Below are 57,671 nucleotides of genomic sequence, written 5' to 3' on the forward strand. Positions count from 1 at the left end.
GGGTCGGTGATCAGATCGGGGAATTCGTCGGCGATCCAACCTTCGTAGTTGGCTCCTTCGAGTCCCGTTCCCTGTTCGAACGTGCCGTAGTGTCGGAAACCAACGCGTTCGGGACCGTCGAGAACGGTCACGCGGTAATCGTTGGTGCCCGGCGTTCCCTCGGTGAACAACAGGTCGCCCGCGTCGCTGGCGATCACTGGATCGTAGTAGTTGATGAAACGCAAGTCGCCCAGCGGAGTCGGGCTGGAGAGCGTCAGTTTGGTGATCAGCGTGGGCGATCCATCTTCGAACGATTGTTCGACACGCCAATTGATCAAGCCGTTTTCGCCGGTGAACGTTCCTTCGCTGTAGACGACATCGTCCGATAGGAACGTGGTCGGCGTGGTGATCGTTGTGGTACCCAGTTCGACCGCAGCACCGTCGGCACCGACATCGATGAAGTTCAGGTAATCGAACAACGCGTCTTGCTGTTGGAAGAACGTGTTGGCGCCCTGGGTGGTGACTTCGTTGAATCCTCCACCCACGGTAGCGCCGACACCACCGCCCGCTTCGGGTTGGAACGAGAAGTGGCCCGCGACGTCGTTGGCGACGTCGTTGTCGATGATCGTGCCGCGAGGGATCTCGGGGCCGGTTGGCAACAGCAGAGTTGTGCTTCCGATTTCGTCGTTGCGGCTGTTGTTGGTATCGGTTTGCGGCTTGCCTTGCGTATCGAAGCCCGAACCGACCGTGTCGTCGGACAGCGATGTCAGGATTACCGATTTGCCTGGCTGACCAATCACTTGCAATGCACCGCCAATTCGATCGGCCAAGCCGTTGAATTGCTCTGCGGATCCACTGGCGTCGCCGCCAGCGATGATCGTCGCCGGGGACTGCTCGGATTGGAACTTCACGACCAGGCTGCGGTCGGGAGCACTTTCCAGTCGCAGGCTGCCATAGACTTCGTGGTTGGGGATCGAGATCGTTCCTCGCACGACGTGAACGATGTCGGTGTCGTCCCAGACGCCAGCTGTGGCAAGTTCGCCGCCGCGGACCTCCATGCCGTTGATGGCGTTGTTTTCCAGGACGTTATCGAAGACCAAAGGTCCCTGGTTGCCAAGGCTGGTGCCCTGCACTTTCTCCAAGCGTCCGATGCTTGTTCCAGGATCGCTGACGTAGGTGTTGTCGAGCGAATTGAGGTCGAAGTTCATCGCGACGGCGTCGTTGTTGATGAACGTGTTCGAAGCGATCGTTGGTTGTGCACCACGCACAAAGATAACCGCTGCCTCGTGCGTCTGCATGCCGGTGCGATCGCTGTCGCCAGCTGCAAAACCGGTTCCGCTCTCTTCCACGCGACTGTTCGTCAAACGCAGATCGCCCTGGTGGACTTCGATCGGATTGAAGAACGACAGCTTGCCGTCGATCCGCGCTCCGCCGCCGGCTCCCGTGACCCGGACGTGATCCAAGCTGGCCTGAGCTCCCGGGCCGACGTAGATGCCGCCCCAGTCTCCTGCTTGGAAGACGGTGTTGGCGTTCGCTTGGTTGGTCGAGAAAGTTCCGCCGCGACCGAAGCGTTGGTCGTCGAGGCTGGTGAAGACGATCTGTTGGCCAGCGGTTCCTTCGGCCAGCAACTGGGCTCCCTGTTCGACTTCGATGACCGCACCGGACAGCTTGACGATCACGCCGGGGTCGATCGCCAAACGAGCATCCATTCGCGGACGCAGGTTTTCGATCAACGTCATCCCGCTGACCAATCCGGCGTCGGTGAATTGAGTGGATGTGTTGTCGGAGATCAACGCGATCATGCGGAATGCATCGCCGTTGAACGATCGGTAGACGCGGCGTGCGACCACGCTAGGGTTGGCCGACGTCGGTAGATTGCTCAACTGGATCGTGTTGTCGTCGATATCGATCCCGGGAACGCTGATCGCTTCGGTGGCAAACGAAACCGCAAGTTCGTTTCCGTTGGCGTCGACGTAACTGACCTTGTATTCGTATTCGCCCGCAGGCAGTTCGCCGCCAGCGGTTGCTGTCAGTTCGACATCGTCGACGTTGGGGCGATTGACATCGATCGCGGCTCCGGCGGCTAGTCCGGTGTCGCGGAATTCGGTGCTGCTGCCGTTGAGCGTTGCCACCAGTTGATAGCTGCCGCCATCGACCGATCGGTACAGTCGGCGAGCGACAAAATCGCTGCCGGCAGGAACCGCTGGCAATTGTTCCAACTGGATCGTTCCGTTGGCGGCGGTTGTCGTCACGGTGCCGGTCGCGTTGGAAACGGGGCTCTCGTTGCCGTTCTGCGTCACGTACGACAAGCGGTAGCTGTATTCACCAACGGGCAGAGTGCCGCCCGCGGTTGCGGTCAAGCGAACGATGCGTGTTGGTGGTGCTGTCGATTCGACGATCGCACCGCCGGGAGTTCCTTGGATCTCCAGGTTCTCGGCGATCACGTGAACGACGTCCAAGTCGTCGAAGCGGGCTTGCACGGAGAGCTTTTCAACGCCGTTGCCGTCGCGAGTCTGCGAGCGGATGAACATTCCGTTGATCGAATTGTCTTCGAACAGAACGTTGTAGACCGACGGGCCGACTCGCGTGTAATCGGGAGTGGCTTGACCTTCGAAGAGCGTGAACTTGTCGTCTTCGAACGTGTTCGCGGAAGCTTCGATCGCAGCGTCGGCATTGCTGGTGAAGGTGCTGTTGGCGATCGTGGCGCGAGTTCCGGAGAGTTCGATCGGGCTGATCACTTCCGGCTTCGCTTCGACAAGAATCGTACCACCGCCGTAACGGAAATCACCGTATTGGACGTGGTTCAAGAAGATTCCTTCGGCTTCGTAATCGATCCGGCTCTCGTCGACCTTATCGACGTCGGAGCGGAAGTCGATACCGCCCCAATCTCCCGGCGACGCAACGTTTCCGCTCTGCGTGCCGCCGATCGAAGTGTCGGCCAGCGATGTGAAGACGACGTCGCCGCTGACGGGAGTTACCGTCGCTTGGCTGCCGTTGGCTCCAACAAACAATGGAGTTCCCAAGACCTGCAGCGAACCGCCGCTGAAATCGACCACGGGGCTGCTGCTGCCGACGCCGATGCGGGCGCGGCGAAGCTTCAGGATCGAACCCGAATCGATCATCACGGTGACGTCTTGCGGGACTTGGAAGCTCGATCCGTCAGCCAATTCGCGGCCGAAGTCATCGAATCCGATCAGGTACGGTTGGTTGTCGGCGGTGGTCGCCAGGTTGCCGTCGCCGCTGGGCAGGATCCGGATGATCTCGGTTCCCTGCGAGGTCGCGCCGGACAAGGCTGTCGAGATCGTGGTCACAGCGCCCTTGGCTGTTCCGCTGATCGCGTTGTTGACCATCGGAGTGATCGTGCCGCCATCCTTTTTGACGAACACGGTGTCGGTGAACGATGCCGATTCGAACCAGAAGTCGAACGCACCGCCAGCGATTCCATCGTTGTCGCCGTCGAGAGCGATGCCGGTGGTGTCGGTGATCGTCGTTGCGCTGGATGGCTTGAACGACATCCGCAGTTCGTAAGCCCCTTCGCTGAGTCCGCCGAGTCCCGAATCTTCGATCATCGGGTCGTAGCTGTCGTTGCCGCTGGCGCTGACGCCGATGTAATAGGTGCCGGCGGGCAGGTCGACGGTGATCTCGGAATCTTCGCTCCAATAATCGTCGTTCCCCGCCCATTCTTCGATCGTGCCGTTGGATAGCTCGCGATACAGTCGCAGGTTGGTATCGAGCAAGCTGGCGCTGCCGGCCAGTCGTTCGGCAAACGTTTCGATCGTCACCTCGCCCGAGGTTGGCACCGAAAATTTGTAGATGTCGATGTCGGTGCTATCGGGCCGGTAGGAGTACTGGCCTTCGATGATGTCGCGAGGCGACGGATACAGCGGATCGGCGCTGGCGTCCAATGGCGACAGGAAGTCCGAGACGCCGATCAGATCTTTGACCATCCCGGTGGCCAGTTCAAAGAACTGTTGGCCGAACAAGTCGTCGTCGGATTCGTCGACAAGTCGCGAATTGATCACGCCCAGGTCGTCGGAGACCTCCCAGCTGACGCTGGTGTTGAGGGTTTCGCCAACTGCGATCTGCAAGCCCATGTCGGCGCTTTCGACAAACTGCACGCCCAGGTATTGGCTGTACAGATCCAACACTTCGCGAACACGTTGCTTCTGCTGTTCGGTGATGTTGTTGAACAGAACGCGATCGTCGTCGACGGTGGCCGTCGTCGGATCGTCGCCGCGGTATTGGCCGAAGAAGTTGTAGAAGTAGGTCGAGATGCCATCCAACGCGTCGGCTTGTGGCGCTCCGTAGCTGGAAGGATCCTCGGGACGGAATTCCTGCACGCCCGGTGCACCGGCACCGCCGGGGAAGTCGATCAGGTATTCGTTGTTCGAAACCGGGACGCCATTGATGAATTCCGTCTTGGCGATCGCGCCTTCGATCACAACCGAAGAGATGTTGTTGGGGGAGACGATCCAGTCGTTGCGGATGTCGCGAGCCAGAGCGAAGCTGTCGCCAGGTTCGACGACTGCCGGAAGCACGGTCGGATCGGTTCCGCGAACATCGGTTTCGCCAACGCGCAAGCGGAACTGTTTGACATCGGTTCCCGGAAACAGACTGTACAGGTCGCCGGAGAACTGCAGCACGGCAACGCCGGTGCCTGGGTTGTAGTTGACCGACACAGGAGTTCGGGTGACGTCGTCGGCGCCCGTTTCAGTGCCGCCGGTCGAGATCAATTGATACAGCGCCGTGTTCCGTACGGTGCTGGCGTCCAGCGGGTCGTTGAGGTCGAAATAGACCCAGACCTGATCGCGCAGCTGTTGCCCGTTGACGATCGGTTGTGGCACGATGGCTTGAATCGTCGGGGCCGAGTTGATCGTGAATTCGATCGTTTGGTCGACGCCATTGTTGAACTTGTCGCCCTGAGTGTTCTGCAAGGCGTTGGCGCTGGTGCCGTCGATTTGGATGCGGTAGCGATCCTGTGGCAGGTCGTCGGCAAATCGGAAGACGACCTCGCGTTGGCTGGCATCGACAAAGCCGACGTAGCCGGGGACGACTTCGATATCCAAGTCGCCGTTTTGCAGCGAGAATTCGATCGGCGAAAACGCGCTGAGGTCCAGACCGATGGTCGACGACGCACTGCCGGTTTCCAGTTCGGCGGAGACCAGCAGGCTGGCTTGCGGGTGGGCGTTGATCGCCGTCACCAATTGGCCGACGGTGGTTCGCGACGCGGGGTTGCTGTTGATCAAGACTTCGATCCGGTCCCCAATGACCGACACGATCGGGGGCGCACCGGCGACCCGGAACGATTGCCGGACATCGATCGCCAAATCTTGACCGGCGACGCCACTTGCGACTGCGGTGAAGCGAACTTGAGTATTGGCAGCGCCCAGCTGCGATGTCGCTTGAGCGCGATCGGAGCCCTTCAGCGTCAGCGTCTGACCCTGTTGCGCAGTCCGGCCGACGTCGAAGAACGTCTGCCCGCTGACCGATGCGACGCGCAGCAAGGCCGCGGCATCGGGGTTTTGCGCGATTCCGTATTGAATGTCCGAAGCGCGAGTGACCAGAGCGGGGTTCGAATTCAGTTCGATCTGAATCCGTTGTCCTGCCACGGTGACGATCGGCAGCGTTTTGTCGGTTCGGCTGACCTTGGTGAAGACGATCTCCAGATTGTCCCCCGCCGATCCCGATTGAACCGCTTCGAACGTCAGTTCCACAGCCCCCGACGAACCGAGATCGGTCACCGCCGAAGCGGAGGCGAATTCGCCGTCGCTGCCAGCGCGGATGATCTTGATTCCGTCGAGCGAATTGGGGTCGAGCGAAGCCAATTCGTCGAACCGCAGCGTGATCTCGCGCGGCGACGTGTTCAGCTCTGCCATATCCTGCAGCAACGGTTCCGTGTCAGGCTGAACGCCAACCAACATCGGACCGGCATCCAGCATCTGGCGGCCTTCGAGCGTCTCCAGCAGCGACCGACGGCTGTTCAGCCGCTGGCGTTTCGCAGCGCGATCGCTTCTGCGGGACTTGTTGGAACTGTCATTCACCGACGATCCAGTTTTCCGGATAGCCATTCACCGACCTCTTCGTAAACCCTTGCGGGCGAACAACTTATGGGCCAAACGATTCGGCCCTCTGATTTAGGCTCAACACCTATAATGACAAAGCTTTTCGGAGCACTTCGCAACGCGAATGACGGCAATCCCGAATGCCAAAATAGACAAGCTGGGCAGGATGCGTAAGTATTCTGCCGCATTGGCTGGATTGTAGTTGAGACGACCGTCAGTGCAACGAAAAACAAAGTGAAACCCCATTCCGCGTCGGCGTAAAAGCGCTTGTGCCTAATGTGCAGCCTCGGCGGAACGGTTCGATTTTGATACTTGTCACTCTGGGAAAGTTCCGTGGCTTTGCAGATCCTTCCCTGCGATCCCCACAACTGGCGGGCGAGGTCGCGTTTTTCTTGGGGTTTAAAACGATCTTGCCGCCACTGGCCCGACGCTGGTAATGTCCCCCGTAATTAGCGACAAACTTCCTCATAAACCCGAAGTAGACAAAGGTGCACGTTATGCACTCCTTCCGGAAATCCCAACTAAAATGCCCCCTGACGGCTGCGGCATTGTTCGTTTTGTCGCTTTCGGGCTGCCAATTTGCCGCCAGCGGACAAAACGCGCAGGGGGTCCGGTTGTACGAGCAGGGACAATATTCCGCCGCGCTGCAGCAATTTCAGCAGGCGATTGCTTCGGACCCAAAAAATCCTGACAGTTATTACAATCTGGCCGCCACAACTCACAGGTTGGGAAAAGAGCGGAACGATCGCAGTTTGCTCGACCAATCCGAATCGCTCTACAACCAGTGCCTCGACCTCGATCCGTCGCATGTCGATTGCCATCGCGGTTTGGCTGTTCTGTTAGTCGAGACCGATCGCCCCGATCGAGCCTTTGCGTTGATGAGGAACTGGGCGACCAGCCAGCCTCAGTTGGCTGATGCCCGAATCGAACTGGCGCGGTTGTACCAAGAGTTTGGCGAGGGAGAGACGGCGCAGAAGTTTCTCGAGGACGCCATCCATCAAGACGGAAACAATGCCCGCGCGTGGCTCGCGTTGGGCCAAATCCGCGAAGCGGCTGGAGATTACCAGCAGGCTCTGCAGGATTATCAACGCAGCTACGACCTGAACAGCATGCAGCCTCAGGTTGCCGAGCGGATCGCATCGATGAACCGCCAGATCGTCAGCGGCGCTGGCGGAGTGACCGCCAGCGGCACCCGATTGGCTCAGCAATCCGCCGCCGACGTCTCCAAGGGGCGTTATTAATCAGCGTTTCCCGCCAGCCGAGTAGCGGAACTCGCCAAGAGTTTCGTTGGGCACTCGCTTTGGATCGAAAGTCTTGACGACTTCCGCTACGCCCGGAATACTAGCACGAAGCGCAAGCGAGTGAATTTGTACGCCACTCGCTTGCGCTTCGTGCTGGTATGCGGGATCGCGGTGTGGATCGAAAGTCTCGACGACTTCCGCTACGCCCAAAAGATGCGACCACTACGCGCAAGCGAGTGATTTTGTTCGCCACTCGCTTGCGCTTCGTGCTCGTATCTTGGGCTCATTGAGTGACTTCTTGCGTCACTCGCTTGCGCTTCGTGCTGGGATGTTACGCGGCGCGGCGGATTGGGGGCTCGCGGTGATCGCCCATCAGTTCGATCAACTCCGCGGCGGCTCGCTCCGAAGCGCCTGGGGCTGCGTATTTACTGCGCAATGTTTGCAACTGCTGTTGCAGGTCGGCTAGATACTCGGGCTCGCTGAGCATGCGGTCGGCTGCCGCGACGACTTCGCGGATCACCGGTTCGGGATCCCCGGCGGAGACGAATTCGGGGAACAGCGTCTTTTCTGCGATCAGGTTTGGCAGCGTCATACTCTTGGTGGAAACGAGCACCGAGGCGAGGGCCTTTAAGATCCGGCCGACGCGATATAGCACGACAGCGGGGGTCGATCGGGCCATCAGTTCTAGGCTGACCGAACCGGAGACCATGATCGCCGATTCGGCAGCTTCTACGATTTCGCTGGTCTTGCCGACGAAGAAGTCCAGCGGCAGCGATTGGTCTTCGGCGGTCAGTTGTTCGCGACACCAGAGGCATTGCCGGTCGCGGAAACATGCGACTTGGAAACGGACGTCGGGATGGCGCTTGGTCAGTCGGCGGATCGCTTCGAGCTGCAGCGGCCAATTCTTGGTGACTTCGCCGCGCCGCGACCCTGGCAATACGGCAACCAACCGCTTCCCGTCGGCTTTGAGTTGATCGAACCGTTCGATCGTGGGGCGGTCGAGTCGCTGTTTCGCAACCGCATCAAAAAACGGATGCCCAACGTATTCGGCATCGATTCCGCGATCGCGGTACCAATTGTATTCGAATGGCAGCACGCACAGCACTTTGTCGACGTACTTGCGAACCTTGCGAAGCCGCCAGGGGGCCCAAGCCCACAATTGGGGTGGCAGGTAATAGTAGACGGGAATTCCGCACGCCTTGGCGCGTTTGGCGATGTGCCAGTTGAATCCGGGGAAATCGACAAGCACCACCGCCTGCGGTGGCTCTTGGGCAAAGATCTGTTTGGCTTGTTGGGCGACGCGGTAGAACTCCGCGATCTTTGGAGCGACCTCGACGACTCCCATCACCGCCAATTGGGTTAGTTCGAAATCGATCTGGCACCCGGCCTGCTCCATTTCGCTGCCGCCAAATCCGCGAAATCGCAGCTGGGGATCGCGCGCCCGCAGCGCGTCGATCAGGCGAGCGGAGTGTTGATCGCCGCTTGGTTCACCGGCAGAGAAGAAGATTGATCGATTCATGGGGGCGTGATAGGGTTGCAGGAGGGATCGTCCCAAATAGACACATGTATTCGCAGCCGAAAAATTGGTCAATACGAACCGTGTCGCTAGCATCATCTTTGGTGCCACCTGCTAGCTCACTTCAAACCTGGAACTTGCGATGAACCTGCCCGAATCGCCCGACTATTTAAATTCCCTGCAAGGCGGCTGGGAGGCGCTCGGCAACGGGGCGCCGACGCTGGTCGCGTTGGCTCAATTGTGTGCTCGTTCGATGGTCGAAGGAACGCGCGACAAAACTCCGCTGAGCGTCGAAGCGAAAGCGATCTTGTATGCAGCTCGCAATCGAGGCGTGATCGAGGTCCGCGGAGTGAACACGGCGTTTGAAGCGACCGCGCGATTGTTGGCCGTCTATATCGAAGAGGGCGAACATCGAACGATCGCGTTTCGCAATCGGGAGCGGCCGCAGGTGACGGTCCGGTTTTTCGAAGCCTTCTGCCAACTGTGTCGCCACGGTTTGGTGTTGCATCACCTGTACCGCGACTTTTCGTTGACCGATCGGGGATTTGCGATCGCTGCGAAGATCGAACGCGAAGAGGTTGCCGAGGCGCTGGGCGAAGCGACCGAATTTGGGCTGCACGATTAATCGCAGCAGCGGTCGTTGGCGGGCGTGGCGGAGATCGCCGATGTCGGCGCAAAAAAAAAACGGCCCGGAGAGCCGAAGCTGACCGGGCCGTTTATCGAATCACGTCTGAAGGATCTAGCATCCTACTCGCATTAGCGAGCGTAGCGGGTGCTAGCCTGAATGACGCGACGCTTGCTGTTCAAGTAAGCACTTGGGTCTACAACCGGTGCTGGTGGCATTGGAGCAGCGTCTTCAACTACTGGAGCTTCAACTTGAACCGAAGTTCCGCCGTTGCAGCTCGAGCAAGCTGGTGCTGCTGGAGCAGCGTAGCTACCTGCACATCCGCAGCTGTCGCAAGCCGAGTCGCAGTCGCTCTTCTTGCAGCACTTCAGGCCGCCGAACAACTTCGACAACAGGCCACCGCTCTTCTTCTTTCCGCATGGGTCGCAACCGCAAGCTGGTTCGCAGCAAGAAGCCGATCCGCAGAGCGAAGTTTCGCATCCGCAAGCTGGTTCGCAGCAAGCAGCAGCTTCACATCCGCAAGCTGGTTCGCAGCAAGCCGAAGTTTCGCAGCACGAATCGCAGCCGTTCTTCTTTCCGCCGAACAATTTCGACAGCAGGCCACAGCACTTCTTCTTCGAGCCGAAGCACGATTTGCTGTCGCAGCAAGCTGGTTCGCAGCAAGAGGTTTCGCAACCGCAAGCTGGTTCGCAGCAAGATGCACCGCACAGCGAAGATTCAACTCCGCAGGTTGGTTCGCAGCAAGAGGTTCCGCAAGCCGAAGCTTCGCAACCGCAGGCTGGTTCGCAAACCGATTCACAACAAGAAGTTTCACAACCACATGCTGGTTCACAAACGTCCGCACAGCCAGTTTCGCAGCAGCTGCTGCTTCCACCACCACACTTCAGTCCCAACATACGGTCCAATAGGTCAAATCCGAAACCTTGCGAGCAGATGCTCATTCCGATAATCAAGGTCGTCGACAGGATTGCACGCTTCATTGCACCACGTCTCCTAACGTTAGTTCGACGTTTTTTGAAACCTAGTTTTCACTCACACGGAAAGTGGCGGCCAAGGACACGGTCGGCGGACGAAGTCGCCGCCGATCAAGCCCTGATGGGCCGGCTAGCACTTTAGAGGTCAACATTCCAGGTGGAACGCCAACCCTCCGACTTCGTTCTGCTTGCACTGCCACTGACAGTCCCACCTAGGGATGGTGAGACCAGTGAGTTCAATTTTGTTCAGGTTCTAGACCAGCTCAGACCATCCACTAGTCTGATATTCGCACTGGCCTTAGTTGTCGTCTCAGGCGGCCTCAACGCGAGGTAAGGCACTGGACTCGTAACACGTCACTTACCGTATCGACCCGGAGATCGGGTTCTCTTGACATCGGAATGGTAATTTCGGCAGGATGCTGAAGTTGGGCGGATGCGTAAAGAATGCCGGTTTGACGACTTTTTCTGACCGTATCGGTTATCGCATGGAAATGCGTCGGCGGTACGTATAAAATGCGTTCGGTACGTTAAATAGCGTTCACGTTTGCCCCACCTCCAACCGCGCATAGACTCTCCCATGCCAAAAGCCCCTGCCTTTGTGGTGGCTCATCTGCCCGATTTGCCTGGCACCCCCTGTCCGTGTGGTACGGCGCGTCGTGCATTTGCGGAGGTCGAGTCGTTTCCGGCAACTGTCCACCTCACCGAAATCGCTGCAACCGCCAAAGTCCACTACCATAAGACCTTGACTGAAACGTATGTCGTCCAAGAATGCGACGACGACGCCTTCATCGAACTCGACGGCCAAGCCCACCCGGTCCGTCCCGGCACAGCGATCTTGATTTCCCCTGGCACCCGCCATCGCGCGGTCGGCAAGATGAAGGTCATCATCTTCTGTACTCCCAAGTTTGATCCCAACGACGAATGGTTTGACTGATGCCCCGCTGATCAGGAGCGGAACTCTCGATTCGGCTGATTGGATGGATTCTTGTTTCGCAGTTTCAAAACACCCACCTAGGCTTCCAACAACACCAAGCTCTTAACAATGATGATGCGAACATACCTATTGATCCTCCCGACCCTTTTGCTCCTGGCAGGTGCTGCCTTCGGGCAAGCCCCCAAAGCCGCGGATTGGAGCTATTGGCGGGGCCCCAATTACAACGGAACCAGTTCGGCGACCGGATTGCCGGCGACCTGGGATCCCGATGGAGGCGAGGGCAGCAATCTGAAATGGCACCGCGATGACCTCGCCGGCCGCAGCACCCCCGTCGCGATGGACGGCAAGCTGTACCTGATCACCCGCGCCGATCCCGGCACCGAGATCGAAGGCGAACGCGTCGTTTGCATCGATGCCGCAACGGGCGAGACGGTTTGGGAACACAAGTTTAACGTCTGGATGTCAGATGTCCCCGACACCCGCGTCGGTTGGGCCAGCGTTGTCGCCGATCCGGAAACCGGCAACGTCTATGCGTTGGGCGTCTGCGACATCTTTATGTGTCTCGATGGAAAGACGGGCGAGGAGAAGTGGAGCGTTCCGCTGCACGAGTTCCTCGGAATGTTGAGCACCTACGGCGGACGAACCAACTTTCCGATCATCCACGAAGACCTGGTGATCATCAGCGGCATCATCATTAACTGGGGCGATGCGGCTAAGCCAAACCATCGCTTCCTGGCGATGGACAAGCGAACCGGCGAAATCGTTTGGTTCAGCCCAACCCGCGATCTCCCCGACGACACCTCGTACAGCGCTCCGAGCCTGGCGGTTATCAACGGTCAATTGCAGATGGTCGTCGGCGGTGGCGATGGTGCGGTCTGGGGTTTCCAGCCTCGCACCGGCAAGACGTTGTGGAACTACCAGTTCTCGCGTCGCGGTCTGTTTGCGACTCCATTGGTTGTTGGCAACCGTGTCTATGCCGGCCATGGTGAAGAAAATATGGAAGGGACCTCGATGGGCGCTCTAGCGGCGATCGAGATCGAAGGTACCGGTTCGGATACCAAGGCCAAAGAGCTTTGGAAGATGGAGGGGCTGATCCTCAATCGCAGTTCACCACTGGTGATCGGCGACCGACTGTACATTGTCGATGATCGCTGCAAGTTGTGGGTCGTCGACGCCAAGACGGGCGAAATGATTCAAGAGCGTGTTGCTCTGGGCGACCGCAAGCAATGGGCCAGCCTGGTCTACGCCGACGGTCGGATCTACGCAGTCACCGAAAACGGCCGCTGGGCCTTTATGGAACTCTCCGACGCGGGAGTCGACATCACCGACAAGGGCCGGATCAGCAATGAAGCCTTCTACGCTTCGCCGATCGTTTACGATGGCGCGATCTATTTTGTTGGCACCTCGGGGATCTATTGTATCGCTGACGAGAAAGCGAAGCCGGGCGTAGCGCCAGCTCCCGAAGCTGCCAAAGAGATGGCTAACGACGACAAGACGCCGGCTTGGGTTCAAGTTGTCCCCGCCGAAGCGATCGTTCGTCCGGGCGAGAAGATCGATTACAAAGTGCGTCTGTTCAACCAGAACGGCCAGTTCATCGAAGAGGCATCCGATCCGAAGCTGACCGTTGTCGGTGGTGGTTCGGTCGATGGAACGACATTTGACGCCGCCGACCAAAACGGTTCGCACTACGCGGCGACCGTGACCGCAACGGTTGGCGATCTGCAGGGCAGCTCGCGAGTTCGCGTGGTCCCTGCCCTACCCTGGAAGTTCACCTTCGACGAACTCGACGACGCCCCGGTCACTTGGGTCGGCGCTCGCTACCGCCACGTGATCCGCGAAGTCGACGGATCGCCAGCTTTGGTCAAGGTCTCGACGATTCCTAAGGGAGCTCGCAGTCGCGGTTGGATGGGACATTGGGATCTCGCCAACTACACGATCTCCGCCGATGTCAAAGGCCAGCAGGTCGGAACCCAGTTGCCCGATATCGGGTTGACGGCGATGGGCTACGCCTTGGATTTGCAAGGCAACAGCCAGAAGCTGCAGATTCGCACCTGGTACGCTCAACTGCGGATGGCCAAAACGGTTCCATTCGAATGGAAGGCCGACGTTTGGTACCGGATGAAATTGCAAGCTGGCATCGAAGAGCAGGATGGCAAGAAGGTCGCCGTCTTGAAGGGGAAAGTTTGGCCTCGCGATGACAAGGAACCAAGCGAATGGACGGTCACCGCGGTCGATCATTCGCCAAATCTCTCGGGCAGTCCTGGTCTGTACGGGAACGCCAAAGTCTGCGAGTTGTACTTGGATAACATCGAAGTCACCGCAAACGAACAGTAATCCGCGGCGGCCATGATCCCGCCCATTGATCCCCTGTTTGCCGAGCACTGCAGGCAGGGGGCGTTCACGACGGGCAAAGTGTCCGTCTCACCGAACCTTTCTGGAAAACAAAATACCTCCGCCCCACGGCTCAAAAAAATGAACAGTGAAATTAAAACTTGGTGCATGCTGACACTGGCTGTCATCAGTGGCAGTTTTGCCGCAACGTCGATGAGTGGTTGTCGCAAGCCGACCGATCCAGCTGGGGTCTCTAGCAACACGACAGCGGACGACAGCAACGTGACCGCCGCCGACAGCAACGTGACGGCTGCGGAGACACCGATCGCGGCGGCCGACGACAACGAGGCCACTGCTGAAATGCAGTTGAAGGCTGTCGACACTCCTGTCGCCGCAAAACCTGCTGCGGCCGAAGTCAAAGAAACGCCGGTTGCTGAAGTTAAGGAAGCACCAGCGGCTGAACCAAAAGAAGCACCCGTGGCTGAAGCCAAGGAAGAGCCAGCGGTCAAGCTTGCTGCTGCACCGAAGGCGACCAAGACCGCTGCCGCACCGGCTGGCAAGAGCGACGATCCTGCCGCCGTTCTCGAAGCGGGTGGCGATTGGCCGCAGTGGGCCGGAACGCGTCTGCGTAACAACACTCCCAACGTCAAGGGAATCGCGAAGTCATGGAACATTGGCAAGTTCGATCGCCGGACCGGTGAATGGGACGGCACCAATGCCGAGAACATCAAGTGGTTCGCGAAATTGGGCAGCCAAACCTACGGCAACCCCGTCGTCGCCGGTGGCCGCGTCTTTTGCGGTACCAACAACAGCGGTGGCTACCTGAAGCGTTATCCCGGTGACATCGACCTCGGATGTTTGATCTGTTTCGACGAAGAGACGGGTGAATTTCTGTGGCAGCACAGCAGCGAAAAACTGATCACCGGCCGCGTCCACGACTGGCCGCTGCAAGGTATCTGTTGTGCTCCGTTGGTCGAAGGCGATCGCTTGTGGTTCGTCACCAGCCGCGGCGAAGTCCGCTGCTTGGACACCAAGGGGTTTCATGACGGCAGCGACGATGGCGAAGTCAAGGGCGAGCGGGGACGCGTCGCCGATCTGCCTGTTGCCAAGCCCGAATTTAAAGAGGCCGTTGCCGGACTCGACAAGGGTGAGCTGACGCAAGCTCTGTTGGATCTGTTGACCGAACATGGCGAACCGATCGAAGGAACCGCCGAAGTCACAACCGTTGCCGCTGGCAAGAAGTGGTCGATCAAAGCGACGATCGACGGCGCTGCTCGCGATCTCGAAGCTGTGGTTGCCGGCCCGCGTTTGAGCGTCTTCAAGACGATCACCGCCGACGACAAGGAAGAGGCTGACGTGTTGTGGGTTTACAACATGATGGAAGAACTGGGGATCAGCCAGCACAATATGTGCAGCTGCTCGGTCACCAGCTACGGCGACCTGTTGTTCGTCAACACCAGCAACGGTGTCGATGAATCGCACATCGTCCTCCCCTCCCCCGACGCGCCAAGCTTCATCTGCATGAACAAGAACACCGGCGAGGTTTTGTGGACCGACAAGTCGCCTGGAACGAACATCGTTCACGGCCAATGGTCCAGCCCAACCGTGGCGGAACTCGGTGGCGTCGTCCAAGCGATCTTTGCTGGCGGCGACGGCTGGGTCTACAGCTTCAAAGCTGATCAGGGTGGCGATGGCAATCCTGAACTGCTGTGGAAGTTTGACGCCAACCCTAAGACTTCGAAGTGGATCTTGGGCGGAGCCGGAACGCGTAACAACATCATCGCCACGCCCGTCGTTCACGACGGTCTGGTCTACGTCGCTGTCGGTCAGGATCCCGAGCACGGCGAAGGCCAAGGTCACCTGTGGTGTATCGATCCGACCAAGCGCGGCGACATCAGTTCGGAATTGGCGATGAAGATCGAAGGCGACAAGCGTGTGCCGATTCCGCATCGTCGTTTGCAAGCTGTTATCGAAGAGGATGGCGAAGTTGCGATCGATAACCCGAACTCGGGCGTCGTTTGGCACTACGCATCGTTCGATCAGAACGGCGACGGCGAGATCGACTTTGAAGAAGAGATGCACCGCAGCTGTGGTACCGTGGCGATCCAAGGCGATCTGCTGTACGTGGCCGATTTCTCGGGCATGTTGCACTGCTTGGATCCTAAGGGCTCCGAAAATGGCGAGCCGATCGTCCACTTCACCTACGACATGCTGGCTCAAGCTTGGGGCAGCCCGTTGATCGCCGATGGCCATGTTTACATCGGTGACGAAGACGGCGACGTGGCGATCTTCGAGCTCGGCAAGGACAACAAGGAACCGATCGATGAGATCAACATGGGAACCAGCGTCTACAGCACGCCGATCGCTGCCAATGGCGTGATCTATATCAGCACGAAGGACAAGCTGTTTGCGATCGCTCCGCCAAAGGAATAAAGCGGCAGCTTTCGACAGTTAATCCCGCACAACCCGGCTGCTCGCAGCCGGGTTTTTTCGTGGCGAATGCTTCTCTGGGGCTGGCTTTGCCGTGGACAACATGCCCATCGATGCAAAGAATACATTGCACCGGTGCCTGTTTAAAATCGTCAGACGATCGACAGCCGGCATTTTCAGCTTGGGATGCAAGCAATACATTGCATGCTCGTCGGTTGGATAACCTCCCCCCTGCCCTGGAATCTCGCACATCATGCAGACCGTTCTCGATATTGGAAACTGTAGCCCGGATCATTCCGCGATCCGAACGCTGATCGAAGGCAACTTCGACGCTCGTGTGGTGCAGGCCCATGGAGCGGCTGATGCGATGGAGATCCTGGGCCGCCAGGAGGTCGCGTTGATCACCGTCAATCGTAAGCTGGATCGCGATTACAGCGACGGGATGGAGATCATTCGGCAACTGAAAAACGACCCGAAGACCCAAGCGATCCCCGTGATGTTGATTACCAATTTTCCCGAACATCAAGACGCGGCGATGGCGATCGGCGCCGAGCGTGGTTTTGGAAAGTTGCAGTTGCGAGCCGCCGAGACGAAACAATCGCTGGCCGCATTTCTATCGTAGGACTATTGACTCGCCATGCCATTTCGCAAACTTCTCAGTGCCAAGATTCATCGCGCGACCGTCACGGGAGCCGATCTGGAATACGAAGGCAGCATCACGATTCCGCCGGAGTTGATGGAAGCCGCCGGGATCGTTCCCTATGAATCGATCCAGATCTGGAACGTGACGCGCGGTTCGCGATTGGAAACCTACGCGATCGAAGGCGTTCGCGGTTCGAGCGATATCTGTGCCAACGGTGCCGCGGCGCACCACGTCTATCCCGGCGACAAAGTCATCCTGGCCACCTTCGCCTTCTACGATCGCGACGATGCCGCAACGCATTGCCCGCGGCTGATCTTTGTCGACGATCACAACCAGATCAAACACGAAGGCCCCGAGATCGCCGGCCCCCAACGCCGCGCCGAACCCGCCGGATCGTAAGCACGAGCCGCCGCAGCGATCTCAGCTCCAGGCACGAAGATCTTCAGGCCGGAGGCCGGCACACAACCTGCCGGCCGCGTAAGCCGCCGGTATCTGGGGGCTGCGAGGATCATGTTCCGAGGCCGGAGGCCGACACAGGACCTGCCGGTGGTGTAAGCCACCGGTATGTACATCCAGCAAGGAAAGGCCAGCCCGGAGGGCGACGCATGGGATTCTACGTGTGTCGCCCTCCGGGCTTTGTTATGGCCGGCGAGTCTGGAACCGGTGGCTTGCACCACCGGCAGTTAATGTGTCGCCCTCCGGGCTCAGCCAAACGAACCGCCACAACCAGCTCCCCCCGTCGCCTCTCCAAGGCCGGAGGCCGGCACACGACCTACCGGTGGTGTAAGCCACCGGGATCTAGAGCCGCGCAAACATCTTCAGGCCGGAGGCCGACACAAGAACTGCCGGTGGTGTAAGCCACCGGTAGGCATCGCCCAGCAAGAAGAGACCAGCCCGGAGGGCGACACATGGGATTCTAATTGTGTCGCCCTCCGGGCTTTGTTGTGGCCGGCGAGCCTGGAACCGGTGGCTTACACCACCGGCAATGGATGTGCCGCCCTCCGGGCTCAGCCAAACGAACCGCCACAACCAGCTCCCCCCGTCGCCTCTTCAGGCCGGAGGCCGACACACGAACTGCTGGTGGTGTAAACCACCGGGGTCCAGAACCACGCAGATGTCTTCAAGGCCGGAGGCCGGCACACGACCTGCCGGTGGTGTAAGCCACCGGGGTCCAGAACCGCGCAGATTTCTCAAGGCCGGAGGCCGGCACACGACCTACCGGTGGTGTAAACCACCGGTAGGAATGGTCGAGCAAGAAAACAGCAGCCCGGAGGGCGACACATGCCCTGCCCTCCGGAACTGACTATCTGAAAGATTCGGCTCTGCTTAGCGTGCTGTCAGCACCGACTTGGTTCCCAGGTTCGCTTTGCTGCCGCGCGGGCTGTGGTCCAACACGTAGGGACCGAGCGTCCGATCGAAGTGCAGCAACAGATGCGTCTTTTCAGAAGGCATCAGCCGCTCTGCCGGTTCGAAGGCTTCGCTGTAAAGAGCTTCGGCGGTCAAGCGAACCTCGTCGATCTTGCCGATGAAGGGACGCGTCGGTTGGCCGCTGTTGTCCGGGTCGGCACCGACGTACAGCGGATGTTTGTTCTTCTTCCGTTTCCCCTTGGCGTCGACGGCGGAGATCGGTTTGCCATCGATGAATAGACGGACCTGTTTGCCGTCGAAGACGCCGGCGACGTGAGTCCACTGGCCAACGGGCAGCTTCTCTTGGGCTTTGGCGGAGTAATATTTGCCGTCCAGATTGAGGTCGAACTGCGGCACTCCTTCGTTGCAGAAGATCGCGTAATCGCTCTGTTGCGTCTTCGCGACAGCCGCTCGCATCCCCTCGCTCTGACTTGGGTTCAGCCAGGCTTCCAGTGTGAAAGGACCATCGGGCAGTCCGATCGCGTCGCTGGCGATGCGGGCAGCCGACTGTTCCCCTTTGACTTCCAGGCAGTGGTCGGTTTGGTTGGTGAAATAATCGGCGGGGACAGCGGCCAAGTCGAGCTCGACCGGCGTCGAGACGCTGGGCAGTTGGATGCGAGCGGTTTCGCCGACGAAGACGCGGTCCAGCGTGATCCGTGGGATCGTCCACGACGCTTGGGGATCCGCGACGCGGCGCAGTTTGACAACAAAGGTCTCGGTCGCTCCGGCCGCCAACGTCAGGTGGTCGTGATCCAGCGAGCTGAGCCAGTCGCGCGATGCGGTATCGATCGACGCGGTGACTTGCATTTTGCGAGGCGACGAATTGTGCAGCTTCACCGTTACCTGCCCCGTCGCCGATCCATCGGTCTGCAACAACAGATCGCTTGCGGTGATCTGCGGTCGCACTTTGCGAGCCGCTTGGATTTCAGCTAAGAACTCGGGCGTGAACTCTTTGGGATCCATCACGGCACCGACCGGCAACGCGGCGACGGAGATATCGTCCGGCCGAACGGTGACGATGTTCAAGTGATGCAGGTATCCGGCGCCGGGGATCTCGGCGGAAAGATGACCGCCGGTGGTCGCCAGCGTGTAATAGGCGATGCCATCTTTGTGGCCGTCGAAACGCATGTGGTGGATGTGCCCGGCGAAGACAGCCGATACGTTCCCCGCCTTTTTCATCATGCCGTGTACGGTGTCCCAGTTGGTTCCGGTGTAACCGCCACCGGTCCAGCGTGGATGGTGCAGGAAGACGAAGACATGGTCGAGGCTCTTGTGCCGGTCGAGCGCTTCGCCGAGGAACTTCAACTGCTGCTCGCTCATCTGTTGCAGCTTGCCGTCGTTGAAGGCCTTTTTGTTGCTGACCGGATCTCCCTCGTCGCTGTAGAGGACGATGAAGCCGGCGTTCTTGTGGCGGAACGTGTACCACAGCGGGCCGAAGTGCTGTTCGTAATTCGAATCGTGTTGGCCGGCTGGTGCGGGACCCTTGCCTCGCCAATAGACGTCGTGATTTCCGGCGACCGGGAACCAACGCATCTTCAGCTGGTTCATGATCTCCTTGTATTCGGCCATCTGACGCATCCATTCGGGCTTCTCGTTGTAGCCCTGAATCAGATCGCCGACCGTCATCACCAGATCGGGCGACAGTAGGTTGGTGTCGGCGACCGCTTGTTCCAGGACCTTCAGCCCCTCGGGGACGCCACCGGTTCGGTCACCGTAGACGACGAAGTGGAAGACGTCTTCTTCTTTGGCCAGCGGCAGCACTTGGGCCTTGCCGCGAGTGGTGAAGAAGCTGTCGTTGGCCCGATGTTTGTGATCGTGCGAATGGCCGGCGACACCTTCGTGTGACAAGGCGATGCTGGTTATCGCGAGGGATGTACAAAGGCCTAGCAGTCCGCTGGCCACAAAACGAGCGGTCGATGGTTTTACAGTCATTTGTATAAAGAAGGTCGTGGAGAGAGGGATGCCCCGAGTTTTTAGAGGTGCTATTCTAGACGATCCGCGATAATTCAGGCGTGCAATCTATGTGAAGATTGTACGAAGAGTGATCGCGAATGTGTTGGTTTGTTTTTTACGTTGTCGTTAATCGAGTGGTCGTGCGGATGAGTTTTGTTCGGATCGGGATGGCTGGCGTTGTCATCTGCAGCGTGTTGTGTGGCGGTTTGGTTGCGGCGGACGATGTGGCCAGCGGGCAAACCGAATCGGTGAAGCGTCCATTAAACGTGTTGTTTATTATCTCGGATGATCTGACGTTGAACGCCTTGTCGTGTTACGGCAACGAGGTTTGTCAGACGCCGAATATCGACGCCTTGGCTCGCTCCGGCACTCGGTTCACCCACGCCTATTGCCAGGGGACCTATTGCGGTCCGTCGCGAGCATCGTTCATGTCGGGCTATTACCCGCACGCGACGGGGATCCTGGGATACATCAGTCCTCGCAAAGCGATCGGCGACCGCGCCACATGGGCTCAGCATTTCAAGAACTCCGGCTACTACACCTCGCGGGTCAGCAAGATCTTTCACATGGGAGTTCCCGGCGGGATCGAAAAGGGTGACGACGGGGCCGACGATCCGATCTCGTGGACCGAGCGTTTTAATAGCCAGGGACCGGAATGGCGGGCTCCCGGCAAAGGGGAGACGCTGGAGAACAATCCCGATGGCAAGAAGCCGGCGGTCGGCGGCAACACGTTTGTCGTCGTCGAGGCCGATGGCGACGACTTGGTCCACAGCGACGGACGGACCGCGGAAAAGGTGTGCCAGTTGATTCATGAGCACAAGGACGAGCCGTTTTTCCTGGGTGTTGGGTTTGTCCGGCCGCACGTTCCCTTTGTTGCTCCCGCGTCGTATCACGAACCGTTTCCCGAAGCGGAGATGCAGTTGCCTGAAAAAGTGGCTGGCGACTGGGACGACATCCCGAAGCTGGGGATCAATTACAAAACCAGCAAGAACATGAAGATGGACGTTCAGCGGCAACGCAAAGCGGTCGCCGGGTATTACGCTTCGGTCGCTTACATGGACGCTCAAGTGGGCAAGGTGATGGCGGCGCTGCAGGAGGCGGGGATTGCCGATCGCACGATCGTGATCTTCACCAGCGACCACGGCTACCATCTGGGCGAACACGATTTCTGGGCCAAGGTCAGCCTGCACGAAGAATCGGTGCTGGTGCCGTTGATCATCCGCGTTCCAGGGAAACAGCCCGCGGTTTGCGAATCGTTGACCGAGTTGATCGATCTCTATCCGACCGTCTCCAGTTTGTGTGGCTTGGAGGTTCCCAAGCGACTGCAGGGAACCGACATCTCGGGAATGCTGGACGATCCCGAACTGGAGCTTCGCGAGACGGCGTTCAGCGTCAACGGCAAAGGCTTCCTGATCCGCAGCCAACGTTACGCCTACATCCGCTACCGCGAGAACGCTTCGGGGGGCGAAGAGTTATTCGACATGCAAACCGATCCTCAGCAGTACACCAACCTCGTCGACGATCCAGCTTACGCGGCGACGCTGGAAAAGATGCGTGCCGAATTCGCCAAGACGATGCGCCGCGTCCGCGACAACGACCTCGCCGTGTCTCCGCGCTCCAAGAACTAGCCGCCAGCGCACTGGCGTCAGAGCAAATCACTGGCTGAGCCTGCGCCAAGCATTTTTTAGTTTGGGGTATCAGCCGCCACTCGCTAGCGTCCGGTTCTCTCGGTCTACACCGCACAAGCACCGACAAATTCCCCTGAGCGCAAGCACGCAACCGTCCAGCGGGACCACCGAGGATGCTTGAAATGCCTAGTCGGATTCGTCACAATGTGTTCCTCAATAGGGTGGTCTGTTGTCTTGAGTGATCCGGGGACAGGCGCGTCGCCTACGAGATCGCAGGATAGTTCGTTTCGGTCGGGGATCTGGTGAGAATAAGTTGACCAGAGGTAACCCGCGGACCAGTGAGAGCAGGTCCCTCATTCAACGCTTGAGTTCCCCGGTTCCCGCCCTGAGAGCAAAGCGGATGTCACTTTATTCATGCTCGAATGTTCGGGTGAGAAACATCGTTATGCTACTTACCCTTACCTGAAACATCCGCTGCGTACCCTGCCCAGTCAATCGTGATGGAGTACATCATGGCAAACTGCACAAAGTCTATCGTGTCACGTGAACGTGAAGTTAACATGTTCGCAGAACTCTCTCACGGTCATTTCGTATTGTGCGAAAATCTACGTGAACAACGCTCCGGACATCAATACGAATCGATGTCATGCCTGATCGTGGCGGCATTCAAATTTGAAGCATTTCTCAATGATATTGGTTCGCGGTTATTACCTTATTGGGATGAAATCGACCGCATCTCGCATCGCAACAAACTTGCCGTTATAGCAAAACAAATTGACTTTCCTGTAGACTATAGCAAGCGGCCATTCCAAACCTTGATTGCATTATTCGACGCGAGAAACGAACTTGCGCACGCAAGACCCCAATCTTTAGTGCAAACAGCAAAGGAAGAATCCGGCACTCCGGAAGAGCTGCGTAGGAGGAAGCCGTTGACAAAGTGGGAATCGCTCTGCACGCTGTCTTTTGCTGAACAGGCATATACCGACACTGAACAGATCGCGGATAAACTTTGGGTTGCTGCGGGGTACAACATCAACGAACTCCGATCCAGGGGCATGTCGTATTCAATGTCTAGCATCCCCTCCTCAAGAGGAAAGCAAGCATAACCAACCAATGCACCGGAGCGGCGGTGGATAATTTCCTGTTTACTTGCACGCCAACCGCCGCCACCCGGTGATTGGTAACGTTCGCCCATAAACTTTCATGCCGATACCTGATTCCGAACGAGCCGTAGTGGAGGACGCGAAGGTACGTGACTACCTTCTCAATCCGGCGCATCCTGACGGTGGTTCCAAGGCGATCTGGTTTCACTCGCTTGGCTACGACCGCGATGAATCGCACCACCTTGCCGCCGCTCTACTTGCCATCGCTCGAAATTGCCGAACGTTCGATACCGAAACCACTGGCTTTGGTGTAAAATACAAGGCGTTGGGGACTGTTGGGCGGCCCGAACACCGCCCCGGTGTCGTTTTGACTGTCTGGATCGTCGAGGACGATGATCCTCCACGACTGGTAACTGCGTATCCTGAATGATTGCCATGATTGCCGAACACTCGCTCGTTGTCCTTGATGCTGATCCGCCTCACGAGAAACTCACTCGCGGCGACGTGGGGACCGTTGTGCACGTCTACAAGGGCGGTAGGGGATACGAAGTCGAATTTGTTGATGGTGGTGGTCAGACAGTTGCGCTTGTAACCGTCGGTTCCGACGATGTGCGGCCCATCAAGGCTGGTGAACTGCTCCACACCCGCAAAACCGCATAGGGGCGGAGAAAATAAAGTGTCAGGACGCTTTCAGACACGCCGGTTTATTAGAGAGTCCGGACCGCTTTGATTTTGCATGAACAAAGAATGAACAGCTGGGGCATCTCTCTCGAAATGGAGACAGCGATCCGCGAACGTGATCAGGCGTGCGTTTACTGCGGGATTGCATTCCTCGAAGCGGGCGCGAATGGCGGTTCACGAAAACGCGTTGCGACCTGGGAGCACATCGAAAACGACGCTCGCATCGTTACGCTGGAGAACATCGCCTTGTGTTGCAATTCATGCAACGCAAGCAAGGGAGCAAAAGAGTTGGTGGGCTGGCTGGCATCTGACTACTGCCAACGTAAGAGCATTTCCCGGGATTCTGTCGCGAGCGTCGTCCAGGCACACTTGGTCTAGCCCCAGATCGAACTCACACGCCATGGCACCTTGGGGTTGGCTAAGAAGAGACGAACCCGGAGGGAGACACGTTGGAGTTTCATGTAGATGTGTCGCCCTCCGGGCTTTGTTGTGTTTGGCGATCTTGGGACCGGTGACTGACGCCACCGGCAGTTGATGTGACGCCCTTCGGGCTCTGCGGGTCCAGTCGGCCACAACCAACCTGCGACTACTCAGGCCGGAGGCTGACACACGACCTGCCGGCGGTGTAAGCCGCCGGGGTCCAGAACCGCACTCAAAACCTTCTCAGGCCGGAGTCCGACACAGGAACTGCCGGTGGTGTAAACCACCGGTAGGCACCGCCTAGCAAGAATCGACCAGACCGGAGGGCGGCACATGGGCTTCTGGTATGTGTCGCCCTCCGGGCTTTGTTGTGTTTGGCGATCTTGGAACCGGTGGTTTACACCACCGGCAGTTGCTGTTCCGCCCTCCGGGCTCTGCCAGTCCGGTCGGCGACAACCAACCGTCGCCTACTCAGGCCGGAGGCCGACACGCGACCTGCCGGCGGTGTAAGCCGCCGGGGTCCAGAACCGCACTCAAAACCTTTTCAGGCCGGAGGCCGACACAGGAATTGCCGGTGGTGTAAACCACCGGTAGGCACCGCCCAGCAAGAATCGACCAGGCCGGAGGACGACACATGGGCTTCTGGTATGTGTCGCCCTCCGGGCTTTGTTGTGTTTGGCGATCTTGGAACCGGTGGTTTACACCACCGGCAGTTGCTGTTCCGCCCTCCGGGCTCTGCCAGTCCGGTCGGCGACAACCAACCGTCGCCTACTCAGGCCGGAGGCCGACACGCGACCTGCCGGCGGTGTAAGCCGCCGGGGTCCAGAACCGCACTCAAAACCTTCTCAGGCCGGAGTCCGACACACGACTTGCCGGTGGTGTAAACCACCGGTAGGCACCGCCTAGCAAGAATCGACCAGACCGGAGGACGACAAATGAGCTTCTGAATGTGTCGCCCTCCGGGCTTTGTTGTGGCCAGCGATCCTGGGACCGGTGTTTTACACCACGGGCAGTTCCTGTTCCGCCCTCCGGACTCGGCCAGTTCCACACCACCTACACTAGCGGTCCGGTTTGTTAAAGTGTTATTGCGTCTTTGAATTCGCCAGAAGGTTTTACTTTCCTGCCACAACCGCATAAGTCGCCAGCCCGAGCATGATGCTGGTCACCGGTCCCCACAACCGCCGCTCGGGGCGTGACGGTGTGATCCAGTTCAGCAGCGTGCTGAGCGACTGCACTCCCAGTGCCGCCCACCCGGTCCAGTTCTGCCAGTGGGGCGCCAGGCCAGCGGCCGACGTGATTCCCGCTGCCATGAAGGCGAGCAATGCGGCAGATAAGAGAGCCACCACACGTCCCTTGGCTGGCAACGCCCCGGGATGCTGGCCTCCTTGTGTCAGCGGTCCCCATGGCGCGCCGGCGATCAGGCAACACTGAAACAGGATCACGCCGATGATGATCATCGCGTACGAAATTGCGGCTAGGTGGGGCATGAGGTCGATTGTGGTTACAGAGGGTTTAGGGCACCTTCATAGCCACCTCGGTGGTGATGATCCAGGTGGGCTTTGAATTTGCTCGCTCTCTTGTCTACTTGCAAGTCGTTCGACCGTCCCCACTGCTTCCCGCCGCGATCCAATGTTGGAAACGGATGACGAGAGCTATGTTTGCCGCGCAGGTTGTCACGAGCTAAGATGCTGACTGGTGAACCAATCATGACTGACTTGCTTGAAAAAGCGTTTGAGCACGCATCAAAACTGCCTCCTCAACAGCAAGACGCACTTGCGAAATGGCTGCTTAACGAGATCGCGGCAGACAACGCATGGGACGCTACTTTTGCAAAATCACACGCTTTGCTGGCGTCACTCGCTTCGGAAGCGCTGCAGGAGAAGGACGGTGGCGACGCTCAACCACTCGTTCCAGATGAACTTTGAAATCGTTAACGACCCGTCGTTTTCGCGATTGTTTCGCTTCCCTACCTCAGCACATCCAAAAGCAAACTCGCGATGCCTACCGGAAATTCCTGGCCGATCCATCCCACCCCGGCTTACGATTCAAGCGAATTGCTGACACCTTTGATTTCCCTAGTGAGATAACCATCCTGCACATTCAACGCTGCAGAACGATGGCATGGTGCGGAGTCGCCGATCGAGCCTTTTTAAGTCGAGCATAAACCGCGGCCGTCGCGGTTATGCCAAAACGTTAGAACACAACAACATGATGTATGTACGCTTATTGCTTGTCGCTTCCGTTCTGGTCCTTGGGTTTGCGCGTGTGGGATACACTCAGTCGCCGTTTATTGTGCTGATGGATCCTGCGGGATCCGACGCCAACGACGGTTTGACGGCTGGCACGCCCGTCGTGACACTCCAGCGGGTGCAGCAGATCTTGAAGTCGACGCTTGCCGACAATCCCAGAGACGCGGAGGTTCGGATTGGTCCCGGCACCTACCGCGGGCAGAGCATTCGCTGGACATTCACGATGCCCGAACACACGATCACCTTCATGCCCCGCGCTGGCGACAAGGTGCGGCCGGTTTTTGATGGCGTGAAGAATCGCGGAACTTGGTTCCACCTCGACCACTCCTCGGGGCAAGCGACAGGGCTGAACTTCCAGTACATCCACGTTACGCGTTACGCGACAGCGATCTCGCTGAACGGGAACCGGAATGCGGTGGAAACGTGTAATCGCGGCAACTCGATATACGGCTGCATGTTCTCCGACGTTGGCGAGGGATCGACGGCCGCAGTGCGACTCGTCAATTCCAAAGACAATTCGATCGTCAACAATCATTTCGTGAACATCACCAGGTCGAGCCGGTACGGGCTGTTGCACGCAATCTATATCGCGCACCATTCGTCGGGGAATCAGATTCTTCGCAACCGATTCCAGGACTGCTGCGGCGATCCGGTTCGCGTTCGCGATGCATCCAACAACAACATTGTCAATGAAAACACGTTCATCCGCGCGGGGATCGCTGCAGCGTATTCCCAGTGGTACTGTGACCACCGTCGCAACGATGACGACAACCCACGCAATGATTGTTCGAAGCCCACACCGGAATGTCCTTCGTGGAACAACCAGTTCCGCAATAATCGCCTGCTGAAAACATACAACGGCGAACGGCTGCCCGCATGGGCTTTTGCGCAAGACGATGTTGTTGCCCTGTGTCCGCCGCCGTCGCCGGGTGCAAAGAGATTGGAAACCAGTGGCAACAGGCACGAATAGCCTATGGTCTAGCAAACGAGTGAACCGGCATGCTGAATCCGGACGGAGCTGGCTGGGCAGCGCAACACAGCAATCCGTTGCGTTCCGCCACAGTCGCTTGCGGCGGAAACCGCGTTCTATAGCGCAGCGTTGCCCCGTCTCTTTTGGTTTGCCTGCCCTCGGCTGTCGCTTCACAGTTGGAGAGCTCAAGGTCTACTCTCGCTGCGTATCTGTGTGTTGATGACGCTACGCATGGCCGCGATTGTTTGTGTCACCCTGAGGAAAATCCTTGCACCGTGCAGTCTGGGCTGTAAGAATTGATTCGCCGGGAGGGGGGGGAGGTCGTCGGTCGCTAAGCCACGCGTCAGGGATCCGCCGGGAATTAGTCGACCGATCCTGCGGGCAAGACCTCCATCTGACGCTTGTGATCGCCGGTTCCCCGGTGACAACTAATCAAATCTCCTGTTCTGCCTGGTCGTTCAGGTGAGAGTCGTTGTTGTGCCCATGCAAGGAGAGCTCACTTGAGGTCGATCCACATTATCCTTGCCAGTGCTGCTGTGGTGCTGACGATACTGGCTCCACTGGCCCGTGCTCAGCAAGCTGAAGAAGAAACTCCCAGCTACACGCTGATTACTGATGTCAATGTCTTCGATGGCGTGGCCGATCGGCTTACTCCGGGAAGAGTCTTGATCGAGGGCAACTTGATTCGGGCCGTCGGTCCCAACGTAGAGGCGCCGGATGGCGCGGTGGTGATCGACGGTGGCGGCCGCACGTTGATGCCGGGATTGATCAATTGCCATGTTCACCTTGCCCTGCCCGACGCGATTGCGAACGTGGAGAGCAAGCTGTTGTTCGCCGACGTGGTCCTGGGTTCACAGTTAATGGCCCGCGGATATTTGATGGACGGATTTACCACAGTGCGTGATGCCGGTGGAAACGTTTTTGGAATCAAGAAGTTCATCGACCGCGGCTTGCTGCCGGGGCCACGGATCTACCCGTCCGGTGCGCTGATCAGTCAATTGGGCGGCCATTTCGATTTGCGAAACCTGACTCAGCAGAAGACCGAATCGCACATGGAACGAATCGGCAATATCGCCATCTGCGACGGAGTGCCCGAAGTCCTTGTCGCGGCTCGTCGCAATTTTCGCCTGCAGGCGTCGCAGCTCAAGATCTGCGTCGGTGGCGGTGCTGCTTCCGATTTCGACCCGGTCGACACGATGCAGTTTACCGCCGATGAGATTCGGGCTGCGGTCACGACAGCAAACAACTGGCACACTTATGTCGGGGCTCACATTTTTACACCGCAAGCGATGCATATCGCCGCAGACAATGGTGTCATGGTCTTTGATCATGCATTCCTGATCGACGAAGACGCGATGAAAAAAGTGGTTGAGAAGGGAATCTTCCTTGTTCCGCAAATGAACGGTTTGTCTCCTGAACTCCTGCGGAATCCAATCCTTGGCCCGGTGAACCTCGCCAAGATTAGAACCGTTCACGGCCAGGCAGGTGACTTTGTTGCGTTGATTAAGAAGTTCAAACCGAAGATTGTTTTCGCGGACGATGCCTTTGGTACCGAGGACGTGGTCTTCAAGCAGCGTCGTTATGAGTTGGGATATCGGGCATCCCTCTTCGGTAACTTTGAGACGTTGCGGCAAGCGACATCGGCAGCCGGCGAACTGATGGCATTGACCGGCCCACGCAACCCTTATTCGGGCAAGCTGGGCGTCATCGAAGAGGGTGCGCTGGCCGACATGCTGATCGTGGACGGTAATCCCCTCGATGATATTTCGGTCATCGGCGGAACGATGGAGTGGTTCGATGCGCCTCCGCCCGAACCAATCGAGACGATCCGCGTGATCATGAAAGACGGGAAGATATTTAAGAACACGCTTTAGAGGCGTAGGTAAGGCATGACAATCCGTTGACCGTGGATCCACGGGCGACGCGGTTTGGTGAAATCGATGTCGGTTGCCACGGGCCGATTGCCGGTGGCGTTCTGCTGTAGAAGGATGTGCTCGCTTTGAAATTTACAATCGTTGTTGCTGTTTCGTTTTTTGTATTGCTTTGGCGGCCTGAACTGTCGCTTGCGTCCGACTACGACGCAGTTGTAGCAGCTGTGCGATTCTTTGAGAAATCGCAGCTTAGCGGCCAAGTCGACGAGGTTGAGCCTCTGTTGAAAAAGGGAGCGACTCGTAAACGCGGTAAGCCGGGATCACTCATCGAGATATTGCGGCGGGAGCAAGAGCATATTCGCAAGACGGCGCCCATGCGGGACGTGCGGCTTCGTGAAATCTATGTGGTGCGTGAAGACGAACAGGAACAGCTCAAGGATCGAACGCTGCGTTATATGCGTGCAAAAGGCAAGAATGTCACGGATGAGGAAGCCGATGTTCCCGCAGATGTGATCGCGAAAGCGTATGGGCTTACAGAAAATCGGACCGTTTGCATGCTGTTCTACGAGCTGAGCCGAGGAGAAGATGCCATTTCGGTCAATCTCGTGCTGGTTGCGTTGGAGGAGATCGAGGGCAAGTTTTTGGTTGCACATGTCTGGGATGACTAATTCTGCGAGGGCAAATCGCAGAACCATCACATGCAGCGAAGATCGCGATCAGGCATTTGTTAATGGAATATTAACCACGCGATTTCGGTGATGTGTACCGTTATTGGGCAGTTCGATTTCCCTGACCATGTATGAACCGGATAGGCGAGTGCATCGGAATTTGAAATGAGAGCGTAAGCTTGCCGCCCGGTTACGCGGGATGTGCGTCGAGAGAATCGACTTAATTTTGACAAAGATGAGCTGACGTGAAGTCGTCTCCCCTATGATATGCCAGCGAGCGCAATCGCACGTCCTACCCGCCAGCGTATGCGTTCAAATTTATGGCGGGGCAACTCAACGAACGAAAGATACTATGAAAACGCAGCTACGCATCCACCGCTGGATGTCAGCCCTCCCGGTCACGGCACTGTTGGCAGCCTGCCTGATGTCTGTTGGCGCCACCGCTCAAGCGGAGGAGAAAAAGCCGAACATCATGTTCATCATGGCGGATGACATCGGATGGATGCAGCCGGGTTGTTATCATCGAGGCTTGATGGTCGGGGAAACTCCCAATATCGACCGGCTTGCCAGCGAGGGCGGCCTCTTCATGCACTACTACGCCCAGCAAAGCTGCACGGCCGGGCGGACAGCGTTTTTCACCGGCATGAATCCGATGCGGGCCGGAATGCTGATGCCCCAGTTGCCAGGTGCGATTTCGTACCTGCGCCCCGGCACGCCAAGCCTGGCGAAGTTCCTTTTAGATCAGGGCTACAGCACCGGTGAGTTCGGCAAGAACCACCTCGGCGATCATCCCGATTCCCTGCCGACCGCGCATGGATTCCAGGAATTCTGGGGTTACCTCTACCACCTGGATGCGATGCAAGGAGTCAGCTTCCCCGACATCAACAAGAGTCCGACCGAACAAGCCGTCGTGCCGCCGATGAAGATGGTGCCGATCCCCGGCATTCCTGAAACGCCCGGCGCGATCACTCCCGAAGAAGGCGTTTGCATGGCTGCGCCGCGGCCGATTCTGTGGATGAAATCCTCCGATGGCACCGCAAAGAATCAGAGTGGCAAGGACGAAGGACCGCTGACTCTAGAACGCTCGAAGACTATCGATGAGGAAATTTCCGCCAAGGTCGTGGACTGGCTCGATCGCCAAGATCCCGAGAAGACGGACAAGCCCTTTTTCTGCTGGTATAACCCGGCCCGCATGCACATCACCACGATGTTGTCGCCCAAGTATGAAGCCATGCTTGGCGTGAAGGGGGGGAAGGATTGGGGAATCAACGAAGTCGGCATGAAGCAGCTCGACGACAACATCGGTGTCGTCCTCAAAAAGCTCGAGGACATGGGTGAACTCGACAATACGATCATCGTCTTCACGACCGACAACGGCGCGGAAGTCATCACCTTCCCTGATGGAGGCACCACTCCATTCAAAGGCGGCAAGCTGACTACCTGGGAGGGCGGCATGCGTGCTCCCTGCGTCGTCCGCTGGCCCGGAAAGATTAAGCCGGGCACTATCTTCAAAGAAATCTTCGCCTCCCAAGACTGGCTGCCCACGCTCGTCGAAATCGCGGGCGGTGCCAAGGATAACGACCTCAATGATCAAATCATGGCGGGCAAATATCCCGGTATCGTGAAGACCAAGCTCGATGGGTTCAATCAGACCGAATACCTGACGGGTGAGTCGAAAGAATCGGCTCGCGACACGTTCTTCTACTACACCGGCGCACAACCCTCGGCCGTGCGATACAAGAACTGGAAGTTCTACTACACAATGGTCGGTGCCGGTGCGATGGATGGACTGATGGGGGCTCAAACCTACCACTGGACTCAGCTTGCCAATATCAAACGCGATCCATTCGAGATCAGCGTCGGTGCCGATACGAAGTCGCTGATGAGTTACGCCGGAGCACTCGCAGCACCTAGCACTGCGTACGTCTACGACTGGAACCTGTTGCCGATCGGCCAACTTCTGTGGGAGAAGGAGCTGATGTCATATAAAAAGTTCCCGCCTCTGCAGATGGCAGCCAGCTACAACCTCGACCAGATCTTGGAGTCGTTGAAAAGCCAAAGTGGCTCCCGCTCGGACTGATCATTACCGATTGATCATTTGTTGCGCGGGTCGCTCTTCGTGAGCGACCCGCGATTTTTGGTCTCGGGAATCAAACATCGGACGGCGTTGGAACCTAACGAGTCCGTGGCCCCGGGCGGTGATGCGGGGGGCTTGTAAACAACGTTACTTGGCCGCCGCCAGGTGCTTTGGCAGGAAGTAACGAAGGTTTCAGCACTCTTTTAGGCGGGCCGGTTTGTCAGAGAGTCTTGACGCCTTTGATTTTGCCAGCGGGGACGGATCGCTGTGACACGTAACAACAATCTTACTTGGCTGGATTTTGTGGATCGGCTAACCGATCCACCTTCCGACGGTCCCATTCAGCGTTTGGGAATCGGGCTAGCGGTTTCTGCCCTCACTTTTGTCTATGGCCTCTGTTGGCTGTTGTTTCCGCCTGAGTCTGTGAGCCTGCCGCTGAGTCCTCGTTATGGCACCGGCCAGCAGTTTGCCACGAGCACCAGTGGGCACATTCCGGTCGCCGTCGGATTGGCGTTTGTGCTGCTGGGGCTGTACCTGCACTTTCACTGGTACTGGGGCAACCACCCACGATTAAACGCGTATTACGTACTGCTGCAAGGAATCGCCTTGCTGGGATTGGCTGCATCGATCATCTACGGATTTGCTGCTTTTGCCCCCACGTCTTGATGCGGACCCGAGAGCGAAATTCTTGCACGGGGTAGATCGTCTTGTTAAAATTTCTGTCTCCGGTGGTGGGGCGGTTTGAGGCCTGACGCAGGAACGAAGCGCAGCCAAAGCAAATCGTTTCTCGAGAGGCCGGGTGGGGCTGCGTCGACCCGAAGTAACCTGTAGGCCAATGAGGACAGGACCTCCACTCAACACTTGTGTTCGTCGGTTCCTCGTAGAGAAACAGGCAGATTCCTCTGTTCTCACCTGTTTGCTGAAGTGAGATGCATGGTTCTGCTACAACAGGATCGCAATTCATGCTGAACTACAAACTTCATTTGCCGCTCCTGATTTCTCTTCTTGCGAATACCGTCCACGCCGACAAACCTGACCTTCCTTCGCCACCAGCGGGATTCGAATGGCAATGGTGCGAGGATGTGAGCGTTGGGATATTGCATCCGAATCAATGGCACTTCAAAACGCAAAACCAAAATGCAACTCGTGGATACTTCATCACAAAGGAACCAATCGACGATTCCGGTGAGTTCAGTACCGGGCTTTCGCTGAATGTGATTCCGAATGTCGGAAAGAAACAGGGCGGACTTGCATCAGATTTCGCCAGGTCATTCGTGCGTGCGGCAATTCAGGATAAGGACTCGATACTTCAGATCATCCCACCGCGAAGTGCTGGGCCCGCAAAGACATTTGGCTGTCGAATCAAAACGGACGGGACTGTAATGCACTATTTCCTGATTGCGGACGACAATCGAGATGTTTTGTACTTGTTCATGTACGAGAGTCCGGAACAAGAATGGACGTCAGCGTGGAATATAGGGCAAACAATCCTGCAGAAGCTTTATGTTGACTTCCCGGAGTGATGAGGGCAGAAACATCGAGTGCACCGGAGAACGCGAGCTAAGCGACGTGGTCGTTATGAAATTTTCAGCGCGTTTTCGGTGACGCGTGACGTTCTGCCGAATGAAGTGCTGCTTGTGTCAGTGGATGCTGCCCCCCACTAGAATGTTGGCATGGACACCGTATACATCGAAACCTCAATCGTCAGCCACGCTTCGGCACGCCCAAGCCCCAACATTCCAATCGCGGCACTGCAACATCAAGCCCGCGAGTGGTGGGCTGTCGAACTGCCGAAATTCAATCTTGTCACTTCGCAGCTTACGATTGTTGAGGCATCTCACGGCGATCCAGCTGCGGCCGCCGATCGACTTAAAATGCTCGATGGCCTGCCATTGGTTCCGCTCGGCCCTGATGTCGATGCATTGGCCAAACTGATACTGTCCAAGCATCTGATGCCCCAGAAGGCCGCAGCCGATGCGGTGCACGTTGCCGCAGCCGCGATAGCTGGTGTAAACTATCTTCTGACGCAAAACTGCAAGCACATAGCGAATGCTCACGAACTTCCGAGGGTCTATCGCTTATTGGAAGAACAGGGCTATGACCAACTGCTGGTTTGCACGCCGACTGAATTCTTAGGCGGAGAATACGATGACGAAGAATCTAATACTTGAAGAATTGCATGCGACGCGGGAAAGACTGCTCGAGGAATCCGGCGGCACAATATCTGGCCTACTAGACCGCCTACGCGCGGAACAAGCAGAGTCGAACCGCCCAACCTACGAACCGGCGAACCAAGCGACTCAACGGAGCGGCGGTGGTGACGTTTCCGCCAATGGTGAATCCGCTCCCACCGCCCGCTGATCACCAACGTTCCTTGCTGGGACCATGGCGCTGTTCTTGATGGAAACGCAGTTGGAAAAAGGGGCTAAGGGACGGCTCAAAAATTAAATCCCTGAATCCCTGCTAGAATGAACAAGCGGGGCTTCGGGGATCTAACGGCAAGGAGTCGGTCATGATTGGGTATAGCGAATCTATCGAATCGAAAATGCGACACCTATATGAGTCGCTCAACGAAAAGGACCGTCGGCGGTACGCGGCAATCGAGGCGGAAAAACTTCCGCATGGCGGAACGGAATACATCGCGAAACTGTTTGACTGCGATCCTAAAACCATCCGACATGGCAGTCGCGACATCGAAGCGTTGCCTTTTGATGAGGCAAAACGACGGGTCCGAAAAAAGGGGCGGGCAGGCCGAATGCTAGCTGCTCGCAGCCGGGCCTCCTCGACGCGATCCGAAAAGAGATCGAAACTGAAACAGCTGGCTCGCCAGTGACTCCGGGCGAGCTTTGGACGAATCGCTCATGCCGTGATCTGTCCAAGATCATTGAAGAGCTCGGCTTCGTAGTATCGCCCAACACGATCGATCGTCTGCTCCGCGAAGAGCTTGGGTTGGGTAGGCGACAAGCACTCAAGGACGTTGCAATTGGCAGTGCACCCGACCGTGATGCCCAGTTCCAGCGGATCGCCGAACTCCGTAGGCACTACCATATGCGCGATTGGCCCATCATTAGTATCGATACAAAAAAGAAGGAAATGCTCGGCAATTTCCATCGTCAGGGCGTCTGCCGAACCAGTGGACGCGTCCACACCTTCGACCATGACTTCCCATCTGCCGGCGAAGGGAAAGTGATCCCCTACGGAGTATACGACGTGAGGACGAACGCAGCCTTGATGACGCTCGCGCGTGGATCGGACACGGGCGAACTGGTGGGAGATTCGATTCGCATGTGGTGGAACCGGATGGGGAGGTATCGTTACGATGGAGCCAAGCAAATGTTGATACTGGCCGACAGCGGCGGCAGCAATGGTTGCCGCGTGCGGCTATTCCATGAACAACTCTGGAAGATATCAGAGCACTTGGGGATCACGCTTCGCGTCGCACACCTCCCGTCCTATTGCTCGAAATACAACCCCATCGACCACCGCTTGTTCTGCCATGTTACCAGGTCACTCAAAGGCGTGGTGTTTCACAGCATAGGAGCGATTCGCAACGCGGCATCTCGAACAGCCACGAGCACGGGGCTGCAGGTTAAAGTAGCAATTTTGAAACGGATTTATCGGCGTGGAGTACAGGCGACCGAGCGATTCTTAAACGGAGATTATATCCGGCACGACGCCGAGCTCCCAAAGTACAATTACACCACAACGGGCTAACCCCGTCCCGGGAATTAATTTCTGAGCCGTCCCTAACAGACAAAACCGGAGGTTTCAGCACTCTTTTTGAGCGGGCCGGTTTCTCAATGAATCTTGGCACCTTTGATTTCGTCGGTCTGTAAATTGTAAATTTTACATCTATTTGAAACGATCGGAGCGTGACAGCAAACGGTCGGAACAACCTAGCCCCCTTAGTTGGTTGCCTAAATCTCCAGCCCTTCCAGTTAGCATCGTCATCAATGATTGGCATCCGGTTTGCTAATCTTCGCTTTTGAGACGCGGCACCTGTTGTGTCGCGGCAAGACACCAATCCCTTCATGGAGGAAGAGAGATGATTTTAATGCTTGCAGTTTTGATGACGGTCGCAAACGATGCTCCGCAAATCTCAAATGGTCGATTTGAACAGTCTGTCAAGACTTCGGGACTTCCGTCGTCCTGGTTGTTTACTTCACTCCCATCGAAACATCACCTTGTAACATACCGAACCAAGGTGGTCGGCGAAGGTGATCAGGCGTCTAATGCTCTCGCGATTCACGTCGCAGGCGGTCACCCCGACGAGAGTGTCGCTTACAATGCACATCAAGAGCTGAAGGGGCTGGCTGTCGGTAAAACGTATCGCGTGTCTGCTAAGATGACTGCGAGCGGCCTCTCCACTGCGCCGATGATTGTTCTGGAATGCCTTAACGCAAACGGTGGCAAGCATCTCGGATTCGCGCGGTCTGAAGAACGGCGACTATCCGGCGATGTCACTGCATGGGAGCGGTTCGAGACTGACATCACGGTCCCGGAAGGGACAGCAGTCGTACGACTACGAATTGGAATTCCTGCAAAGGGAAACGCAGGAGGGACGGCTGTGATTGACGACGTCGAAATCGCGGAAGTCAAATAGCAGACGCTCTTCAATTAGAGACCGAACAATGTGATTCCTGTGGAGCGACGGTGGTGGTGCGATTTCATTTGAATCGTCAACTCTCGCCGCGCTCTGATCGTGGAAAGTATTTTGCAATGAAATTTACCGGACCTCACGGAGTACGCCATGCATCAAATAGCGTTCGCAACGATACTGGTTTTGTGCAGCAGCATCTTTTCGCCAACGGCACTCGCCGGGCGTTCAATCACGTTGTTCAACGAGATCGACGAAAAGACCGGCCATGACAATCACATGGTCGCGGTAGAGTTGTTTGGCGATCGCGCCGAAATCACCTACTGTCACGGCACTGATATTGTCGACATCTTGCCGCTGATTCGTTTCTTGCAGGATGGAAGCGACCACGCAATCACGTTAAGGCGTGTTCATATCCGTGAGATTGACGTTGAGAGACGCGGTTGGGTTATTGTTTGGATTTTCAACCGAATCAAGGATTCCGCACCCAGCATTTTGGTCTATTCCTCGAACGACGTTTCCCAACGCACCGCGATGTCGATCGGTCGTTCGTTCAGGGCGATGCGAAAGGTTCCAGTTGTCTACCGTTCTCGGGATGAACTCATGGAGTTCTACACGGATGAAACCACGGAATGAAAGGACTGCCCCCAAGATATGCAGATCTCAGGACTCTGTCAGGCGGGCTGGTTTATCAGGGAGTCTTGTCACCTTTGATTTCGCCGGCAGTGAAGAGACTCAGCACGTTAGGGGGGCGTCATGCAACGATTCGGCATTCTTCTTTTTGTCTTCGTCGCCGGATGTCGTGAGCAGCCAGATCCGCCGGCAGCGGCAACTCCACAGGTGCAGCGGGTTGACAAGGTTGTGGGAACCGAAGGGCATTCTGCCAACGGACCTCAGCTTTCGGAAGCAATCGTTGGTGGTATTGTGCTCACGCCAAAAGTGGTCATCGATGGGAAGCTCTCGCTGCTTCTTCCTGAGGATTTCTCGGAGATGGATGAGGAGAGGCTGAAGCTCAAATATCCGAACGAGCTGCGACCAACGCTTGTGTACACCAACGAATCAGCAGCAATCAACGTCGCCATTAATCACACGACGAAGCGGATGCGACGGAGTGAGATCGACGCGTTCCATAAAAAGATGGAAGGCACGTACCGCAAATTCCATCCGACGGCAACATGGTTCCATAGCGGTGTTGTCGACATCGACGGGCGCGACTGGATAAAACTAGATTTGCGGACCCCCGCAAGCGATACTGAAATACGTAACATCATGGTCGGAACATCGGTGAAGGGACGGCTGTTACTTGTATCTTTCAACGTCACCAAGCAACTGGAGGACCAGTGGCTTGAGGCAGCGGAGGCAATTATTCAGTCGCTTCGCGTCCGAGATTAGCCGAAGTGGATTGAATGCTGCATCTCGCCGCCCCGTCGCAACGCAACGTTGGAGTAGCTAAGGTGTGGGGACTCTTGTAGGCGGGGCCGGTCGAATCTGACGTCAGCGCGTGACGTGTCCACCCGGATGCATGAAAACGTTATCACAACTTTACCGTTCTGATGCCAAGCAAGGTTACGCGGCGTCTTTGCCTTGTTGGCGGAGCAGGCGTTTCATTCGCTTCCGCTCCGCTTTGCTCATCGAGGACCAGTCGATGTTGTCGACGTCCACCGATTCGTCTTCCGCGGCATGATGTGATTCGGTGTGGTCGTCTTGTTCGTAGTCGTCGTTTTGCCAGTTGTCGTTTTGAGTCTCGTCCTCGTAAGTCTCGTCCTCGTAAGTCTCATCGTCGTTTGAATCTACTTCGGCCGCCGGCTTGGCCTTGCGGCTGAACCAGCCCTTGCTCTTGGCTGGTGCTACGTCCTCTTGAGTTTCATCGGTTGCGTCGTCGCTCGATTCTTCATCGGTCGCCGCGGGCTTGGCCTTGCGACCGAACCAACCCTTGCGTTTGGCGGGTGCTTCGTCGTCGTCGGCCGGTTCATCATCGGACTCCCCTGCCCCATCCTCTGCGGCAGGCTTGGCCTTGCGACCGAACCAACCCTTGCGTTTGGCGGGTGCTTCGCCGTCGTCGGCTTGTTCGTCATCGGAGTCCCCTGCCCCATCCTCTGCGGCAGGCTTGGCCTTGCGGCTGAACCAACCCTTGCGTTTGGGCGGTGCTTCGCCGTCGTCGGCTTGTTCGTCATCGGAGTCCCCTACCCCATCCTCTGCGGCAGGCTTCGCCTTGCGGCTGAACCAACCCTTGCGTTTGGCGGGTGCTTCGTCGTCGTCAGCTTCGCGGGCGACTTCACGCTCTTCGTCGTCGATTGGCTGGTCGGTCTCGTCGGCGGCTGGCTTCGGTTTGCGGCGGAACCAGCCTCGCTTAGCGGGCTGTTCTTCCTCTGGCTCCGGTTCCGTTTCTGCGGCGGCGGGCTTTTTGCGCGAGCGCGATGGTTTGGGAGCTTCAGCTGGTTCGTCGAGCGCTTCGCGGTCGAGGTGTTTGCGGCCGAATCGCGGCAATCGCAGCCGTCCGTTTTGGCCGTCGGTCTGGTTCAATCCGCGGACGTCGCGGTAGATCGAACGGAGGTAGGTGATCAGCGACAGGAAGACGGCGATGCGGCCGATCAGGGGGCCAGCGCCGAAGACCATGGCTGTCGCCAGCGGACCGGCTTCGATAAAGTTCCAGCGGATTGGCAGGCGCGAGGCGACGGCGACCGACCCGGTGACCAGCCAGAAAGCGGCGGCGGGGCTGTGCCGCATCTCGATCAACAGCCGCGCGGTCATCGCAAATCCGGCAACGCACAACAGCAGCCGCAACCAATCGCCGCCAGCCATCGGAGCGCGGCCTGCCAGCAGCGTATCGAGAATCGCACCGCACCAATCGAGGGTGCCTGCGATCGAATCGACACTTAATAGGATCAGCATCGCCATCACAGGACGCCAGATTCGATAATGGCCTCGATAATCGTCGGCACGATGGCGGCGCAGTTGGTAGATCAGGAAACCGACACCAGCGGAAAGGGCGAGCGAAATCGAACCAAACCAGCCGCCGAAGCTGGCCGGATTGTCTAACCGCAGCGGTCGGGCGAGTTCGGGGTATTGGTACAGCGGGGCCCAGGTCATGCTCAGGTAGTGGCCGGTGATCAACAGGCAGACCGCCAGCAGTGCGAACGATTTGACTGCCAGCAGCGATCGTCGTCGGACGGGGACCAGTTCGAACCACCGCGCACGCAATCGGCGTTGGACTCGGGCGCCGTAAGCGGCTGGGGCGGTGCGCGATGCGGCCGACCGCAGCTTGGTTTGGCTGCGCGGCGTGTCGCTAGCCGGATCCAGCGAGAGGATCTGGGCTGAAATCATCCGGCGACGGCGGCTCTGAAGGGATCTGCGATCGTGACTCATGGGCCCGGTGAATAGGGGTGGAGCTGCAATCGCTGGCCGGTTTGCGTCGGTCCAGCGAGAGCGCAATCGGGAGAGTAGCGAAAACGGGAGGTTGGAGCCAACAGCAGCCTGAAACGTTCGCTTTTGCGAAAATCGAATTTTGCCAAACGGGGAACGAAACCTAGGCTTGGGGTGAGTACCGCTGTTGACCCCGCAACATTACGCTAAGCCCCCTGCGTCTCCCATATGATCGATACGACCCCGACTTCTAAACCCAGTCAGCCCGCCGAAAACCCTCCTCTAGCCGGCGCTGTCGATGGAATAGAACGGATTTCTAGCCTGTTGGGAGATCTGAACCGTTTGCCCTCGGGGACGGTCGCCAGTCGGCAGGAGTACGACGCCGATGGGGCACACGAGAATCAATTGCTAGCGGTCCGTTTGGGCGTCGCGACTTCGCTGTTCTATTCGCTGCGTTGCAAGCATCGCCAAACCGCCGACCACAGTTTGCGGGTCGCGTTGGGGTGTTCGGTCTGGGCCGACCGGCTGCAATTGCCGGCGGAACTGCGCGACCGATTGGAGGTTGCCGCACTGCTGCACGATATTGGCAACATCGCCACGCCCGATCGCGTGCTGAAGAAACCGGGCCATCTGAGCAACGATGAGCGGTTGATCATGGATCAGGCTCCCGATGTCGCCTGCGAAATCTTGGCTGGTTGTTGCAGCGACGAAGGCTTGTTGGACATCCTCCGCTACAGCCGTCATTGGTACAGCGGAGGGAACGGCAGCGGGCAGGTTCAGGGTGACGATCTGCCGTTGGGAGCTCGGATGTTAGCGATCGTCGAGTCGTTTGATTCGATGACGACCGATCAAGTTTATCGGCGTGCCTTCAGCCAAGAGCGGGCTGTGGCCGAGTTGTTTCAGTGTGCGGGAAACCAATTCGATCCCGATCTGGTCCGCGATTACGCGGCCTTGTTGGAGAATCGGCCCGAGTTGATGTACGCCTCAGCGGCGCGTCGCTGGTTGCAGGATCTGCAGGGCGATTCGTCGAACCGCTTCTGGTCGGCGGCTCCGGAGAAAACAGGTGCTGCGGCGGGAGAACGCCAGACAAGGCAGCTGCTGTTCCACCAACATCTGCTCGACACGATGTGCGATGGCGTGGTTGCGATCGATGGCGAGGGGGTGATCACGCACTGGAACTACGCCTTTGAAAGGATGACTAATATCGCCGCCGACGCGATGATCGGGCAGGTCTGGTCCGATTCGTTGATTCGTTGGGACGATGCCCGCGCCAGTTCCGGCGATGTAGCGAGCTTGAGTAAATGCCTGACGACGGGCGGCCAAACCAGGCGGCGGATGCGGATGGGATTGCCCGACGGGAAGGAGGTTCCCGTCAAAGTGAACTTCATTCCGATTCTCGGAGAGGAGAATCGGGTGCAGGGAGCGTTGGCGATCATCAACGACATCTCGCAAGAGGAATCGCTGGAACAGAAGGTCCAGTCGCTGCACGTCAAAGCGACTCGCGACGGTTTGACCGGCGTGGCCAATCGCGCCGAATTCGATCGGGCGTTGGGCGACGTGGTCGAATTTGCTGCCGCGGGCAAGGGGCCGGCGAGTCTGATCCTTTGCGATATCGATCGATTTAAATCGGTCAACGATAACTACGGTCACCAGGCTGGCGATGACGCGCTGATCAGCTTCTCCTCCGTCTTGGTCCGTCACAGTCGCGATGGCGACTTGGTGGCTCGTTATGGCGGCGAGGAGTTTGCGTTGCTGTGTCCCGGTTGCGACAACGCCACCGCGGCGAAACGGGCAGAGACGATCCGCAGCGATCTGGAGCGAATCACGCAACCGTCGCTGGCGAACAAATGTATCACCGCCAGCTTTGGCGTGACCGAATATCAATCGGGCGACACCGAATCGACGATCGTCGCGCGGGCCGATCGAGCGCTTTACAAAGCCAAAGAAAACGGCCGCAACCGCGTCGTGCAGCTCGGTTCGGGGCTGCGTGAACCTGTCGAATCGGTGAGCGAACGATCCAAGGGTTGGTTCCAGTGGCTGCTGACGCCGTCGAAGTCGGATCAGGTGACGGCTAAGTTGGTGACGCGAGCACCGGTCGAGATGGTGATCGAAAAACTGCGCGGCTTTATCGCCGACCACAACGCGGAAATCCTCAAGGTCAAAGACCAGCAATTGGAGTTGCGGTTGGATGTCCGAACGTCGCTGCATGGCCGCCGCAACGCCGATGGCGTCTCTGCGTTTCATCTGCTGGTGAACCTCGGGGAACGCCAAGTCCCCACCGGACCTCACGGAGGGGCATCGCAGCTGATGGAGACGGTGATCGACGCCAGTGTCAGTCCTTGGCGGAGTCGCGATCGCCGCAACCGCGAGGTCAAAGGGGCGTGCCGCAACGTGGTCGCCAGTCTGAAAAGCTATCTGATGGCCGATTACGCCCAGCGACCGTAAACTGGAGGGTTAAGGGGCGAGCGATGCCGCTGGCGGCGGGGCTGGTCTCGCCGTGGTTTGGAACGCTTGCAGGCCCCTTGTCGCGGCCGACGGCTACTCTTATGGTGCCTAAATAGGGTGCTGCGACAGCAGCCCCGCGACCTCATGCAAACCCTGGCACTTGATAAACGGAGAGACATCATGGCTTACGAATTGCCTGCACTTCCTTATGCTCACGACGCATTGGCACCACACATCGATGCTCGCACGATGGAGATCCACCACGGGAAACACCATCAGGCTTACATCACCAAAGTCAACGACGCGATCGCCGGTACCGATCTGGAAAGCAAGTCGATCGAAGATCTGATCTCCGATCTCTCGGCCGTTCCCGCCGACAAGCTGGGTGCGGTTCGCAACAACGGCGGTGGACACGCCAATCACTCGTTGTTCTGGACCGTGATGGGCCCTGGATGTGGCGGTGCTCCCAGCGGCGACCTGGCGGCTGCGATCGACAGCGACCTGGGCGGATTGGAAGCATTCAAGACAGCGTTTGCCAACGCCGGAGCGACTCGCTTTGGTAGCGGTTGGGCTTGGTTGTACGTCAGCGAAGGCAAGTTGAAAGTTGGCAGCACCGCCAACCAAGACAGTCCTTTGATGGGCGAAGCCGTTGCCGGTATCGGTGGCACGCCGCTGCTGGGCTTGGACGTTTGGGAACACGCCTACTACCTGAACTACCAAAACCGTCGCCCCGACTACATCAACGCCTTCTGGGAAGTTGTTAACTGGAGCGCTGTTGCCGATCGTTTTGCAGCGGCCAAATAAGCTGCTTCGGATCGCTTTGAAACAGATCGACTCCCCGAGCGAAGTCTCGCTTGGGGCATGATCGATAAACGACAAAAGCCGGCTCGCATCTGCGTCCGGCTTTTTTTTGTGCGCTGGTTGGGCGGCTGGTTTATTTGCCGCGAGCGACGCTGATGATCCGCTTGTGGCCGGACAGATCTTTGATCACGCGGACGTCTTCAGCCGCGTCGACGTGGGCCAGGTGTTCGGTCACGCTGTCGGCGATCATCGGGCTGAGTTCGAAGATCAGCCGGCCGCCGGGCTTCAGTCGCGGCAGCGCTTCGTCGATCAGGCGGACGATCGTTTCGGTCCCGTCGGGGCCGCCGACCAACGCTTGTCGCGGCTCAAAATCGCGGACCGATTTGTCCAGCTCCGCATATTCGGCTTCGCTGACATACGGTGGGTTGCTGCAGATCATGTCCAGCGGTTGTGTGGCGGGAAGCTTTGCCAGCAGATCGCTTTCGATAAATTTGATCCGGTCTTGGACCTTGTGATCCGCCGCGTTCAGTTCGGCCATCCGCAGCGCCGCCGGCGAGATATCGATCGCCGAAACGTGAGCGTTGGGCAGGTTCTTGGCCAGGCAGATCGCGATGATTCCGCTGCCGGTGCCGACATCGGCGATCTGCAGTTTGTCGTTGGTCTGGCCGAGTCGTTTGAATTCGTCCAACGCCTCGATCACCAGGTGTTCGGTCTCGGGACGAGGGATCAGCGTATCTTCGCTCACGCGGAACGACAGCGAATAGAACTCTTTGCGTCCGAGCAGTTGCGAAACGGGCGTCCCCTCGCCGCGGCGGCGGACCAGTTCGCGAAACGTGGTCCGCACCGCCTCGTCGGGTTCCTCGTTAAAGGCGGTGTAGAGTTCGATCCGTTGGCAACCGCGGGCTTCGGCGAGCAGCAGTTCAGCATCCAGGCGGGGCGAATCCGAGCCCGATTTGCCGAAGTACTCCGTCGTCCATTCCAGCAGTTTCAGGATGGTCCACTTCTCGGCTTGTTGGGCACTCATGTTCCTGGTTCCTCGTTTGATGCGGCGATTTAGACCTCGCCCATGTCGCCCCGCAGCTGGTCGCGATCGTATTCGATCATCGCATCGGTGACCGGTTGCAGGTCGCCCGCGATGATCTGATCCAGCTTGTACAGGGTCAGGTTGATGCGGTGGTCGCTGAGTCGGTTTTGGGGGAAGTTGTAGGTCCGGATCCGCTGGCTGCGGTCTCCCGATCCGATCAGGCTCTTCCGCGTATCGGCTCGTCTGGCCAGTTCCTCTTCCCGCTTCTGTTCGTAGATCCGCGTCTTTAATACACGCAGCGCCTTGGCCAAGTTCTTGTGCTGGCTCTTTTCATCCTGGCACTGAACGACGATTCCGGTGTCGTGGTGCGTCAGCCGGATCGCCGATTCGGTCTTGTTGACGTGCTGGCCACCGGGGCCCGACGCGCAGAACTTGTCGATTCGGTAGTCTTCGGTTTTCAGGGTGACTTCCACATCCTCGGGCTCGGGCATCACCGCGACGGTGGCGGCGGAGGTGTGGACGCGGCCTTGAGTTTCGGTCTCGGGGACGCGTTGCACGCGGTGCCCTCCCGATTCGTATTGCAAGTCGCGGAAGACGCTTTCGCCTTCGAAAGCCAACGTGATCTCTTTGAACCCGCCCAGCTCGGTCGCGCTCGAATCGAGGATCTCGGTTTTCCAACCGACGCGTTCGGCGTGTTTGCGATACATTTCGAACAGATCGCGAGCGAACAGCGCCGCTTCGTCGCCGCCGGTCCCCGATCGGATTTCCATCACGCAGCGTGTCCGGTGGCTGTCTTCACCGCCGACGGTCATCGTCAACAATTCATCCCACAGCGCTTCGCGTTTCTTTCGCAGGCTGTCGGCTTCCTCTTCAGCCATCTCCCGTTCGTCGGGATCGTCGGTCTCTTCGATGATCTCTTTGCAGCCGCGGATCTCATCGGTCAGCTTCTTGAACGTGCGGAACTTGTTGGCCATCTTGGCCAGTCCGCCATGTTCGCGAGCGACAGCCGACATCAGCGTCCCGTCGGACTGAACCGCCGGGTCGGACATTTGGCGTTCGAGGTCGAGGAACCGTTTCAGCTTTTCGTCTAGCGTGTCGCGAATGGAAGTCATGGTATTGGTCGCTGGGCACGCAGCCGGCGTGCCGATGAACTTCTGTAAGACGCGCCGGCTGCGCGCCTTATAAGCATAAAAACAGCCATCGCGTTATTACGCGACGGCTGGATGTTGGTCGTTCCGATTCGGTAGCTACTTCTTCTTCTTGCCCTTGGCCAAACTGGCGTAGCTGCCGGCAGCAAATTTCTTCTGGAACTTATCGATCCGACCCGCGGTATCAACAAATTTCAGCTTGCCCGTGTAGAAGGGGTGACACATGTTGCAAATGTCGATCTTCAGTTCGGGCTGAACGCTGCGTGTTGTAAACGTGTTACCGCAACCACAAGTGACCTCGGTGGCTTGGTAATTAGGGTGGATTCCCTCTTTCATCGTTTTGGCTCCGGTATCGGCGACAGAGATTGGCTTTGTACAATCTCGGATCGGGCGTTGATTTAAAATTGGATCTGTTGGCGGGTGCCGCACAGTTTGCTGGATGTCCGAATCACGAATAGTATGCGATAACCAGGGGTTTAGGCAAGCCCTGATGGTTTTGTGCCTCGCAGTAAAGCGATTCGTAAACGCGATTTTCCGCAATGGCGAACCCCCTCGAAAGTAGGGGGGGGCCGGTCTGCGCGCACGGTTCTCCGAGGTTTTTCTTCGTTGCTTTGGCAGCTTCGGCTTCAGCCACAATCGGGAATTCCTCCGTATTGCCCGGTTTGCCTAATTTTCTGGCTCCCGCTGCCCTGCTTCGCCAGTGCGGTGACATTATTTAATGAGCAGCGGGATGAGGGACGCTCCCGATGCGGGCGACTTCACCTGGGGGGCTAACGTTGCCAGAGGCATAGATTCAGTTCCAGCGGGATCGCAACGCCGCGGTGGACGGGGATCACTCGCGCTGTGTAATCGTTGGCGCTTTCGCTGCTGGGGACCGATCCCTGGTAGATCGCCCACGGGGTGCCGTCGGGGCCGGGGCGGCTGCCGGTCCGCTGCATCGCCACCCGGCGCGGTTCTCCCCCATCGATTCCGACGGCGAACATTTCCACCGTGACGAAGCTGGGATCCAGTCCATCCAGATAGACCTCCACCTCAAAGTGATGTTCGTTGGCATCGGTGTGGCATTGCACCGTTCCAAATCGCAGCGAGCCCCATTTCTCTTTCAGCGATGTTTCCCAGTTGACAATGCTGGTTGCCAGTTGGCCGTCGAAGGCGATTCGTTCGCGGTAGGCTTTGGCGGCCGGCAGGTAATGCTGCTCGGTGTATTGGCGGACGGTCCGCGCGGCCGAATATTCGGGCGTTAGCGTCGCCATGCTGTTTCGCATCCGCTGCAGCCACGCCGTCGGAATGCCCTGCGCGTCGCGATCGTAGAATTCGGGAACGACTTCGTTTTCCAGGATCTGGTACAGCTGTTCGGCCTCGAGCTCATCGATCGCCGCCGCGTCGTCGTGTTCCAGGCCGTCTCCCAACGCCCATCCGAGTTCGGGCTGATAGGCTTCCGCCCACCATCCATCGAGTTCCGAAAGGTTGATGCCGCCGTTGACCAACACCTTCATCCCGCTGGTGCCGCTGGCTTCCCAGGGGCGTCGCGGCGTGTTGACCCAGACGTCGACGCCTTGGACCAACCGCTCGGTCATCAGCATGTCGTAATCGCTCAGGAAGATCACGTGCTTGCGAGCCTGAGGGTGCCGAATGAATTGGACCCATTGGCGGATCATCTGCTGGCCTGCAGCGTCGGCGGGATGTGCTTTCCCTGCCAGGATCAATTGCACAGGTCGCTCGGGATCGCTCAGCAATCGCAGCAAGCGGTCGGGATCGTGTAGCAGTAGATTCGGGCGTTTATAAGTTGCAAAGCGTCGAGCAAAACCGAGCGTCAGCGCGTGGGGATCGAACAGGTGTTTCGCCGCTTCGACTTCGCTCTCCTCGGCGCCCGAGGAGGCCAGTGAACGCGACAGATGCTCGCGAGCGAATTCGACAAGCGACTTGGTCGAATCGATCCGCAGCCGCCATAGTTTGGTGTCGGAGACCTTGCGGATCGCGTCGGGCAATTTGGGGCACGGTTCCCGCCATCGCTCCTTGCCACAGACCTCGGTCCACAATTGGTCCGCCGCCGCGGAATCCCAGCTGGGCATGTGAACTCCGTTGGTGATATGACCGACGGGGACTTCCGGTTCGGGCCAACGTGGGAACAGTGGTTCAAAGATTTGGCGGCTGACTTCGCCATGCAATCGGCTGACACCATTGATCGCTCCGCTGCCGCGGATCGCCAGGTAGGCCATGTTGAACATTTCGTTGTGGTCGTCGGGCGATTGTCGTCCGAGCGCCAACAGGTTTTGGACATCGATCCCCAGCATCTGCGTGGCGTAGCGGCCTAGGTATTGTTCGATCAACTGAGGCGAGAACCTATCGAAACCGGCTGCCACGGCGGTGTGAGTGGTGAACAGGTTGCCCGCTCGTGTTGCGGCAAGTGCGACTTCAAACGAATGCCCTGTGGCGTTCATGAAGCTGCGGGCGCGTTCGAGCACCGCAAACGCGGCGTGCCCTTCGTTCAGATGGCAAACCTCCGGGGCGATGCCGAGCGCTTCGAGCAGCCGCCAGCCGCCGATGCCGAGCACGAGTTCTTGTTTTAGGCGGAGTTCGGGGCCGCCGCCGTAGAGTTCGCTGGTGATGCTGCGGTGGGCGGGATAGTTTGCCGCATCGTTGCTGTCTAAAAGATAAAGCTTCACGCGGCCGACCTGAGCTTGCCAGGCTCGCAGCCAAACCGAATATCCCGGCAGCATGATCTCCAATCGCAACCACTGACCATCGGGGCGACGCAGCGGTGTGATCGGCAACTGCCCCGGATCGTTGTAGGGGAACAACGCCTGTTGCGACCCCTCGGCGTCGATCGTTTGCCGGAAGTAGCCCTGCTGATACAGTAGCCCAACGCCGACCACGGGGACGCCCAGATCGCTGACCGCCTTTAATTGATCCCCCGCCACGTTCCCGAGGCCGCCGGAATAGATCGGCAACGCTTCGCTTAACATGAACTCCATGCTGAAGTAAGCCGCTTGCGTCAGTTCCGCATCGGCATGCTGCTGCTGGAACCAAGGCGTCGCTTCGTGCAGCTGCCGCCAAGCTTGCAGTTCCTGGTCCAGGTTTTTGCGAAACGCTGGGTCGCCTAACAATTGCTCGACACGTTTTCGCGACACGGTTTGCAGCACGACCCACGGATTGTGCGTCATGTCCCAGAGTTCGCGATCGAGTTCGCGCCAGATGATGTCGGTCGAGTGGTTCCAGGAAGAACGCAGGTCGAGCGCCAGCGTCGCCAACGCGTCGAACCCATCGATGTCGGTCGGCAGCGAGGGGTAGCGAATGGAATCGCTTTGAAAAATCTCTTTCATGTTCGATCGTCCTGGTGATTTGTCGTCCGTTGTTTCGCCATCGAGCTGCGACATGCGCGATGCCACGAGCCCGCAAGCACTCCGTCCCGCATCGCTTGCCAAGATGATATCTGCCGAATGTTGTTGCAACTGCTTGCCGTGTGATTTCATAATTCAATCAGCCCCCCTGCGAGCATGGCATCCGACTGACATGCGGTTATTGTCGGGGTAGACTCTAGCTTTTTGCAATTTTCGCCCGCCTCGGAAAAACTCCGGCGCGTTGGCTGCGACTAGGTTGGTTGAATGAAAGTCTCCGGACATAAACCTGTTAGCAAGAAGCCTGCGAGGACGCCGTCCGCTGCGGTTGCTGCCAGCGGAGCATCGGATCGCTCCTTGGGAAGCACGTTGTTTGGCGAGGATTCGACCGCGCGGTTCGCTCTCATCGCGTATGTCGTCGTGGTGCTTTGGATCGCGCTGCAACCGCTGGCAGGAGACGATTTGTGGTGGGATCTCAGTCGCGGACGCGAGGTTCTGAAGGGATCGATCGCTCCGAGTCGTCTGATGTTGGAACTCGATGATCAATCGGAAAGCGATTGGCTGGGCGGCGTGATCGGTTTCGTCTCCTACGCGGCGTTCGACAGCAATGGGCTGATGTTGTTTCGCTGCGGGTTTGTTTTCGGCGTGGCATTTTTGCTCTGGCGGTGCGTTCGCGACAATCTCTCGACGGCAACGTTTCTGTTGGCATCGCTGGCGGTCGTCTGCTTGTTGCCTGCTGCTGATTCGGTGTCGCTTGTTTATAATGTGTTGGGAGCCGTGGCGACGCTGTGGTTTGCAGATCGCTGGCTCCAGGGTGGTCGATCGGTTTCGTTGTTGATTCTCCTTGGCGTCGGCTTGCTGTGGGCAAACCTCGGCGCCGGGTATGCCCTCTTTTTGCCGATCGTGATTGGTGTGGCGATCGGACGTTTGGGGGAATCGAGTGTTTCACAGAACGGGGTTATTGTTGCTCTACTGCTGTTGGCGGCGACCGCTTGGATGAATCCGAGAGGCGGATTGGGGATCCTCGATTCGTTCCAACGCATCCGCGGTAGCCTCGATGTCGATGTCGATGTTTCGGGACAAGGCACCGTCGGAGTGATCCAGACCTGGCAGACGTGGAGCGAACGCTATGGGGTTGTTGTTCCGTTGGCGTTTGTCATCTTGTCGGTCCTTGCGGTCGGGTTGCAGTTTTGTTGGTTGAAGCGTTCGCCGCGGCGCTTTTGGCAGCTCGGTAGCGTCTGGATCGCCGGTCAGTGGCTCGCTTGGACTTCGCCGGCGAATCTCTCGCTGGCTGCGGTTTGGATTGGGATGACTTGTTTGTCGGCAAGGCTGCCGGCAGATCGAGCGGCTAAGGGTTCCGTGACGCGGTGGAAACGGGGGCTGTTGCCGGCGTGTTGTCTGGTGCTCGTTGGCATCGCAGCGGTGAAGGCCCCTGCTGATATGGGTTGGGGGATCGATGAGCAGCAAGATTTTCGCTATCTGCAAAGTGCGTTGCCTGCGATGCTGCCCGCTGGAACGGGATGGGCGGACAGCCTTCGCAGCGGCGGGATGATCGCTTGGATAAATCCCGAGGGGGTTCGATTGCAGGACCTGCCGCATCGGGCGATGCTCGGCGGGCGGTTGCGGCAGCAGCACGATATTGCTCGAGATCTCGCGGAGCAACGCAAGACCAGCTACTACCGAAGCGATGGGGCGCAGGGCGGTTGGTGGTTGTCGCTGCAAGATCGCCAGACGCAATTGCTGCTGGTCGAGGCGGATAATCTGGAATTGATCGCCGCGTTGGAGCCGACGTTGTGGAAACCGCTAACGCTCGATTCGCCAGTCGTTGCGTATGCGTCGACCGGCAATTCCGCCTATTCGAATCGGATCCTGGAGACGCTACAACAGAGGCACTTTGTCGACCGAGGCCCTTGGAGCTATCAGCGTCCGCAATCGACAGGCAGCCCGTTTGATCGCGATCGGTTCGGGCTTGCGATCGAAGGCGGGTCGATCGGGCAATCGATTCGACAAGCCGAGGTTTTTACCGCGATGGGACTTCCCGACGCTGCGATGAGGATCTTGCACGCCGAACAATTGCGCAGCGGTGCCGAGCCGGCTGAAGCGATCGCGCGGTGTCAAATGATGTTGCTTCATCGGGAATACAAACGGGCTGACCGATGCAGCCAATTCCAGGCGTTGGCAACGACCCTGGCCTGCCAGCGTGCGGGGATCGCGTTGGCCGATGCCTTTCCCCTGCCCGACCTGTCGGAATGTTCCGATGCGATGCGCGGCGCGGTCCAGCTCTATTTGGATGGCCGTTGGCGCGAAGCGATCGAGCTGCTTGGCGTGGGCGGGTTGTCCGATCAAGATCGTTATGGACTGGCGATCGTGTTGTTGCAGTTGGGCGATCTCGATGACGGCCGGGCGGTCCTTGTCGCGTTGGCTGAATCGGACGATTCCGCTCTGCGGTTGTTGGCAAGCGAGGCGCTGGCCAGCTTAGAATTTGATCTAGCCTCTTAATACTTTTCTATTCCGTCTAAGGATGTTGGAGCGTCGATGCTGAACGCAACAAATCTTCACGTCGCCGCGTTTGTCGCTGCCTCGCTGCTGATGCTGGGGGCGATCTCGCAACGGACGACCGTCCCTGTAGAGGCATTGCCCGCGATCCAAACGACGCAGGCAGCGGAGGTCCAACGCTGCGCCGAGTGCCATGCGGAAATCTGCGATTCTTATCTTGCCACGCCGCATCTGCGGACGCTGCGTAAGCCGACCGACGAGGAGGTCTTTCGCCACTTTGCGGGACAGGACGTGACATCGCGTGGCAACGCGTTTGCTTTCGCCACGCGGGACGACGGGTACGCGTTGACGGCGGCCGATCGAAGCGACGAAAAAAAGGTGGATTGGATGTTCGGATCGGGCGAGCATGCGATGACCGGCGTTTCGTTAGAGGTCTCGCCCTGCGGGGTAACCGAGATCCAGCAACTGAATGTGTCGTGGTTTCCGCATTGCAATTTGGAAGCGACGCCCGGCAGCGATCATGCTCCCGGTAAACCCTCGTTGGGCGTCCATCTGAATCCCGCCGATTCTCTGAAGTGCTTCGAGTGCCACAGTTCGCAGATGGCGATCGACGACGGTGCAATCGACTTTGCGAGTTTGGTGCCGGGGATCAGTTGCAATCGTTGTCATCTCGATGCGCAGCAGCATGCGGCAAGCGGCGGCTCGCTCCCTAGCGGCGTCGCTTGGGACAAACTGAGCGCGTTGGAATCGATTCAGCGATGTGGTGAATGCCATCGGCGAGCGGATGAATTTACCGACGATGAACTGACGCCCGACAACAAACTGTTGATTCGCTTTGCGCCTGTGGGGTTATCTCAAAGTCCCTGTTTTAAGACGCAGTTAGATGATCCTGATGCGCGGCGATTGGATTGTGTGACCTGTCACGATCCCCACTCGCCAGCTCAGACCGACACGGCGTTTTATACGGCGAAGTGTAATGACTGCCATGGGGCATCTTCGGGCGGCCTGCCCTGCCCCGACTCGCCACGCAGCGAAAACTGTATGCCTTGTCACATGCCAGTGGTTCAGCACGAGCAGTTGCGCGTGACCGATCATTGGATACGGATTCGCGACGATATTTGATTGCGGCGGGCGACAGAGAAAAAATGATTTTCTCGATTTCTACTGTTGAACCCTTCTCTCGGTTCCCTTACGTTGAGTTTAGCAGCTTAGGGTGTCGCCACGTGCGTTGGTGTGTGGTTTGCGGTGTTTGCTTTCGCGTTAGCGAAATCGGCTGATCTGGTCGATCGCGAACATCTTGTCATAAACTGCCCGCGCAAGTAGCGGGTGACACGCTTGCTTATCACTTAGTTATCAACTCGATCGGTTTGAGCGAATCTCGGTCTTACGACCATTTGCGGCTACGCAATTCGCACAGGGGATCCCAGGACGTTCGTTTCAGAGCGTCAACGTCTCCTTTGGTCGCAATATTCTCTCAATCCAACGAAGCTGGCTGTGTGGTGAGCCTTGCTGCAAATCGGATTGTCTATAGGAAATTGTTTGGTTCCTTACTCTTCGGTTCGTGTCGGAATATTCCGGCATTCCTATTCTTGTTTTCTTTTCAGGGTGAATGCAATGGACTCTCGTAGACCTGTCCGTTCTGGCTTTACGCTTGTAGAGCTTCTGGTCGTCATCGCGATCATCGGTATTTTGGTTGGCCTGTTATTGCCAGCCGTCCAAGCGGCACGCGAAGCGGCGCGACGTATGCAATGCGGTAACAATTTGAAGCAACTTGGACTCGCACTGCACAACTATCACGACATTTACAACAAGTTGCCGCCGGCCCGCGTCCGCACCGCCAACATGGGCGTCAACACATGGAACACGAACAACATCAACTGGGCGGCTCGAATTCTGGCCCAGATCGAACAGAGTGCAATCTACGATCAGATCGATTGGGAGACTCCCGACGGGCAAAGCAACGCTACCAACACACCGCTGCGTCGAAATACGCTTGGTGCTTTCCTCTGCCCATCGGATCCTGGCAACGGTGGGTTTCAGTGGACCGATCCGTCGGGCAATAAGGTTGCCGGGGCAACTCCTGTAACCGCTGATGGTCACATCAACTATGTGATCTGCGTCGGTCCCGACGCAAATCTTCGCACTAGCCCCGCCAGTTCGCTTGGTTGGGCGGTCGAAGGCCGTCGCGACATGAACGGCCCCGTGCGAGGAAATGGGATCAATGGCCTGCGCGACTTCCTCGATGGAACCTCCAACACGTTGATGGTTTCCGAGATCATCGTTGGTCATCCCAATATTCGCGTGAACTCTACCGGCAATGCCAGTACCGTAACGCAAGACGGCAACGGATGTGCGGGATCGTTAAACACAGCGACTAATTCGACCACTGCAAGCGGTTCGTCTTGGTTCCGTGGGTATGAACCCAACGATATCGCCTTCACTACGCTGATGACCCCCAATTCCAAGTTATGGGATTGTGGCGCCAATTCTGGCAACGTAATGATGGCCGCTCGCAGTGTGCATCCTGGCGGTGTTCAAGCAACTCTAGGAGATGCATCGGTGCGATTCGTCGGTGAGACCGTCGACTGGGAAACCTGGAAATGGCTCGGAGGACTCCGCGATGGCAATGTCGTTGAGGTCCCTTAGGTCTTAAAGAATCGATGGTTGTTTAACGCATAGCGGCTGGGAGTACCCGGCCGCTATTTTTTGGTCGCGATGTTTCATGTGTCGCTTGTTGGTTGTGATGTGTGGAGAGCTGTTCGCACGTCCCGCATGCACCGTCGTTGTAAATTGTGCTGCAGAATACGGCATAGCCATCTTGGTCGTTTGGATCTCGCGGCGGTGAAGCTGTATGGCGTGGCGGTGGTTGGAGTGGGTGTTTGTCTGCGTGGGCTTTGTGTTCGATCCCGTTCTGGTTTCTTGCATAGAGAGAGGGCTGGCATGGAGTCGATCGAGCGGGGCGTTTTCTGCTGAGGTTTCAAAAATGTAGCGTCGGGCTATTCAGCAGGATTCGCCTTTCGGTAAGGCTATTGTGGCCTTATCAGCCCTTGTGTACCTCCTGTGGCGTAGGGTCGCGTGACAGAAGAGATGGGAGTTTTGCCGATTTCATCCGTTGAAGCGTCTCGCTGGTTCCCGTACTCTGATTTGGAGCATCTTAGGGGGCTGCTGCGCCTGTTGCGGCCGTAGCTGTGTAATGTTACTTTGCCTTAACGGTTGGCGGTTGGTATCGCCGATCACGAGAAAGTATAGGTAACACCTCCGCAATATGCGTGACCGAAGCCCGCTTATCGCTGCCGGCGGTTTGGGCTTCGCCAGAGTCTCGCAACTCCTCGATGCGTGTCAGACGTTCTAGGCCAAGGATCTCGAGTCCTGCTTCGATTGTTTTCGGCACTGTCGCTGGGGTTGATCGCTTCGAATTGCTTTCAGGAGCGAGGCGCTGGGTGGAACTTAAAGCGTTTTTAAGTCATCAAAGTGATTGTTCTCTTTTACGGTGGACCAATGAAGACAAAGTTTGTGGCTGTTGCTCGCACCTTGGTTGTCGTTAGTGCTTGTTTTGTTTCGTTTGCAATGGTTGGTTGCGGTGGCCCCGGTCGAACCACTCCAGCCGATGCGCCCGTCGAAGGCAATCCGGCAGATGTCGAAGAGATGCAATCGGAAGAATACATCCAAGGCGAAGCGGGTTAATTGAAGTCTGCGGTGCGCAACGAGCCGATTTTCGGCTCGTCGGGCGGCTTGCGTTGGACTGATTGGTCGATTTGAAGCCCCCCTACTCTCCCCGAGATTTGCATTTCGATTGAGATTTGTTGGGGGGAGTTTGGTGGTTTGTTTCTCTTGCGTTGGTGCCGAAGCTTTTTCGGCACAGCGGTTTTTCGCTCCTCATCTAGGTATTTTTAATGGAATCACGAAGGTCTGTCCGTTCCGGCTTTACGCTTGTAGAGCTTCTGGTCGTCATCGCGATCATCGGTATTTTAGTTGGCCTATTATTGCCAGCCGTCCAAGCGGCGCGTGAAGCGGCGCGACGTATGCAATGCGGTAACAATTTGAAGCAACTTGGGCTCGCGCTGCACAACTATCACGACATTTACAACAAGCTGCCGCCAGCTCGCGTCCGCACCGCCAACATGGGCGTCGACACGTGGACTTCGAACAACATCAACTGGGCTGCTCGGATCTTGGCGCAGATCGAACAAAACGCGATCTACAACCAAATCGACTGGGAGACCCCGGACGGTCAAAGCAACGCCACCAACACACCGCTGCGTCAAAATACGCTAGGTGCGTTCCTCTGCCCATCGGATCCTGGCAACGGTGGTTTTCTGTGGACCGATCCGTCGGGCAACAAGGTTGCCGGAGCGACTCCTGTAACTGCCGATGGTCACATCAACTACGTGATCTGCATCGGTCCCGATGCGAATCTTCGCAACTCTCCCGCCAGCTCGCTTGGTTGGGCTGTCGAAGGTTATCGCGACTGGAACGGTAACGCGAGAGGCAATGGGATCAATGGTCTGCGCGACTTCCTCGATGGAACATCCAACACGTTGATGGTCTCCGAGATCATCGTTGGTCATCCCAACATTCGCGCGAACTCAACCCTTACCGCTACGACCGCAACGCAGGACGACAACGGATGTACCGGCTCGTTGAACACGGCGACGAATTCGACCTCTGCAAGTGGTTCGTCTTGGTTCCGTGGGTATGAACCCAACGACATGGTCTTCTCGACGTTGATGACCCCCAATTCCAAGTTGTGGGATTGTGGTGCCAATTCTGGCAACGCGATGATGGCAGCTCGTAGTGTTCACCCAGGCGGAGTTCAGACGACCTTGGGGGATGCATCGGTCCGCTTCGTTGGTGAGACGATCGACTGGAACACTTGGAAGTGGCTCGGTGGTATTCGCGACGGCCAAGTCGTTAGCCTGCCGTAAGTTTCTGTAAAACGATAACTGCAAATCGAATAGCGGTTGGCTACATGCCAACCGCTATTTTTTTGTTTGCCCAGCGAAGCTGGCAAACCCAGTCGGTGCTTGTCACCGACCAAGCCCTGTTCATGGGGAATTGAATCCGATTCGCAAGGGTTCCGCCGGTGACTGCGGGTCTGAAGGAAGCGATAGGAGGACGATGGAACGTAGCGAAAGCGAACCCGATTCGGCTGCCGGCGGGGGCGAGCGTGCAAAAAGTCGCGATGCCCGATACATGAACAGCCGCCGGAAGTGTTTGGGGACGTCATCATCGTCAGGGAGCCAGTGCAGTAACTGGGGAGACCTGACATTATCCGTGGCCGCGTTAGCTCCCCCAAAGGCGAAGCGTGAGAAGCCGGTAAGGTCGCTTCAAGTGGAAACACAAGAAGCGATCGATGTGGTGTCAGGAGTCAGATGAACCCGTAGTAGTGAATAAGTCGCGGCCCGTGAAAGCTGGTAACAGTCTGGAGGACAAAACCGTGGCGACGACGTGCAAAGCATCGGCGGTAACCGAAGCGAGTCACGCCGGACAGAGATGACTCAAAAGGTCATCACTGGATGCGAAGGGGTGAAGTTTTATTTGTGATTGGAGAGAACACCGAAAACGAGCAATCGGCAGCCGACACAATCCGAGAAGATCGAAGGTCTCGGGGACCGGTCCACAGTGGCGATGCGGGGAACTGCAAAGCTGCTCGATACGTCCGTCGGCGTGGAAGTAACTCAGCAAACTCGACACCTCGCGATTGTCCTTTACCGGAATAGCACACGAGGCGTCCGCTCGAAGCCAACCGCCACACTGCCAACCGATTCGACAGAACGTGAACGAACCAACGAAAGACCACCGACCGACAGTCATGAAGCGAACCTACTACAGCCTCTACGACCGACTGCTTGATCGCCGAGCTTTGGCTCGCGCGTTCGAGAAAGTCCGACGTGCCAAGGGTGCACCTGGCATCGACGGGCAAGCGATCGATGCGTTTGAAGCTGATTTACTGGGGGAGCTGACGCGGTTGGTGAGCGAACTGCGGAGCAAGACTTACCGGCCCAGTGCGGTCCGCCGAGTTTCGATTCCGAAACCGGAAGGCGGCCAGCGGCATCTTGGCATCCCAACAGTTCGCGACCGAGTCGTCCAGCAAGCGTTGCTGGACATCCTGCAGCCGATCTTTGATCCTGACTTTCATCCATCAAGCTACGGTTACCGACCGGGCCGCAGTTGCCAACAGGCAGTCGCCAAAGCAACGATGTTCATCCGACGATATGGTCTCGACCAAGTCGTCGATATGGATCTCTCGAAATGCTTTGACCGGTTGGATCACGGCTTGATTCTCTCGTCGATCCGTCGTCGGGTGACCGATGGCAGCATTTTGAATCTGATCAAAATGTTTTTGACCAGCGGAGTGATGAACGAAGGTGTCTGGGAGGCGACGGAGCTTGGCAGCCCGCAAGGCGGTGTTGTCAGTCCCCTGATCGCCAATATTTACCTGGATGCTTTCGACCAGGAGATGATGCGTCGTGGTTACCGAATCGTTCGGTATGCCGATGACATTCTGATCCTGTGTCGGAGCAAGCGATCGGCGGCTCATGCGATGAGCGTTGCAGTGGAGATTCTGGAAGGTGATTTGAAGTTGACCGTCAATCGCGATAAGACGCACCTGACTTCAGCCTGTGAGGGTGTGAAGTTCTTGGGCGTCGTGATCGGCAGCATGCACACCCGCATTGCTGCCGAGAAAGTCGCGGCC

The 57,671-nt window shown here is 57.7% G+C and carries 43 protein-coding genes (2 of these 43 cut by a window edge); 32 read left to right on the forward strand and 11 right to left on the reverse strand.

Annotated elements, in window-relative coordinates:
- A protein-coding gene (locus tag CA51_RS02460) for a GEVED domain-containing protein (RefSeq protein ID WP_145117536.1) crosses the window boundary here: on the reverse strand, positions 1-6,047 show its beginning. 9,916 nt of this gene lie to the left of the window's left edge; 6,047 of the gene's 15,963 nt are visible here — the first part of the coding sequence; the start codon lies at positions 6,045-6,047; the stop codon falls past the left edge of the window.
- A gap of 542 nt (positions 6,048-6,589) precedes the next feature.
- On the opposite strand from CA51_RS02460, the gene CA51_RS02465 reads away from it, so the two are divergent.
- Positions 6,590-7,282 carry a tetratricopeptide repeat protein gene (locus tag CA51_RS02465; protein WP_231745955.1) on the forward strand — a complete coding sequence of 231 codons (693 nt, stop codon included), beginning with the start codon at positions 6,590-6,592 and terminating at the stop codon, positions 7,280-7,282.
- A gap of 331 nt (positions 7,283-7,613) precedes the next feature.
- Here CA51_RS02465 and lpxB read toward each other — a convergent pair whose 3' ends face one another.
- On the reverse strand, positions 7,614-8,801 hold the full coding sequence (gene lpxB, locus CA51_RS02470) for a lipid-A-disaccharide synthase (protein ID WP_145117538.1): 1,188 nt from the start codon (positions 8,799-8,801) through the stop codon (positions 7,614-7,616).
- Positions 8,802-8,940: 139 nt separating this feature from the next.
- On the opposite strand from lpxB, the gene CA51_RS02475 reads away from it, so the two are divergent.
- A complete protein-coding gene (locus tag CA51_RS02475; protein WP_145117539.1) occupies positions 8,941-9,423 on the forward strand; it encodes a hypothetical protein in 483 nt (160 codons plus the stop codon).
- 309 nt (positions 9,424-9,732) lie between these two features.
- On the opposite strand, the gene CA51_RS25605 is transcribed toward CA51_RS02475, so the two are convergent.
- Both CA51_RS25605 and CA51_RS25610 read right to left on the reverse strand, forming a co-directional pair.
- Entirely contained in the window at positions 9,733-9,903 is a 171-nt protein-coding gene (locus tag CA51_RS25605) for a hypothetical protein (protein ID WP_197451533.1), read from the reverse strand.
- 30 nt (positions 9,904-9,933) lie between these two features.
- Positions 9,934-10,098 (reverse strand): hypothetical protein, encoded by a 165-nt coding sequence (locus CA51_RS25610; protein ID WP_197452981.1) that lies wholly within the window; start codon positions 10,096-10,098, stop codon positions 9,934-9,936.
- A gap of 876 nt (positions 10,099-10,974) precedes the next feature.
- On the opposite strand from CA51_RS25610, the gene CA51_RS02485 reads away from it, so the two are divergent.
- From CA51_RS02485 to panD, 5 genes are all read left to right on the forward strand, one after another.
- Entirely contained in the window at positions 10,975-11,331 is a 357-nt protein-coding gene (locus CA51_RS02485) for a cupin domain-containing protein (protein ID WP_145117541.1), read from the forward strand.
- Positions 11,332-11,439: 108 nt separating this feature from the next.
- Complete coding sequence (locus CA51_RS02490) at positions 11,440-13,665, forward strand: PQQ-binding-like beta-propeller repeat protein (RefSeq protein ID WP_231745956.1); 2,226 nt, start codon at positions 11,440-11,442, stop codon at positions 13,663-13,665.
- 138 nt (positions 13,666-13,803) lie between these two features.
- Positions 13,804-16,095 carry an outer membrane protein assembly factor BamB family protein gene (locus CA51_RS02495; RefSeq protein ID WP_420821475.1) on the forward strand — a complete coding sequence of 764 codons (2,292 nt, stop codon included), beginning with the start codon at positions 13,804-13,806 and terminating at the stop codon, positions 16,093-16,095.
- A gap of 250 nt (positions 16,096-16,345) precedes the next feature.
- Positions 16,346-16,714: a response regulator gene (locus CA51_RS02500; RefSeq protein ID WP_231745957.1), complete on the forward strand. Its 369-nt coding sequence runs from the start codon at positions 16,346-16,348 to the stop codon at positions 16,712-16,714.
- 15 nt (positions 16,715-16,729) lie between these two features.
- Positions 16,730-17,134, forward strand: a complete 405-nt coding sequence (gene panD, locus CA51_RS02505; protein WP_145117542.1) for an aspartate 1-decarboxylase — start codon at positions 16,730-16,732, stop codon at positions 17,132-17,134.
- 927 nt (positions 17,135-18,061) lie between these two features.
- Here panD and CA51_RS02510 read toward each other — a convergent pair.
- Complete coding sequence (locus CA51_RS02510; protein WP_145117543.1) at positions 18,062-20,074, reverse strand: LamG-like jellyroll fold domain-containing protein; 2,013 nt, start codon at positions 20,072-20,074, stop codon at positions 18,062-18,064.
- Between the two features lie 119 nt (positions 20,075-20,193).
- Between CA51_RS02510 and CA51_RS02515 the strand changes: the two genes are divergently transcribed.
- From CA51_RS02515 to CA51_RS02535, 5 genes are all read left to right on the forward strand, one after another.
- Positions 20,194-21,723, forward strand: a complete 1,530-nt coding sequence (locus CA51_RS02515; RefSeq protein WP_231745958.1) for a sulfatase — start codon at positions 20,194-20,196, stop codon at positions 21,721-21,723.
- 512 nt (positions 21,724-22,235) lie between these two features.
- The gene (locus tag CA51_RS02520; RefSeq protein ID WP_197451535.1) at positions 22,236-22,829 is read left to right on the forward strand and encodes a hypothetical protein; all 594 of its coding nucleotides are present in this window, start codon (positions 22,236-22,238) and stop codon (positions 22,827-22,829) included.
- A 97-nt stretch (positions 22,830-22,926) separates the two neighbouring features.
- Entirely contained in the window at positions 22,927-23,256 is a 330-nt protein-coding gene (locus tag CA51_RS02525) for a DUF6883 domain-containing protein (protein WP_145117545.1), read from the forward strand.
- Between the two features lie 5 nt (positions 23,257-23,261).
- Positions 23,262-23,486 (forward strand): DUF4926 domain-containing protein, encoded by a 225-nt coding sequence (locus CA51_RS02530; RefSeq protein WP_145117546.1) that lies wholly within the window; start codon positions 23,262-23,264, stop codon positions 23,484-23,486.
- 87 nt (positions 23,487-23,573) lie between these two features.
- Positions 23,574-23,885: an HNH endonuclease gene (locus CA51_RS02535; RefSeq protein ID WP_145117547.1), complete on the forward strand. Its 312-nt coding sequence runs from the start codon at positions 23,574-23,576 to the stop codon at positions 23,883-23,885.
- Positions 23,886-25,039: 1,154 nt separating this feature from the next.
- On the opposite strand, the gene CA51_RS02540 is transcribed toward CA51_RS02535, so the two are convergent.
- Positions 25,040-25,414 carry a hypothetical protein gene (locus tag CA51_RS02540; RefSeq protein WP_145117548.1) on the reverse strand — a complete coding sequence of 125 codons (375 nt, stop codon included), beginning with the start codon at positions 25,412-25,414 and terminating at the stop codon, positions 25,040-25,042.
- A 219-nt stretch (positions 25,415-25,633) separates the two neighbouring features.
- Between CA51_RS02540 and CA51_RS02545 the strand changes: the two genes are divergently transcribed.
- The 12 genes from CA51_RS02545 (at position 25,634) to CA51_RS02610 (ending at position 37,751) form a co-directional block, all read left to right on the forward strand.
- Entirely contained in the window at positions 25,634-25,852 is a 219-nt protein-coding gene (locus CA51_RS02545; protein WP_145117549.1) for a hypothetical protein, read from the forward strand.
- 283 nt (positions 25,853-26,135) lie between these two features.
- Complete coding sequence (locus CA51_RS02555; RefSeq protein ID WP_197451537.1) at positions 26,136-27,146, forward strand: right-handed parallel beta-helix repeat-containing protein; 1,011 nt, start codon at positions 26,136-26,138, stop codon at positions 27,144-27,146.
- A gap of 500 nt (positions 27,147-27,646) precedes the next feature.
- The gene (locus CA51_RS02560) at positions 27,647-29,020 is read left to right on the forward strand and encodes a metal-dependent hydrolase family protein (RefSeq protein WP_145117552.1); all 1,374 of its coding nucleotides are present in this window, start codon (positions 27,647-27,649) and stop codon (positions 29,018-29,020) included.
- 125 nt (positions 29,021-29,145) lie between these two features.
- Positions 29,146-29,685 (forward strand): hypothetical protein, encoded by a 540-nt coding sequence (locus tag CA51_RS02565; RefSeq protein WP_145117553.1) that lies wholly within the window; start codon positions 29,146-29,148, stop codon positions 29,683-29,685.
- Between the two features lie 352 nt (positions 29,686-30,037).
- On the forward strand, positions 30,038-31,765 hold the full coding sequence (locus tag CA51_RS02570; protein WP_197451538.1) for an arylsulfatase: 1,728 nt from the start codon (positions 30,038-30,040) through the stop codon (positions 31,763-31,765).
- Positions 31,766-32,065: 300 nt separating this feature from the next.
- Positions 32,066-32,428: a hypothetical protein gene (locus tag CA51_RS02575; protein ID WP_145117554.1), complete on the forward strand. Its 363-nt coding sequence runs from the start codon at positions 32,066-32,068 to the stop codon at positions 32,426-32,428.
- Between the two features lie 296 nt (positions 32,429-32,724).
- Entirely contained in the window at positions 32,725-33,285 is a 561-nt protein-coding gene (locus CA51_RS02580) for a hypothetical protein (protein ID WP_145117555.1), read from the forward strand.
- Between the two features lie 150 nt (positions 33,286-33,435).
- Positions 33,436-33,933 carry a PIN domain-containing protein gene (locus CA51_RS02585; RefSeq protein ID WP_145117556.1) on the forward strand — a complete coding sequence of 166 codons (498 nt, stop codon included), beginning with the start codon at positions 33,436-33,438 and terminating at the stop codon, positions 33,931-33,933.
- A gap of 619 nt (positions 33,934-34,552) precedes the next feature.
- The gene (locus tag CA51_RS02595; RefSeq protein WP_231746238.1) at positions 34,553-35,476 is read left to right on the forward strand and encodes an ISAzo13 family transposase; all 924 of its coding nucleotides are present in this window, start codon (positions 34,553-34,555) and stop codon (positions 35,474-35,476) included.
- Positions 35,477-35,807: 331 nt separating this feature from the next.
- Positions 35,808-36,365, forward strand: a complete 558-nt coding sequence (locus CA51_RS02600; RefSeq protein ID WP_145117559.1) for a carbohydrate binding domain-containing protein — start codon at positions 35,808-35,810, stop codon at positions 36,363-36,365.
- A gap of 147 nt (positions 36,366-36,512) precedes the next feature.
- Positions 36,513-36,995, forward strand: a complete 483-nt coding sequence (locus tag CA51_RS02605) for a hypothetical protein (RefSeq protein ID WP_145117560.1) — start codon at positions 36,513-36,515, stop codon at positions 36,993-36,995.
- Between the two features lie 120 nt (positions 36,996-37,115).
- On the forward strand, positions 37,116-37,751 hold the full coding sequence (locus CA51_RS02610) for a hypothetical protein (protein ID WP_145117561.1): 636 nt from the start codon (positions 37,116-37,118) through the stop codon (positions 37,749-37,751).
- Positions 37,752-37,925: 174 nt separating this feature from the next.
- On the opposite strand, the gene CA51_RS02615 is transcribed toward CA51_RS02610, so the two are convergent.
- Positions 37,926-39,683 (reverse strand): hypothetical protein, encoded by a 1,758-nt coding sequence (locus CA51_RS02615; protein ID WP_145117562.1) that lies wholly within the window; start codon positions 39,681-39,683, stop codon positions 37,926-37,928.
- 363 nt (positions 39,684-40,046) lie between these two features.
- Between CA51_RS02615 and CA51_RS02620 the strand changes: the two genes are divergently transcribed.
- Both CA51_RS02620 and CA51_RS02625 read left to right on the forward strand, forming a co-directional pair.
- Complete coding sequence (locus CA51_RS02620; RefSeq protein WP_197451539.1) at positions 40,047-42,167, forward strand: bifunctional diguanylate cyclase/phosphohydrolase; 2,121 nt, start codon at positions 40,047-40,049, stop codon at positions 42,165-42,167.
- A 180-nt stretch (positions 42,168-42,347) separates the two neighbouring features.
- Positions 42,348-42,971, forward strand: coding sequence for a superoxide dismutase (locus tag CA51_RS02625; RefSeq protein ID WP_145117564.1), 624 nt, complete (start codon positions 42,348-42,350; stop codon positions 42,969-42,971).
- Between the two features lie 130 nt (positions 42,972-43,101).
- Here the strand turns inward: CA51_RS02625 and prmC are convergent, their stop codons facing one another.
- The 4 genes from prmC to glgP all read right to left on the reverse strand — a co-directional run bounded on the left by prmC (position 43,102) and on the right by glgP (position 48,463).
- On the reverse strand, positions 43,102-43,992 hold the full coding sequence (gene prmC / locus CA51_RS02630; RefSeq protein WP_145117565.1) for a peptide chain release factor N(5)-glutamine methyltransferase: 891 nt from the start codon (positions 43,990-43,992) through the stop codon (positions 43,102-43,104).
- A 29-nt stretch (positions 43,993-44,021) separates the two neighbouring features.
- A complete protein-coding gene (gene prfA, locus CA51_RS02635) occupies positions 44,022-45,104 on the reverse strand; it encodes a peptide chain release factor 1 (protein ID WP_145117566.1) in 1,083 nt (360 codons plus the stop codon).
- A gap of 135 nt (positions 45,105-45,239) precedes the next feature.
- Complete coding sequence (rpmE, locus tag CA51_RS02640) at positions 45,240-45,476, reverse strand: 50S ribosomal protein L31 (RefSeq protein WP_145117567.1); 237 nt, start codon at positions 45,474-45,476, stop codon at positions 45,240-45,242.
- A gap of 434 nt (positions 45,477-45,910) precedes the next feature.
- Entirely contained in the window at positions 45,911-48,463 is a 2,553-nt protein-coding gene (gene glgP / locus CA51_RS02645; RefSeq protein WP_145117568.1) for an alpha-glucan family phosphorylase, read from the reverse strand.
- Positions 48,464-48,745: 282 nt separating this feature from the next.
- On the opposite strand from glgP, the gene CA51_RS02650 reads away from it, so the two are divergent.
- From CA51_RS02650 to ltrA, 6 genes are all read left to right on the forward strand, one after another.
- The gene (locus CA51_RS02650) at positions 48,746-50,977 is read left to right on the forward strand and encodes a hypothetical protein (RefSeq protein WP_145117569.1); all 2,232 of its coding nucleotides are present in this window, start codon (positions 48,746-48,748) and stop codon (positions 50,975-50,977) included.
- A 36-nt stretch (positions 50,978-51,013) separates the two neighbouring features.
- Positions 51,014-52,096: a multiheme c-type cytochrome gene (locus CA51_RS02655; protein ID WP_145117570.1), complete on the forward strand. Its 1,083-nt coding sequence runs from the start codon at positions 51,014-51,016 to the stop codon at positions 52,094-52,096.
- Positions 52,097-52,588: 492 nt separating this feature from the next.
- Entirely contained in the window at positions 52,589-53,620 is a 1,032-nt protein-coding gene (locus CA51_RS02660; protein WP_145123979.1) for a DUF1559 domain-containing protein, read from the forward strand.
- 852 nt (positions 53,621-54,472) lie between these two features.
- The gene (locus tag CA51_RS02665) at positions 54,473-54,658 is read left to right on the forward strand and encodes a hypothetical protein (RefSeq protein WP_145117571.1); all 186 of its coding nucleotides are present in this window, start codon (positions 54,473-54,475) and stop codon (positions 54,656-54,658) included.
- Between the two features lie 209 nt (positions 54,659-54,867).
- Positions 54,868-55,899, forward strand: a complete 1,032-nt coding sequence (locus CA51_RS02670; protein WP_145123980.1) for a DUF1559 domain-containing protein — start codon at positions 54,868-54,870, stop codon at positions 55,897-55,899.
- An 851-nt stretch (positions 55,900-56,750) separates the two neighbouring features.
- Positions 56,751-57,671: the 5' portion of a group II intron reverse transcriptase/maturase gene (gene ltrA, locus CA51_RS02675; protein ID WP_231745959.1), read on the forward strand. Its footprint extends 384 nt past the window's final position; only the first 921 of its 1,305 coding nucleotides appear in the window; its start codon is at positions 56,751-56,753; its stop codon lies off the right edge, out of view.

It is taken from the genome of Rosistilla oblonga (genome assembly GCF_007751715.1).
Taxonomy (GTDB): Bacteria; Planctomycetota; Planctomycetia; order Pirellulales; family Pirellulaceae; genus Rosistilla; species Rosistilla oblonga.

Excerpts from the sequence above, each read along its gene's own strand:
- CA51_RS02485 (WP_145117541.1), top strand. The coding sequence starts at position 10,975 with ATGCCAAAAGCCCCTGCCTTTGTGGTGGCTCATCTGCCCGATTTGCCT.
- CA51_RS02555 (WP_197451537.1), top strand. The coding sequence starts at position 26,136 with ATGATGTATGTACGCTTATTGCTTGTCGCTTCCGTTCTGGTCCTTGGG.
- CA51_RS02510 (WP_145117543.1), bottom strand. The coding sequence starts at position 20,074 with ATGACTGTAAAACCATCGACCGCTCGTTTTGTGGCCAGCGGACTGCTA.
- CA51_RS02605 (WP_145117560.1), top strand. The coding sequence starts at position 36,513 with ATGCATCAAATAGCGTTCGCAACGATACTGGTTTTGTGCAGCAGCATC.
- CA51_RS02535 (WP_145117547.1), top strand. The coding sequence starts at position 23,574 with ATGAACAGCTGGGGCATCTCTCTCGAAATGGAGACAGCGATCCGCGAA.
- CA51_RS02625 (WP_145117564.1), top strand. The coding sequence starts at position 42,348 with ATGGCTTACGAATTGCCTGCACTTCCTTATGCTCACGACGCATTGGCA.
- lpxB (WP_145117538.1), bottom strand. The coding sequence starts at position 8,801 with ATGAATCGATCAATCTTCTTCTCTGCCGGTGAACCAAGCGGCGATCAA.
- CA51_RS02610 (WP_145117561.1), top strand. The coding sequence starts at position 37,116 with ATGCAACGATTCGGCATTCTTCTTTTTGTCTTCGTCGCCGGATGTCGT.
- CA51_RS02500 (WP_231745957.1), top strand. The coding sequence starts at position 16,346 with ATGCAGACCGTTCTCGATATTGGAAACTGTAGCCCGGATCATTCCGCG.
- CA51_RS02525 (WP_145117545.1), top strand. The coding sequence starts at position 22,927 with ATGCCGATACCTGATTCCGAACGAGCCGTAGTGGAGGACGCGAAGGTA.
- CA51_RS02655 (WP_145117570.1), top strand. The coding sequence starts at position 51,014 with ATGCTGAACGCAACAAATCTTCACGTCGCCGCGTTTGTCGCTGCCTCG.
- CA51_RS02475 (WP_145117539.1), top strand. The coding sequence starts at position 8,941 with ATGAACCTGCCCGAATCGCCCGACTATTTAAATTCCCTGCAAGGCGGC.
- CA51_RS02495 (WP_420821475.1), top strand. The coding sequence starts at position 13,804 with ATGAACAGTGAAATTAAAACTTGGTGCATGCTGACACTGGCTGTCATC.
- glgP (WP_145117568.1), bottom strand. The coding sequence starts at position 48,463 with ATGAAAGAGATTTTTCAAAGCGATTCCATTCGCTACCCCTCGCTGCCG.
- CA51_RS02660 (WP_145123979.1), top strand. The coding sequence starts at position 52,589 with ATGGACTCTCGTAGACCTGTCCGTTCTGGCTTTACGCTTGTAGAGCTT.
- CA51_RS02530 (WP_145117546.1), top strand. The coding sequence starts at position 23,262 with ATGATTGCCGAACACTCGCTCGTTGTCCTTGATGCTGATCCGCCTCAC.
- prfA (WP_145117566.1), bottom strand. The coding sequence starts at position 45,104 with ATGACTTCCATTCGCGACACGCTAGACGAAAAGCTGAAACGGTTCCTC.
- CA51_RS02520 (WP_197451535.1), top strand. The coding sequence starts at position 22,236 with ATGGCAAACTGCACAAAGTCTATCGTGTCACGTGAACGTGAAGTTAAC.
- CA51_RS02600 (WP_145117559.1), top strand. The coding sequence starts at position 35,808 with ATGATTTTAATGCTTGCAGTTTTGATGACGGTCGCAAACGATGCTCCG.
- prmC (WP_145117565.1), bottom strand. The coding sequence starts at position 43,992 with ATGAGTGCCCAACAAGCCGAGAAGTGGACCATCCTGAAACTGCTGGAA.
- CA51_RS02670 (WP_145123980.1), top strand. The coding sequence starts at position 54,868 with ATGGAATCACGAAGGTCTGTCCGTTCCGGCTTTACGCTTGTAGAGCTT.
- CA51_RS25605 (WP_197451533.1), bottom strand. The coding sequence starts at position 9,903 with ATGCGAAACTTCGCTCTGCGGATCGGCTTCTTGCTGCGAACCAGCTTG.
- CA51_RS02665 (WP_145117571.1), top strand. The coding sequence starts at position 54,473 with ATGAAGACAAAGTTTGTGGCTGTTGCTCGCACCTTGGTTGTCGTTAGT.
- CA51_RS02540 (WP_145117548.1), bottom strand. The coding sequence starts at position 25,414 with ATGCCCCACCTAGCCGCAATTTCGTACGCGATGATCATCATCGGCGTG.
- panD (WP_145117542.1), top strand. The coding sequence starts at position 16,730 with ATGCCATTTCGCAAACTTCTCAGTGCCAAGATTCATCGCGCGACCGTC.
- CA51_RS02515 (WP_231745958.1), top strand. The coding sequence starts at position 20,194 with ATGTGTTGGTTTGTTTTTTACGTTGTCGTTAATCGAGTGGTCGTGCGG.
- CA51_RS02570 (WP_197451538.1), top strand. The coding sequence starts at position 30,038 with ATGAAAACGCAGCTACGCATCCACCGCTGGATGTCAGCCCTCCCGGTC.
- CA51_RS02490 (WP_231745956.1), top strand. The coding sequence starts at position 11,440 with ATGATGATGCGAACATACCTATTGATCCTCCCGACCCTTTTGCTCCTG.
- CA51_RS02615 (WP_145117562.1), bottom strand. The coding sequence starts at position 39,683 with ATGATTTCAGCCCAGATCCTCTCGCTGGATCCGGCTAGCGACACGCCG.
- CA51_RS02545 (WP_145117549.1), top strand. The coding sequence starts at position 25,634 with ATGACTGACTTGCTTGAAAAAGCGTTTGAGCACGCATCAAAACTGCCT.
- CA51_RS02650 (WP_145117569.1), top strand. The coding sequence starts at position 48,746 with ATGAAAGTCTCCGGACATAAACCTGTTAGCAAGAAGCCTGCGAGGACG.
- CA51_RS02580 (WP_145117555.1), top strand. The coding sequence starts at position 32,725 with ATGCTGAACTACAAACTTCATTTGCCGCTCCTGATTTCTCTTCTTGCG.
- CA51_RS02585 (WP_145117556.1), top strand. The coding sequence starts at position 33,436 with ATGGACACCGTATACATCGAAACCTCAATCGTCAGCCACGCTTCGGCA.
- rpmE (WP_145117567.1), bottom strand. The coding sequence starts at position 45,476 with ATGAAAGAGGGAATCCACCCTAATTACCAAGCCACCGAGGTCACTTGT.